Source organism: Micromonospora sp. NBRC 110038, from assembly GCF_020884815.1.
Classification (GTDB): Bacteria; Actinomycetota; Actinomycetes; order Mycobacteriales; family Micromonosporaceae; genus Micromonospora; species Micromonospora haikouensis.
This window is the reverse complement of record NZ_BBOL01000008.1, coordinates 159,388-217,058: the sequence shown is the minus strand read 5'-3', so window position 1 is coordinate 217,058 and position 57,671 is coordinate 159,388. Positions and strand designations below refer to the sequence as shown.

Below are 57,671 nucleotides of genomic sequence, written 5' to 3'. Positions count from 1 at the left end.
GCAAAGGTTTGCAGTGAAGAAACCACGATCGATCGCGGCGCGTCAACGACGGAAACAAAATCAGCGTGCTTCGCCCTACTTTTGCACCATACGAACGCATGGCGCGTGCCCGTTCGAAACCTGGTCGTAATCTCCGAGCGTTGACACTGGAGCAACCGTTTGCATTAATTGGCGGCACCCACGTGACCGCAGCCACACCGGACGAAAGGGCCGCCGTGCCAGTCACCATCAGGGACGTCGCGCGGGCCTCCGGCGTGCACATCTCGACGGTATCCCGCACGTTCTCCGCGCCACACCTGGTCAACCCGGAGACCCGGGTCCGGGTGCTGGCCTGCGCGGAGGACCTGGGCTACCGGCCCAACCGCGCCGCGCGGGCCCTGATCACCGGTCGCACCCACAACATCGGGCTGATCATCGCCGACATCGCCAACCCGTTCTTCCCGCCCCTGATCAAGGCGGCGGAGGGGCAGGCCCGGCACCGCGATTACCACATCTTCGTCGCGGACACCAACGAGGACCCGATGGCCGAGGAGGAGCTGGTCCACGCCCTGGCCAAGCAGGTCGACGGGGTGCTGCTGTGCAGCCCCCGGATGAGCAACAGCCTCATCGAGCAGCTCAGCCGCGAGGTCCCGCTGGTGGTGATAAACCGCCAGGTGACCGGCCTGCCCTGCGTGGTGATGGACGTCGGTCAGGGCGCCCGCTCGGCGATCGAGCACCTCGTCGGCCTCGGCCACACCGCGATCGGCCTGCTCAGCGGGCCGCGCGGCTCGTGGACCAGCCGGGAGATCCGCCGCGCGGCCGGCGCTGCGGCCCGGGCCGGCGGCGCCGAGCTGACCGTCCTCGGGCCCAACCCGCCCACCGAGCACGGGGGCCTCGCGCTGGCCGAACACGTCCAGCGCAGCGGCGTCACCGCCGTGCTCGCCTACAACGACCTGATGGCGATCGGGCTGATCGAGGGCCTCGACGCCCTCGGCGTCCGGGTGCCGCAGGACGTCAGCGTCGTCGGCATCGACGACATCGCCCTGAGCCGGCTCACCCGGCCCAAGTTGACGACGGTGGCCACGCCTACCGCGGCCGCCGGCCGGACGGCCGTCGACATGCTGCTGCAACAGGACACCGACGCGCCGCGGGGACCGCGGGGCGTCGGCAGGGGCACGGCAGTCGGCGCCCGTCGCACCACCGCACAGGTAATGCTCCAGACCGAGTTGGTCATCCGCGACTCCACCGGACCCGCTTCAGGGGCCGGTAGCCCCGGTGCCGCCCGTGTCGGCCCGGATCCGCATCGCCCTGCGGACCCGGGCCGCCCGAGGGCGGCCACCGGTGGCGCTGTCGCCTCCTAACGCCAAGGAGTGAGCGCACATGCACCCCGCCACGCCCCCCACCGCCGGCGCACCCGCCGGGCGTTCCCACCGTACTCCCCGCCGTCGGCTGCTGCGCGGGCTCGTCGCCCTCGCCGTGGCCGCGCCGCTGGTCCTCGGCGCCGCCGCCTGCGGTGACGACGACTCCGCCGGCGACGACGGCAAGGTCAAGCTCTCCATCTTCTGGTGGGGCGGCGAGGCCCGCGCCAAGCTGACCGAGGACGCCCTCGCCCTCTACACCAAGAAGAACCCGAACGTCACGTTCGAGAAGACCTGGCAGGCCAACCAGGGCTACTTCGACAAGCTGGCCACCCTCACCGCCGGCGGCAACCCGCCGGACATCTTCCAGATCGACGACAACTACCTCGCCGAGTACGCGGCCCGCAACACCACGCTCGACCTGACCAGCTACTCCGACTCCGGCAAGCTCGACGTGTCGAAGTTCCCCAAGAGCCTCTGGCAGTACGGCGTGGTCGACGGCAAGCTCGCCGGCCTGGCCGCCGGTGAGAACACCCAGGGCCTGGTCTACAACAAGACCCTGCTCACCAAGAACGGCCTCCCGGAGCCGACCACCGGCATGACCTGGGAGGAGCACATCGCCTGGGCCGAGCAGGTGACGAAGAAGACCAAGGTCCCCGGCACCATGGACCCCAGCGCCGACTACAAGGCGTTCTGGGTGTGGCTGCGCCAGCAGGGCAAGGACATGTACAAGGGCACGGAGCTCGGCTTCACCGTCGAGGACGTCACCAGGTGGTTCGAGCTGTGGAAGGGCGCCCGGGACCGCGGCGCGACCCCGACCCCGGACGTGATCCACGAGGGCAACGCCACCGACATCACCAAGCAGCTCGTGGTCACCGGCAAGGCCGGCACCTCCTGGGTCTGGGTCAACCAGATGCCGGAGCTGAAGAAGAACACCAAGGACGAGCTGGGCGTCGTCGCCTACCCGGGTGACCCGAGCGCCCAGTGGGCCCGCGCCTCCATGTACTGGTCGGTGTTCAAGGGCAGCAAGCACAAGGACGTCGCCGTCGACGTGCTCAACTTCCTCGCCAACGACCCGGAGGCCGTCAAGATCCTCGGCACCGACCGGGGGCTGCCGTCCAACCTGGACCTGCGCCGCGTCGTCAGCGACGACACCACCGACCCCGCGATGAAGCAGTCGATCGCGGTGGAGACCGAGCTGGCCCAGAAGTTCGGCCAGTCGCCGCAGGTGCCGATCAAGGGCCACAGCAAGGTCCGCGCCGAGCTGATCAAGGCGGCCGAGGAGGCGCAGTACGGCCGGCTCGCCCCGGCCGCCGCGGCGGCCCTGTTCATGGACGCCTGCAAGTCCGCCATCGCCTGAACCGCCGCACACGCTCGGAAAGGAGCCGGCTCGTGGCCCTGACCACGGTGCCCGACCCGACCCGACGCGGCACCGGATCCGCCCGCGCCCACGCCCCCCACGGCGTGGCCGGGCGGATCCGGCAAAGCGAAGGTCTCGCGGGGTACGTCTTCCTCTCGCCCTGGCTCATCGGACTGATGGCCATCACGGCGATTCCCATGCTCTTGTCCCTCTACCTCAGCTTCACCAACTACGACATCCTCACCCCCTTCTCGGAGGTCGAGTGGGTGGGCTTCGCCAACTACGAGCGGATGTTCACCAGCGATCCCTCGTACTGGCACGCGGTGCGCGTCACCCTGACCTTCGCCCTGGTGGCGGTGCCGCTGAAGCTGGCCGCCGCGCTCGGCGTGGCGCTGCTGCTCAACCGGGCCTGGCGCGGGGTCGGGCTGTTCCGCAGCCTGTTCTACCTGCCGTCGCTGCTCGGCGGCAGCGTCGCGCTGGCCATCGTCTGGGTCAACATGTTCAACCGCGACGGCGCGTTCAACTCGATGCTGGCCCTGTTCGGCATCGAGGGCAAGCCCTGGGTCAACGACCCCGACTGGGCGCTGGAGACGCTGATGGTGCTCGCCATCTGGCAGTTCGGCGCGCCCATGGTGATCTTCCTGGCCGGGCTCAAGCAGGTGCCGACCGAGCTGTACGAGGCCGCGTCCGTGGACGGGGCCGGCAGGTGGCGGCAGTTCCGCGCCGTCACCCTGCCGATGCTCTCCCCGGTCATCTTCTTCAACCTGGTGCTGGAGACCATCAACGGCTTCCAGGGCTTCACCGCGGCCTTCGTGCTCAGCAACGGCACCGGCGGCCCGGTCGACTCCACGCTGATGTACACGCTGAACCTCTACATCAAGGGCTTCACCGACCTGGAGATGGGCTACGCCTCGGCGATGGCCTGGGTCTTCCTGATCGCCATCGGCGTCATCACGGCGGTCTTCTTCAGCACCGGACGGTTCTGGGTGCACTACTCCGACGGGGAGGACCGGTGACGACGGCTACCGCAGAACCGCCGGTGACCGGGCCGCGCCGCCCGCGCGCCGGACGGGGGCAGGCCGTCCGCCTGCTCGTCCTGATCGCGATCGTGGTGGTCGTGCTCTACCCGCTGTTCTGGATGATCGGCACCTCGGTCAAGAGCCAGGAGGAGATCGTCAGCAACATCGGCCTGCTGCCGAAGGAGTTCACCCCCGGCAACTACGTCGACGGGTGGACCAACTTCGACCTCAGCTTCGGCCGGTTCTTCCTCAACAGCGCGATGGTCAGCCTGCTGACCGTCGTCGGCAACGCGGTCTCCTGCCTGCTCGCCGCGTACGCTTTCGCCCGCCTGCGGTTCCGGCTGCGCGGGATGTGGTTCGCGATCATGATCGGCACCCTGCTCCTGCCGGGGCACGTGCTGATCGTGCCGCAGTACATCCTGTTCCGCAGCCTCGGGCTGGTCGGCGGCGAGTGGCCGTACCTGCCGCTGCTGATCCCGCAGTTCCTGGCGACCGAGGCGTTCTTCGTCTTCCTGATGGTGCAGTTCATGCGGGGCATCCCGCGCGAGCTGGACGAGGCCGCGAAGATCGACGGGGCCAGCGCGTTCGGCATCTTCCGGCACGTCATCCTGCCGCTGAGCCGCCCCGCGCTGGTGACCACCGCGATCTTCTCGTTCATCTGGACGTGGAACGACTTCTTCCGGCAGCTGGTCTTCCTGTCCAGCCTGGAGGACTACACGGTGCCGGTGGCGCTGACCCTGTTCATCGACTCGACCAGCCAGAGCGCGGTCGGCCCGATGTTCGCCATGTCGGTGCTGTCCCTGCTGCCGGTGTTCCTGTTCTTCCTGGCCTTCCAGCGGATGCTCGTCGAGGGCATCAACACCAGCGGCCTCAAGGGATGAGCGCCGTGCCGCAGGACGCGCCGGCCCGCCGCGACTGGCGGGACGTGCTCCGCGACGCCGCCGACCTGGCCCTGGTCGGGTTCGCGCTGGTGGTGGGCGCGCTGCCGGTGGTCACCGCCGGCGCCGCGCTCGCCACCGCCAGCGCCGCCGTGCACGACCGGATCACCGACGGCGGCTGGCCCGACGCCCGGACCACGCTGCGCCGGTACGTGCGGGGGTTGCCGGCCGGCGTGCCGGTCACCCTCGCCGTGCTGGCCGGCGCGGTCATGCTCGGGGCGGACCTGGCCGCGCTGGCCACCGGCCGGGTCCCCGGCGGGGCGCCCGCGCTGCTGGTCACCGGCGTCGTCACGGCGGCCCTGGCCGGATACGCCGGTCTCGTCGTCGTCGAGGTCGGGCGGGCCGGCGGGCGGGGCTGGCGGGCCGCGGCCCGCGCCGCCGCCCGCTCCTGCCTGGCCCGGCCGGGCGGCTGGGCGGCGGCCAGCGGCGTGTGCTGCGTGGCCGGCGTCCTGACCGCGCTGGTCATCCCGGTCGCGCTGCCGATCCTCGCCGGGTACGCTCTCGCCGCCCTGCATGCGGTCGCCCGCCGCCCTGCCGTCGCCGTGGAGCCCTCGTGACCGACCAGCACCCCCGCCCCCGCGCCGACGACGCGGGCCCCGGCAGCCCCGACGACCCCCGGCTGCGCGTCGGCGGCGTCGAGGTGGCCCGCTACGTGCTCGCCCCCGACCTCGACGCCACGCACGGCCCCCGCCCCTACCTGCACCCGGTGCGGACGCTGGGCGGGACGGTGGTGACCGACGAGCTGCCCGCCGACCACGTCTGGCACCTCGGGGCGTCCCTGGCCGTGCAGGACGTCGCCGGCACCAACCTCTGGGGCGGGCGCACCTACGTGCGCGACGCCGGCTACACCTGGCGCGACGACCACGGCCGGATCGTCCACACCGGATGGGACGAACGCGCCGACGACGCGCTGGCCCACCGGCTCCAGTGGCGCGACCCGGCCGGCGCGGTGCTGCTCACCGAACGCCGCCGCCTCGCCGCCGCCCCGGTGCCCGGCCACCCCGACGCCTGGCGGCTGGACCTGCGGTACGCCCTGACCGCCCCCGCCGACCGGGACGTCCCCCTCGGCAGCCCCGCCACCAACGGCCGCCCCGGCGGCGCCGGCTACGGAGGGTTCTTCTGGCGGGCGGTCGCCGCCGAGCCGCCGCACGCCTTCACCGCCTCCGCCGACGGGGAGGAGCACGTCAACGGCAGCGCCGAACCGTGGGTCGCCTTGACCGGCACCGGGCCGGGCGGCGGCGCGTACACCCTGGTCTTCACGGGCCTGGGGCCCGGCGACCGGTGGTTCGTGCGGACGGCGATGTACCCGGGGGTCTGCGTGGCGTTCGCCTTCGAGACCCCGGCCGTGGTGCCCGCCGGCGGCAGCCGGCACGGCCGGCACGGCGTCGTCGTGGCCGACGGGGTCCTCGACCGCGACGCGGCCGCCGCCCTGGCCGCCACCGAAGCGGCGGTACGGGCGTGACGGGCGGGCCCGGCCCCGAGGTGGTCACCGTCGGCGAGACCATGGTGGTCATGTCGCCGACCGACGCCGCGCCGCTGGAGCGCGCCGACCGGCTCCGGCTCGGCGTCGGCGGCGCGGAGTCCAACCTGGCCATCGGCCTGGCCGGGCTCGGCCACCGGGTAGCCTGGGTCAGCCGGGTCGGCGACGACCCGTTCGGGCGGATGGTGCTGCGCGAGGTCGCCGGCGGGGGCGTCGACGTCGACTCGGTCGCGCTCGACCCCGACGCGCCGACCGGCGTCTACTTCAAGGACCCCCGGCCGGAGGCCACCGGCGTGCACTACTACCGGGCCGGCTCGGCCGCGTCCCGGCTCGGCCCCGGGGCGCTGGACGACCCGCGCCTGGCCGGCGCGCGGCTGCTGCACCTGTCCGGCATCACTCCGGTGCTGTCGGAGTCCTGCCGCGCCCTCGTGGCGCACGCGGTCGACGACCGGCCGCTGCGCGGCGCGCTGGTCAGCTTCGACGTCAACCACCGGCCCCGGCTCTGGCCCGCCGACCGGGCCGCCGACGTGCTGCGCGACCTCGCCGACCGGGCCGACATCGTCCTCGTCGGGCTGGACGAGGCCGAGCGGCTGTGGGGGACCGCCGACCCGCAGGCGGTACGCCGGCTGCTGCCCCGCCCCGCGACGGTGGTCGTCAAGGACGGGGCCGTCGGCGCGACGGCGCTGCCGCGCACCGGGCCGGCGGTGTTCGTGCCGGCGCTGCGCGCGCCGGTGGTGGAACCGGTCGGGGCGGGGGACGCCTTCGCCGCCGGCTACCTCTCCGCCGTGCTGCGCGGGCTGGACCACGCCGCCGCGCTGCGTTGCGGCCACGTCGTCGCGGTCCGGGCTCTCGCGGTGCCCGGCGACTGCGCGCCCCCGCCTCGGCGGCGGGACCTCGACGGGGTCGTGGCCCTGACCGCCGACGGGTGGGCGGCGCTCGACCCGGTGGCGGCCGGCCTGCTCGACGGCCTGGCCGACGGATCCGCTGACGGCGGTGACCTCGCTGACGGCGGCTACCTGGTTGGCGGCTTGGCCGACGGCGGTGGCTTGGCCGGCGGTGGTGACCTGGCCGGCGACCTGGCCGACGGCGGCGGGACGGCCGTCGCCGAGGACGGGGGCGCACACGTGGGGACCGGCGCGGCCGGCCCCGGAAACGGAAGGGGCAGCCGGTGACGGCGCACGACTTCGCACCGATCTTCGCTGGCGCGCGGGTCATGGTGATCCTCCGCGACCTGCCGCCGCAGGAGACGGTCCGGCTCGCCAACCGGGCCTGGGACCTCGGCATCGACGTGGTGGAGGTGCCGGTACGCACCCCCGAGGCGGTGACCGCGCTGCGCGCGGCCGTGGAGGCGGGGCGGGAGCGGGACCGGATCGTCGGGGCGGGCACCGTGTTCACCCCGGCGCAGGTCCGGCAGTCCGCGTCGGCCGGCGCGGCGTTCACCGTCGCGCCCGGGCTCGACCTCGCGGTGGCCGACGTGGCCCTGACCTACGGGATCCCGCACCTGCCCGGGGTGGCCACCCCGACCGAGGCGCAGCGCGCCCGCGACCACGGGTTGACCTGGCTGAAGGCGTTCCCGGCGGTGAGCCTCGGGCCGCAGTGGTTCAAGGCCGTCGCCGGGCCGCTGCCCGAGCTGCGCTTCGTCGCCACCGGCGGCATCGACGCCGGCAACGCGGCCGACTTCCTGGCGGCCGGCGTCAAGGTGGTGGCGGTCGGGTCGGCCCTGTCCGATCCCGCCCAGATCGACCGCCTCGCGGAGCTGGCCCGGGGCGACCGGGCGGCCTGACCGCCCGGCGTGGCGCGCGGCGGCGGCCTTCGGCGGCGGCCCTCGGCGGCGGCCCTCGGCCGAGGCAGCCACCCTGACCGGGCGGGGCGGGTTGATCGACTCCATGCCGGCGACATGGCGGTATCCCGGCGAGTTGATCGCGCGATGTCGCCGACATGGCGGCCGGGCCTGAGCCGACCGGGGCGCGGCGGGCCGGCCTGAGCCCCGCCCGGGGCGCGGCGGGCCGGGCCGGGTCAGGCCGGGGCCGGGCCGGTGCTGTCCCGGCGGACCAGCTCCGCCGGCAGGGTCTCGACGCGAGGGCTCCCGCTGGTCGGGTCGAGGGCGAGGGCCATCGCCCGCACCCCCATCTCGACCAGGGGCAGCCGCACCGTGGTCAGCGTGGGAGTGACGTCGGCGGCGATCGGCATGTCGTCGAAGCCGAGGACGGACACGTCCTCGGGCACGCGCACGCCGCGCGTCCGCAGCAGGGCGAGCGCCCCGACGGCCATCGAGTCGTTCAGCGCCACGATCGCGGTGGGCGCGGGGCTGGTGTCCAGCAGCTCGGCCGTGGCCCGGGCCCCGCCGTCGCGGTCGAAGTCGGCGTACCGGATGCGTTCGTCGGGCAGTTCGACGCCCTGCTCGGCGAGCGCCCGCCGCAGCCCGGTCAGCCGGTCGGTGATGGTGGTGAGCACCCGGGGGCCGGCGACCACGCCGACGCGCCGGTGCCCGAGGCGCAGCAGCTCCCGGCCGATCAGCTCGCCGCCGGTCGCGTTGGCCGGCATCACTGCGTCGCCGAAGTGGTCGTGCCGGCCGATCACCGCGACCCGACCGCCCGTCGCCTCGTACGCGGCGAGCTTCTCGTTGAGCATCGTGGTGAACGCGGCGTCGTGGTAGCCGGACCCGGCGAGCACGATCGCGGCCACCTGCTGGCCGCGCAGCAGCTCCACGTACTCCAGCTCGCGGACGGGGTCGCGGTAGCTGTTGCAGATGATCAGCAGGCGGCCCCGTTCGGTGGCGACCCGTTGCAGGCCCCGGGTCACCTCGGCGAAGTACGGGTCGGAGACGTCGTGGACGACGACGCCGACCACGCTGCGCTGCGGCCGGGCCAGCAGTTGGGCGTGCGCGTTCGGCACGTACCGCAGGTCGGCGACGGCGCGCAGCACGCGTTCGCGCAGCTCGTCGGCGACCGGCTTGCTGCTGCCGTTGATCACCCGTGACGCCGTGGCGGGGGAGACCCCCGCCCGCCGCGCGACATCGGCCAGCGTCGCCATCCGCCGCCCCTCATGGTCCGCCCGCGCGGCCGGACCCCGCGCGGTCGCGGACAGGTTACCGCAGTCGCAACGGAAAGCCCTTGCCCTGCGGGGCGGCGGCCCCCTACGCTCCCAGGAAAGCGCTTGCCTGGCGCGACGGCCGTCCCTGCCCGCCGGGCGGGTGCCGGCCGCCCGAAGAGAGGGAAGAGAATCATGAGCCGTAGGCCGATAGGGATCATCGTCAATGGCGTCACCGGCCGGATGGGCTACCGCCAGCACCTCGTCCGTTCGCTGCTCGCCATCCGCGAGGAGGGCGGGGTGCCGCTGGCCGACGGCACCCGCATCTGGCCCGAGCTGATCCTGGTGGGGCGCAACGAGAGCCGGCTGCGCGACATCGCCGAGCGGCACGGGCTCACCGACTGGACGACCGACCTCACCGCCGCCCTCGCCCGCGACGACGTCGACGTCTACTTCGACGCCCAGCTCACCCAGCAGCGGGAGAAGGCCGTCCGCCAGGCCATCGACGCCGGCAAGCACATCTACACCGAGAAGCCCCTGGCCGAGGACAGCGCCGCCGCCGTCGAGCTGGCCCGCGCCGCCGACGCCGCCGGCATCCGCACCGGCGTGGTGCAGGACAAGCTGTTCCTGCCCGGCCTGCGTAAGCTCAAGCGCCTCATCGACGGCGGCTTCTTCGGCCGCATCCTCTCCGTACGCGGCGAGTTCGGCTACTGGGTCTTCGAGGGCGACTGGCAGCCCGCCCAGCGCCCGTCCTGGAACTACCGCGCCGAGGACGGCGGCGGCATCGTGATGGACATGTTCCCGCACTGGCACTACGTGCTGGAGGAGCTGTTCGCTCCGGTCCGCGCCGTCACCTGCGTCAACGCCACCCACATCCCGCGCCGCGTCGACGAGGCCGGCCGCGCCTACCCGGCCACCGCCGACGACGCCGCGTACGGCATCTTCGAGCTCGAAGGCGGGATCATCGCCCAGCTCAACTCGTCGTGGGCCGTCCGGGTACACCGCGACGAGCTGGTCGAGTTCCAGGTCGACGGCACCGAGGGCAGCGCCGTCGCCGGCCTGCGCAACTGTCGCGTGCAGCACCGCTCGGTCACCCCGAAGCCGGTGTGGAACCCGGACCTGCCCTCCGGGGAGAGCTTCCGGTCCCAGTGGAGCGAGGTGCCGGACAACGACGAGTTCGACAACGGCTTCAAGGTGCAGTGGGAGGCGTTCCTGCGGCACGTGGTGGCCGGCGAGCCGTTCCCGTGGGACTTCATGGCCGGCGCGCGCGGCGTGCAGCTCGCCGAGCTGGGCCTGCGCTCCGCCCGCGAGCACCGCCGCCTCGAGATCCCGGAGCTGGGCCGATGAGTGGCGACGTCGTCCTTCCCGACGGCACCCGGCACCGGCTCACCGGCAGCGGCGGCTTCCCCCGCCCCGCCGCCCCGGCGGCCTCCCGCATCGCGTACGCCGCCGCGCACGTGGTGGCCGACCCGCGCGCCGAGAACGTCCCCGGCGCTCCGGCTGCCGTCGACTGGGACCGCACCCTCGCCTTCCGGCGCCACCTGTGGTCGTACGGGCTCGGGGTCGCCGAGGCCATGGACACCGCGCAGCGCGGCATGGGCCTGGACTACCCGGCGACCCGCGAGCTGATCCGGCGCAGCGCCGCCGAGGCCCGCGCGGCCGGCGGCCGGATCGTCGCCGGGGTCGCCACCGACCAGCTCCCCGTCGGCCCGGCCAGCATCGCGCAGATCCGCGACGCCTACGCCGAGCAGCTCGCCGAGGTGCTCTCCGCCGGGGCCCGGCCGGTGCTGATGTGCAGCCGGCACCTCGCCGCCGCCGCCCGGGGCCCCGAGGACTACCAGCAGGTGTACGCCCACCTGTTGGCCGCCTCCGACCAGCCGGTCGTGCTGCACTGGCTCGGCGACATGTTCGACCCGGCGCTGACCGGCTACTGGGGCTCGGCCGACCTGGACCTCGCCGCCGACGCCGTGCTGGACCTGATCAAGGATCACGCCGGGAAGGTCGACGGGATCAAGGTGTCCCTGCTCGACGCCGACCGGGAGGTCGCGCTGCGCCGCCGGCTGCCCGCCGGGGTACGCCTCTACACCGGCGACGACTTCCACTATCCGGAGCTGATCCGGGGCGACGAGGCGGGCCACTCCGACGCGCTGCTCGGGGTGTTCGCCGCCATCGCGCCGGCCGCCGCCGCCGCGCTGGCCGCCCTCGACGCCGGCGACCTCACGACGTACGACGAGGTCTTCGCCCCGACCGTGCCGCTGGCCCGGCACCTGTTCGCGGCCCCGACCTGGCACTACAAGACCGGCATCGTGTTCCTGGCCTGGCTGACCGGCCACCAGGACCACTTCACCATGGTCGGCGGCCAGCAGGCGGGCCGGTCGCCGGCCCACCTGGCCCGGCTGCTCGTCCTGGCCGACGCGGCCGGGCTGCTGCCCGACGCCGAGCTGGCCGCCGCGCGGGCCCGGGCCTACTTCACGGTCGCCGGGGTGCCCCAGTGACCGCCGTGGACGGGCCGGAGCTGGCCACGACGGGCGGGCCGGCGACGCGCACGGCCGACGGGCCGGCCGCGACCGCCGTGGACGGGCCGGCGGGCGACCGGTTCGGTGGTCGGCTGGCCCGGTTCTCGTTCAACCAGGCCACCGCCACCGGTTGGGGCCTGGAGGAACTGGTCGCCGGCTGCGTGGCGGCCGGGGTGCCGGGCGTCGGGCTCTGGCGGGAGCCGGTGCGCGAATACGGCGTCGAGCGGGCGGCGCGGCTGGTCCGCGAGGCGGGACTGGCCGTCACCTCGCTGTGCCGGGGCGGGTTCTTCACGGCCGACGGCTGGCGCGACGAGAACCTGCGGGCGATCGAGGAGGCCGCCACCCTCGGCACCCGCGAGCTGGTGCTGGTCTCCGGGGGCCTCCCGGCCGGCAGCCGCGACGTCGACGCCGCCCGCGAGCGGGTCGCCGACGCGATCGGCGAGCTGGTGCCGCACGCCGAGTCGGCCGGGGTGCGGCTGGCCATCGAGCCGCTGCACCCGATGTTCTGCGCCGACCGGTGCGTGATCTCCACCCTCGGCCAGGCCCTCGACATCGCCGAGCGGTACGACCCGGGCGCGGTCGGGGTGGTGGTCGACACGTACCACCTGTGGTGGGACGACACCGTGTTCCGGCAGATCGCCCGCGCGGGGGACCGGATCGCCGCGTTTCAGGTGGCGGACTGGATCACCCCGCTGCCGGAGGGCGTGCTGCTGGGCCGGGCGCTGCCCGGCGAGGGCTGCATCGACATGCGCCGGTTCCGCGACGCGGTCGACGCGGCCGGCTACCGGGGGGCGATCGAGGTGGAGGTCTTCCACGCCGACCTCTGGGCCCGCCCCGGCCCGGAGATCCTCGCCGCCGCGATCACGGCCCACCTCACCCACGTGGCCTGACCCGCCGCGCGCCCCGACCCGGGCCCGGGTCGGGGCGCGCGGCGGGGCCGGAGCACCATGGGCGGTGGTGCGACGGGCAGGGGAGGCGGCCATGGTGCGGTGGAGCTGGTTCCGGGAGGCCGCCGGGCGGGTTCGGCAGGGCTGGCTGCCGGTGGTGGAGGGGACGGTCGCTGCCACGGTGGCCTGGGTGCTGGCCACCCGGCTGGTCGGGCACCCGCAGCCGTTCTTCGCCCCGGCCGCCGCGCTGATCGTCCTCGGACAGGCCCGGGGCCAGCGGATGCGCCGGGCGGTGGAGGTGGTGCTCGGCGTCGCCGCCGGGGTGCTCGTCGCCGACGTCGTGGTGCAGGCCCTCGGGCCGCGCACCAGCTGGACGGTCTTCACGGTCATCCTGCTCACCATCGTGCTGGCCGTGGCGGTCGGTGCGAGCAGCGTCTCCGTGGTGCAGGCCGCCGTCTCCGCGCTCTACCTCGTGGTGGTCGCCCCGCCGACGGAGTCGCTGATCCCGTTCCGGTTCGTCGACGCGCTGATCGGCGGGGTGGTGGCCCTCGTGGCCAGCCAGCTCGTCGACGCCCGCCGCCCGCTCGCCCCGCTGGTCGCCGAGTTCCGGCAGACCTTCGAGGATCTCGCCGGGCTGCTGCGCGAGGTCGCCGACGCCCTCGACGGCCGCGACGAGCAGGCCGCCCTGGCCGCCCTGGACCGGGCGCGGGGCATGGACGCCGCCGTGGAGCGGCTGCGCGGCGCGGTGCTCGCCGCCGGGGAGGCGCTGACCCTGCACGTACGCCGCCGTCGGCACCTGGGCCGGCTGCGTACCGTCGACGCGTCCATCGGGCAGATCGACTACGCCGTGCGCAACGTGCGGGTGCTGGCCCGGGCCGGGGTGACCCTCACCCGGCAGGCGACCCCCGTGCCGGCCGACCTCGGCGGGGCGGTCCGCTGCCTCGCCGACGCCGTGCAGGCGGCCGGGGAGGCGTTCGCCGCCGACCTCGACGGTCGCGATGCCGCCGCCGACGAGCACGCCGGCCGCGCCGAGACCGCCGCGCTGGACGCGGTCCGGGGCGCCGGGCGGCTCTTCGCCTCCGGCCAGCCGCTGCCGCTGGCGATGATCGTGGGTCAGGTGCGGGCCACCGCGATCGACCTGCTGCGCGGGGTCGGCGTGGACGACGACGCCGCCGTGCTCGGCCGGGTCGACGAGGCCCTCGGCCTACCGGCCGTGTGACCCCGGCACCCGCCGCCTTCCGGTAGTGGGTCGGTCCGGATGACGGTAAGGGGCGGGGGTCATGATCGGTGCTGTCGCGCCAGGGTGTCCAATGGGCGGTCGACGCCCGTAGAACCGAGAGGAACTCGCCGTGAGCAGCACCGACGCACCGCCCGCCGAGCCGGAGGCCGGTCGGGCCGGCGCGCAACGCGCGGTACTGTCCGCCCGCAACGGCGTGGCGACCGTGTTCGCCCTGAACGGGCTCGCGATCGCCACCTGGTTCGCCCGGGTGCCGGCGGCCCGGGAGGCGCTGGACCTCAGCGCCGGAGGGCTCGGCCTGCTGCTGCTGTCGATGTCGGTGGGCTCGCTGCTGGCCATGCCGACCGCCGGGCTGGTGGCCCAGCGCCTCGGCACCGCCCGCGCGGTGCTCCTCGGCACCGCGCTGGTCTCGGGCGGGTTGGCCGTCGCCGGCACGTCCGCCGGAGCCGCCGGGTTCCTACCCGGGGCCGCCGTCGGCCTGTTCGCCTTCGGCTACGGCGCCGGCACCTGCGACGTGGCGATGAACATCGAGGGTACGACGGTCGAGCGGCGGCTGGGGCGTACCATCCTGCCCCGGTTCCACGCGGCCTGGAGCCTCGGGTCGGTGGCCGGGGCGGGGATCGGCGCCGGTGCCGCGCGGGTCGGGGTGCCCATCGCCGCGCACCTGAGCGTCCTCGCGGTGGTGGTGATGGTCGGCACGCTGCTCGGGGTCCGGACGTTCCTCCCCAGCGCAGGCACCGCGCCGGCCGGCGGGGAGAGGGCCGCCGCCTCGGCCCGGCGCGCGTCGCTGCTCGCCGCCTGGCGGGAGCCGCGCACGCTGCTCATCGGCCTGCTGGTGCTGGTGATGGCGTTCACCGAGGGCAGCGCCAACGACTGGCTGGCCGTGGCCTTCGTCGACGGGTACGGGCTCAGCGAGGCGGCCGGCGCCGCCGTGTTCGGGGTGTTCGTGGTCGGCATGACCATCGGGCGCACCGCCGGAACGGTGGCGATCGACCGCTGGGGTCGGGTGCCGGTGCTGTTCGGCACCATCCTGCTCGCCGTCGTGGGTGCCGGTCTCGCGGTGCTGGCCGGCGGCGGGCCGGTGGCCATCGTCGGCGTCGCACTGTGGGGGCTGGGCGCGTCGCTCGGCTTCCCGGTGGGGCTCAGCGCCGCCGCCGACGAGGAGGCCGGGGCGCCGGCCCGGGTCAGCGTGGTCGGGGTGATCGGCTACACGGCCTTCCTCGGCGGCCCGCCGCTGCTCGGCCTGCTCGGCGATCACGTGGGCACCCTGCGGGCGCTGCTGTTGGTGCCGCTGCTCCTGGTGCCCGCCCTCGCCCTGGTTCCGGTGCTCCGGCCGCCGGCCGGCACGCGCAGCCGCCCGGCCTAGCCCGACCCACGGGGGACCTCTGGCCACCGCCTGCCGGTCACGCGCTCGGCTGCCGGAGCGGCCCGTTCCTCAGCCGCCCGTCGTCACGCAGCGTGATCTTGTTGGTCATCGCGGCCATCGGAGGGCACCCACCGATCGGAGCGCTTTGCTCTGCACCCACATACGCAGCGCTCGCGCAGCGTGACCACGTCGGCGCGTCGCCATTCATCCGTGATCTCCTATTCGGCCAGCTCGACCGGGGTGATGCGTCGGTGGGCGCAGAGCAAAGGGGCGAGTGCGGGTGGGAGGGGTGAAAACTGTGGTGACGCAGGGTCAGGCGAGTGGACGGGCGCGCACGCCCGCGTGGTGATTGCGCAGAGTGGTCAGCCGGTGGCGGGTTCCGGGTCGCGGTGGCGGTCCGGGCGCAGCCAGACGCGCAGCGGACCGACCCGCCGGAAACCCGCCTCCTCGGCCGGCGGCAGGCCGCCGCCGGACTCGTAGCCGACCAGCGGCCGGCCCGGGCGGGCGGCCACGACGCCGCGCCACACCCCGGCGAGATCCCCGTCGGCGGCGAAGACGTTGGAGACCCCGACCGCCGGGCCGCAGTCGGTGAGCACGGCGCCTGCGGTGACCGCGCCGTCGCCCGCGCGCCGGGCGAGGATCGTCACCCGCGGGTCGGCCAGCAGCGCCGGCCGGCGCAGGGCCTCGCTGCCGGCTGCGGCGGACCAGGCGGCCAGCCCCCGCGCCGACGTGACCGGAGCCAGCGCCGTCGGGCCCGCCCCAGGCAGCGCGGCGAGCGGCGTGCCGGGCGACGCGACGAGCGGTGTCGCGGGCGGCCCGGCGGGCGGGCGGTGGATCCACGAGGCCGCGAAGAGCACCCGGAAGCCGTGCGGGGCGAGGTCCAGGTCGGCGAAGCTGTCCTTCACCGACGCGCCGGGCCCGGCGTCGATCCGGGCCAGCAGTCGGGCGGCGTCCACGCCGGGGCGCAGCGTCACCGCGTCCGGATACCACGGTGGGGAACGGCGGGGCACCGACCAGGCGTCCGCGTCGCGCGCTCCCGCGAGGCCGTGGGCCCGGCCGACCAGGTCGCACCAGTCGGCGTTGTCCCGCGCCGCCACCGCCCGCCACGCCACCACCGGGCGAGTGTACGGGGAGGCCGGGCGGGGTCAGCTTCCTCTCATCCCGCGTCCAGCAGGCTGCCAGGCGGGGATGGTCCACTGGAGCGTACGCCGAGGAGAGGAGCCGGGCATGGGCTGGTTCAGCCGCCGCCGACCCGCCGCCGACGGAACCCCGACGAAGCTCGACCGCGAGGCGACGCCGGACGACCTCGCCGCCCTGGAGGCGTTCGTCCGCAGCCGCCGGGGGGTGGAGTTCTATCTGGAACCGGAGACCACCGCGACCGACACGACGGTGATGGCGATCGCCCACGACGGAGAGTGGATCCGTCGGCGGACCGGGTCGCCGCGGGCCGCCGCGAAGATCGCCCAACGGCACGCCGTGCCCTTGTACGAGGCCGCGCGCACCGGATACCCGGAGCGCATGCGGGCCTGGAACCGGGCGCACCCGGAGCGCCGGGCGCACTGACCCGCCGGGCCGGCGCACGGACCCGCGTCGGCGCGCACCGGCCCGCCGCGCGGCGTCGCTCAGCGCACGTGCGCGGCGATGGCGCGCGCGCAGTCGAGCGACTCGGTGCGGCCGGTGTCGACCTCGACGTCGTAGTGGACGCCCTCGTGCACGGTCTCGGCCTGCGTCGCCGCCATCCCGATCACCCGGTCGCCCCGGGCGATCTCCCGGCCCGCCGCGACGGCCGGGGCACACCGCACCCCGGCCCACAGCACCTCGAGACCGGTCAGGTAGCCGCGGAGGCGCTCCTGGGACGCGCCGCCACCGAGGAAGACCTCGTCCAGGACGATCCGGGCTCCGGCGCCCGCCATCGCGGCGATGCCGACCAGCCAGGCGTGCTGCACGGCGAGGAAGTCCTCCCCGACGTCGACCTCGCCCCGCCGGCCGAAGCTCAGCCCGGCGGGGGAACCCAGCATGGCCGGCGGCAGCCGGTCGATCAGGTCGTCCACGCCGAAACTGATCCACGGGTGCGGCAGGACGCGCTGGAGGCACCGGACGATCGCGGACTTGCCCGAGCTGGAGCCGCCGTTGAGCACGATGACCTGCGTCGCCACCTGATCGGATTCCCTTCGGGCAACTCCCGTCCCGCGCGAGCGGGTGATGATCGGAATCAGCCTAACCAATCCGGGGGTCGGTCGGCGGGAAAAGACGCGCGGAGCGACCCGGAGCCATCGGCGTACGACATTTGCTTTTTCCGCATCCGATTCCTTGAGCCATTGTCGTCACTCGATGTCGAGCGGGGGTGGGAGTGGCCGGGAGCCCGGCGTTGACCGGCGGCGGTCGGGTGTGGCAGCATTCGCGGCCTGACGGCAGTGAAGGAAGCCGGTGCGATTCCGGCGCGGTCCCGCCACTGTCACCGGGGAGCGATCCCCCCTCGTGAGTCACGGCCGTGTGTCTGCGGTTGGAAGGCCGGGGGAGAGCGTCGATCCGGGAGCCAGGATACTTCGGCCGTCGGAGCGACCCCAGGGCGTGGACACCCGAGGAGGACCCGATGACGCACGGCGTCTCGCACATCGACGACCATCGTCGCCGCCTGCTGGCGCGCGGCAGCCTGCCCGCGCCCCGTCGCCGCACCTGAGCCCGCGCACCGCGTACCGCGCCATGCTGCGCTCCCGGCGCCCCGGCCGTCGCCGGTGAACCGGCCGCAGGCCCGCCGTATCCGCTGACCCCGCGCCCCTGCCTGCCCGCCGGCGGCCCACCCGCCGCCCGGTGCGTCACTCTCCGGAGCCTTCCGTGCGCATCCTGCTGCTGTCCACCGCCGACACCGACCTGCTCGCCGCCCGGGCCAGCGGCGCCGGCTACCGGCTGGCCAACCCCGCCCGGGTCGCCGCCGACGCCGTGCCGGCGCTGCTCGACGGCATCGACCTCGCCGTCGTACGGCTGCTCGGCGGCCGGCAGGCGTGGCCGGACGGCCTGGCGGCCGTGCTCGGCTCCGGGGTGCCGACGGTCGTCCTCGGCGGCGAGGCGGTCCCCGACGCCGAGCTGATGGCCGCGTCCACCGTGGCCTCCGGGGTGGCCACCGACGCCCTGGCGTACCTGGTCGAGGGCGGGCCGGGCAACCTCGCCGAGCTGGCCCGGTTCCTCTCCGACACGGTGCTGCTCACCGGCGAGGGCTTCGTCCCGCCCGCGTCGACCCCCGGGCACGGCGTCCACGGCGAGCGCCCCCACAAGCCCGAGCGGCCGACCGTCGGGATCGTCTTCTACCGGGCGCACGCCCTCGCCGGGAACACCGCCTTCGTCGACTCCCTCGCCGACGCGGTCGACGCCGCCGGGGCGAACCCCCTGCCGATCTTCTGCGGCTCGCTGCGCGGGCTCGCCCCCGGCGACGGGCCGCTGGAGCTGTTCGCCCGCTGTGACGCCCTCGTCGTCACCGTGCTCGCCGCCGGCGGGACCGTGGCCGCCGACGCCTCCGGCGGGGGCGACGACGACGCCTGGGACGTCGGCGCGCTCGCCGCCCTCGACGTGCCGATCGTGCAGGCGCTCTGCCTCACCAGCACCCGCGAGCAGTGGGCCGGCAGCGACGCCGGGCTGTCGCCGCTGGACGCCGCCATGCAGGTGGCCATCCCCGAGTTCGACGGCCGGATCGTCACCGTGCCGTTCTCGTTCAAGCGCATCGACGCCGACGGGCTGTCGGTCTACGAGCCCGACCCCGAGCGGGCCGCCCGGGTCGCCGGGATCGCCGCGCGCCAGGCCCGGCTGCGGCACGTGCCGGGCGCCGACAAGCGGCTGGCGATCGTGCTCAGCTCCTACCCGACGAAGCACTCCCGGGTCGGCAACGCCGTCGGCCTGGACACCCCCGCCTCGGCGGTGCGGCTGCTCGCCGCGCTGGCCGCCGCCGGCTACCACCTCGGCGACCGGCCCGTGCCCGACGACGGGGACGCGCTCATCCACGCCCTGATCGCCGCCGGCGGCCACGACGTGGAGTGGCTCACCCCCGAGCAGCTCGCCGCCGCCGACGCCCGGGTGCCGCAGGCGAGCTACCGGCGCTGGTTCGACGCGGTCCCGGCCGGGCTGCGCGAGCGGATCCGCGAGCACTGGGGCGAGCCGCCCGGCGAGCTGTACGTCGACGACGGCCACGTCGTGCTCGCCGGCCTGCGGCTGGGCAACGTGCTGCTGGCGATCCAGCCGCCGCGCGGCTTCGGCGAGAACCCGATCGCCATCTACCACGACCCCGACCTGCCGCCCAGCCACCACTACCTCGCCGCGTACCGCTGGCTGGCCGCGCCGGAGGCCGACGGCGGGTTCGGGGCGGACGCCGTGGTGCACCTCGGCAAGCACGGCACCCTGGAGTGGCTGCCCGGCAAGGGCCTCGGTCTGGCCGCCGACTGCGCCCCCGACGCCGTCCTCGGCGACCTGCCGCTGGTGTACCCGTTCATCGTCAACGACCCCGGCGAGGGCACCCAGGCCAAGCGCCGCGCCCACGCCGTCGTCGTCGACCACCTCGTCCCGCCGATGGCCCGCGCCGAGACGTACGGCGACCTGGCGAAGCTCGAACAGCTCCTCGACGAGTACGCCACCGTGCAGGCGCTCGACCCGGCGAAGGTGCCGACGGTGCGGGCGCAGATCTGGGACCTGGTGCGCGCCGCCGAGCTGCACCACGATCTGCACACCGCGGACATGCCCGCCGCCGACGACTTCGACGACTTCGTGCTGCACCTCGACGGGTACCTGTGCGAGGTCAAGGACGTGCAGATCCGCGACGGCCTGCACGTCCTCGGCGGCGCGCCCACCGGCGAGGCCCGGGTCAACCTGGTCCTCGCCGTGCTGCGCGCCCCCCAGGTGTGGGGCGGGGTGCGCGCCCTGCCCGGCCTGCGCCAGGCGCTCGCCGCCGCGTACGGCCTCGACGAGGCCGCCCTGCTCGCCGAGCCGGGACGGCGCATCGCCGTGCCGACGGAGCTGACCGACGTGGCCGACGGCCCCGCCGGCACCGCCGCCGACGCCGTCGACCTGATCGAGGGGCTGGCCCGCCGCCTCGTCGTCGCCATGGAGACCCTCGGCTGGGCCGCCGACGCAGACGACGACAGCGCCGTCGCCGACCGTGTCGATGCCGTCGTCGCGGAGGTCGCCGGCCGGGCGATCCCCGACGCCGCCGACGTGCTGCGCTTCGCCGCCCGCGAGGTGGTGCCCCGGCTGGCGCGGACCACCGACGAGGTCGACCGGGTGCTCGGCGCGCTCGACGGCCGGTTCGTGCCGCCCGGCCCGTCCGGCTCGCCCACCCGGGGCCTGGTCAACGTGCTGCCCACCGGCCGCAACTTCTACTCCGTCGACCCGAAGGCCATCCCCAGCCGCAACGCCTGGGACGTCGGCGTGGCCCTCGCGGACTCGCTGCTGGCCCGGCACCTCGCCGACACCGGCGCCTATCCCCGCTCGGTGGGGCTCACCGTCTGGGGGACCAGCGCCATGCGCACCCAGGGCGACGACGTCGCCGAGGTGCTCGCCCTGCTCGGCTGCCGCCCCACCTGGGACGACCGGTCCCGCCGGGTCACCGGCGTCGAGGTGGTGCCGCTCGCCGAGCTGGGTCGGCCCCGCGTCGACGTCACCGTCCGCATCTCCGGGTTCTTCCGCGACGCGTTCCCGCACGTCGTCGCGCTGATCGACGACGCGGTGCGTCGCGTCGCCGCCCTCGCGGAGCCAGCCGAGGAGAACTACGTCGCCGCGCACGTCGCCGCCGACCTCGCCGAGCACGGCGACGAGCGCCGGGCCACCGCCCGCGTCTTCGGCTCCAAACCGGGGGCGTACGGGGCGGGGCTGCTGCCGCTGATCGACGCCCGCAACTGGCGCAGCGACGCCGACCTCGCCGAGGTGTACGCCGTCTGGGGCGGCTACGCGTACGGCCCCGGCCTGGACGGGCGGGAGGCCCGCGCCGACATGGAACGCTCCTTCGCCCGCATCGCCGTGGCGGTGAAGAACCAGGACACCCGCGAGCACGACATCGTCGACTCCGACGACTACTTCCAGTACCACGGCGGGATGGTGGCGATGGTCCGTCACCTCACCGGCGTCGCCCCCGCCGCGTACGTGGGGGACTCGGCGATGCCGCACGACGTGCGCACCCGCACCCTCGGCGAGGAGACCCGGCGGGTGTTCCGGGCCCGGGTGGTGAACCCGAAGTGGATCGCCGCGATGCGCCGGCACGGCTACAAGGGCGCGTTCGAGCTGGCCGCCACCGTGGACTACCTGTTCGGCTACGACGCCACCGCCGGCGTCGTGGACGACTGGATGTACGAGCGCCTCGCCGCCGCGTACGTCTTCGACGACACCACCCGGCAGTTCCTGGAGCAGTCCAACCCGTGGGCGCTGCGCGGCATCACCGAGCGGCTCCTGGAGGCCGCCGACCGGGGGATGTGGGCCGCCCCGGAGCCGGCCACCCTCGACCGGCTCCGCGAGACGTACCTGGCCAGCGAGGGCGACCTGGAGGACCGGCAATGAGTGTGTTCCCCTTCTCCGCCGTGCTCGGCATGGCCGACATGCGCCTCGCGCTGCTGCTCAACGCCGTCAGCCCGGCCATCGGCGGGGTCCTCGTGCGGGGCGAGAAGGGCACCGCGAAGTCCACCGCCGTGCGGGCCCTGGCCGCCCTGCTGCCGCCCGTCGACCAGGTCGCCGGTTGCCGGTTCGCCTGCGACCCGGCGGCACCGGACCCGTCCTGCCCCGACGGCCCGCACCCGGCCGCCGTGGAGGACCCGCACCCGGGCGGCGCGGCGGAGGGGGACCGCGCGGCCGCGCCCGTCGAGCGTCGCCCGGCCCGCCTGGTCGAGCTGCCCGTCGGCGCCGCCGAGGACCGGGTGGTCGGCTCGCTGGACCTGGAGCGGGCCCTCGCCGAGGGGGTACGCGCCTTCGAGCCCGGCCTGCTCGCCGCCGCCCACCGGGGCGTGCTCTACGTCGACGAGGTCAACCTGCTGCACGACCACCTCGTCGACCTGCTCCTCGACGCCGCCGCGATGGGCCGCAACCACGTCGAGCGGGAGGGCGTGTCGGTCAGCCACGCGTCCCGGTTCCTGCTGGTGGGCACGATGAACCCGGAGGAGGGCGAGCTGCGCCCGCAGCTGCTGGACCGGTTCGGCCTGACCGTGGAGGTGGCCGCCAGCCGCGACCCGGCCGTGCGGGTGGAGGTGGTGCGCCGCCGGCTCGCCGCCGACGCCGACCCGGCCGGGTTCGCCGCCCGGTGGGCCGACGCCGACGCCCAGGTGGCCCGGCGGGTCGCCGCCGCCCGGGACCGGCTCGGCCGGGTGCGGCTGCCCGACGCCGCGCTGCGCCAGATCGCCGAGGTGTGCGCCGCGTTCGACGTGGACGGGATGCGCGCCGACATCGTCACCGCCCGCGCCGCGATGGCGCACGCCGCCTGGCAGGACCGGACGGTGGTGACCGCCGAGGACGTCCGGGTCGCCGCCCGGCTCGCCCTGCCGCACCGCCGCCGCCGCGACCCGTTCGACGCCCCGGGGCTGGACGAGGACCGCCTCGACGAGGCGTTGCGGCGGGCCGCCGACGCGCACCCCGACGACGACCCGCCCGCCCCCGACGGCGACGGCGACGGCTCGGGCGACGGCGGCGGCCCCGGGGGCGGCCCGGATGGCGGCGGCCCCGGGGGCGGTGGCGGTCCCGACGGAGGTGGCCCGGACGGCGGTGGCCCGGCGGGAGGCGGCGACCCCGGGAACGGGACGGCGGGTGGCGGCTCGGCGAACGGCTGGCACGACGGCGACGGCGACGGCTCCGGCGACGGCACAGCCGGGTCGACCGCCGACACCAGGGATCCGGGAGAGCCCGGGGACCAGCCCGCAGCCCGGCGCGGGAACCAGCCCGCCGGCCGGCCCGACGACTGGCCCGCCGACCAGCCGGTCGACCGGCCCGGGGAGCAGGGCGGCGGCGGGCGGCAGCGGGTGGCCGTACCCCAGCGGGGGTTGACGGCCCGGCTGCTCACCGCGCCCGGCGTCGGCGACGGGGTGCCCGGCCGGCGGTCGCGGGCCCGCACCGGCCGGGGCCGCACCACCGGGGCGCGGACCCCGCGCGCCGGCCGGCCCGGCCCGCTGCACCTGCCGGCGACGGTCCGCGCCGCCGCCGGGCGTCAGGCGGCCCGGGGCCGGGCCGGTGGGCCGCTGCGGCTGCGCCCGGCCGACCTGCGCGAGGCGGTCCGCGAGGGGCGCGAGGGCAACCTCGTGCTGTTCGTCGTCGACGCCAGCGGCTCGATGGGCGCGCGCGAGCGGATGTCCGCCGTGAAGGGGGCCGTGCTCGCCCTGCTCACCGACGCCTACCAGCGGCGGGACAAGGTGGCCGTGGTCGCGTTCCGGGGCGTCGGCGCGCGGACCCTGCTGCCGGCGACGTCGTCGGTGCTGGCCGCCTCCGCCCGCCTCGCCGACCTGCCCACCGGCGGGCGCACCCCGCTCGCGGAGGGCCTCGCCGCCGCCGCCGAGCTGCTGCGGGTGGAGCGGCTGCGCGACCCGAAGCGGCGTCCCCTCGTGCTGGTGCTCACCGACGGCCGGGCCACCGCCGGGCCCCGCCCGCTGGAGCGGGCCGACCGCGCGGCGGCGCTGCTCGCCGCCACCGGCGCCCCGTGCGTGGTCGTCGACTGCGAGTCCGGCCCGGTCCGCCTGCACCTGGCCCGCCGCCTGGCCACCCATCTCAACGCCCGACACCACCCCCTCACGGCCCTCACGCACAGCGATCTTGCACTTCGGGCCCGGACGAAGGGGGCGAAAGCGGTGCAAGCGGGGGCCGCAACTGCAAGATCGCGGAGAGCCGGCGGGACGAGCCAGCAGGACAGGAGTGTGCGCTGATGCCGCAGGGTAGGCCGGAACGGGTGCCCGCCGACGGGCTGACCACGCGGCAGCGGCGGCACCGGCCGCTGCTGATCGTCCACACCGGGCAGATGAAGGGCAAGTCGACCGCCGCGTTCGGGCTGGCGCTGCGCGCCTGGACCGCCGGGCTGCCGATCGGGGTGTTCCAGTTCGTCAAGAGCGCCAAGTGGCGGGTGGGCGAGGAGAACGCCTTCCGCGCCCTCGGCGAGGTGCACGAGCGCACCGGCCAGGGCGCGCCGGTCGCCTGGCACAAGATGGGCGAGGGCTGGTCGTGGATCCAGCGCGGCGGCGAGGCCGACCACGCCGCCGACGCACTGGAGGGCTGGCGGCAGATCCAGCGGGACCTGGCCGCGCAGCGCTACGGCCTGTACGTGCTCGACGAGTTCACGTACCCGATGAAGTGGGGCTGGGTCGACGTCGACGAGGTCGTGGCGACGCTGGCCGACCGGCCCGGCTTCCAGCACGTCGTCATCACCGGCCGCGACGCCGACCCGCGCCTGGTCGCCGCCGCCGACCTGGTCGCCGAGCTGACCAAGGTCAAGCACCCGATGGACGCCGGCCAGAAGGGCCAGAAGGGCATCGAATGGTGAGCACCGGGTGGGCGCTGCCCCGGGTGGTGGTCGCCGCCCCGGCCAGCGGCCACGGCAAGACGACCGTGGCGACCGGACTGCTCGGCGCGCTGCGCCGCCGCGGCCTGACCGTCAGCCCGCACAAGGTGGGCCCCGACTACATCGACCCCGGCTACCACGGCCTCGCCGCCGGCCGGCCGGGCCGCAACCTCGACCCGTGGCTGGTCGGGCCGGAGCGCGTCGCGCCGCTGCTGCGCCACGGCGCGAGCGTCCCCACGCCCGCCGACGTCGCCGTGATCGAGGGGGTGATGGGCCTGCACGACGGCGCGGTCGGCCGCCGGGGGTACGCCTCCACGGCCCACGTCGCCACCCTCGTCGACGCCCCCGTGCTGCTGGTGCTCGACACCACCGCCCAGGGCCGTTCCGCCGCCGCCCTGGTGCTGGGCATGCGCGCGTTCGACGAGCGGGTACGCGTCGGCGGGGTCATCCTCAACCGGGTCGGCTCGCCCCGGCACGAGACGCTGCTGCGCGACGCCCTCGCCGAGGTGGGCGTGCCGGTGCTCGGGGCGGTCAGCCGGTCCGTGGAGGTCGCCGCCCCGTCGCGCCACCTGGGTCTCGTGCCGGTCGCCGAGCGGGCGCCGGAGTCCCTGGCGGTCGTGGCCGCCCTCGCCGACCTGGTCGCCGCCACCGTCGACCTCGACGCGGTGCTCGACCTGGCCCGCAGCGCCCCGCCGCTGACCGCCCCCGCCTGGGACCCGGTCGCCGCCGTCGGTGGCCCGGTGAGCACCGCCCCCGTCGGCGGCCCGACCAGCACCGGCGGCCCGACGGTCGCGGTCGCCGCCGGGGCGGCCTTCACCTTCTCGTACGCCGAGACCGCCGAACTCCTCGCGGCGGCCGGGGCGACCGTGGCCCCGTTCGACCCGCTGCGCGACCCCGGCCTGCCGGCCGGCACCCGGGCGGTGGTGATCGGCGGCGGCTTCCCGGAGGCGCACGCCGACGCGCTCGCCGGCAACGCCGCGCTGCGCGCCGAGCTGGCCGCGTTCGACGGGCCCGTCGTCGCCGAGTGCGCCGGCCTGCTCTACCTGGGCCGCTCCCTCGACGGGGCGCCGATGTGCGGGCGGCTGGACCTGACCGCCCGGATGACCGGCCGGCTCACCCTCGGCTACCGGGAGGCGGTGGCCGCCGCCGACTCCCCGGTGACCCGGGCCGGCGAGCGGGTACGCGGCCACGAGTTCCACCGCACCGTCACCGACCCCGGCCACGGCGACACCCCGGCGTGGCGCTTCGACGGCGCGGCGCACGGCTTCGTCGACGGCCGGGTGCACGCCTCCTACCTGCACGTCCACTGGGCCGGCCAGCCGCACGCCGCCCGCCGCCTCGTGCGGGCGTGCCGGTGACCGCCCCGGCGTCGCGCCCCGCACGGGCGGCGCGCCCCGGCGGGCCCGTGCTGACCGGCGTCGGGGTCGGGCCGGGCGACCCCGAGCTGCTGACCGTGAAGGCGGTGCGGGTGCTGCGCGAGGCCGACGTGGTGTTCGTCCCGGTGATGGCCGAGCACCCCGGCACCCCGGCCGGCCCCGACGGGACCGGGACCGGCCCGGGGGTGGCGGACGGCGGCGGGCGGGCCGAGGCGACCGTCCGGTCGTACGTGGACGATCGCCGGGTGCGACGGCTGCCGTTCGCCCTCGACGACCGGGGCGGCGTCACCGCCCGCCGCCGGGCCGCCTGGGACGCCGCCGCCCGCGCGGTGACCGACGCGTTCGACGCCGGGGCGGGGCGGGTCGCGTTCGCCACCATCGGCGACCCGAACGTCTACTCCACCTTCGGTTACCTAACCCACGGCGTGCGCGCGCTGCGGCCGGCGGTGCGGGTCGACACGGTGCCCGGGATCACCGCCATGCAGGACCTCGCCGCCCGCAGCGGCACCGTGCTCTGCGAGGGGCGCGAGCCGCTGACCCTGCTGCCCGCCACCGCCGGGCCGGAGCTGTTCGCCGCCGCCCTGGCCGGGCCGGGGACGGTGGTCGCGTACAAGGGTTGGCGGCGGCACCCCGAGCTGGTGGCCGAGCTGCGCCGGCAGGGCCGCCTCGGCGACGCGGTGCTGGGCCGGGGTCTCGGCCTGCCCGGGGAACGGATCGGCCCGGCGGACCCCGACGACGGCGACCTGCCGTACCTGTCGACGCTGCTCGTCCCGGCCCGCCGGGACACCCGGGGAGGCAAGCTGTGACCACCGCAGGAGACACCGCCGGCGCGCCGGCGACCACCGGGAAGGTGTGGTTCGTGGGGGCCGGGCCGGGCGCGGCCGACCTGCTCACCCTGCGCGCCGCCCGGGTGATCGGCGCGGCCGACGTGGTGGTCTGGGCGGCGAGCCTGGTGCACGCCGACGTGCTCGACCACGCCCGCGCCGACGCCGAGATCGTCGACTCCTCGCAGCTGCCGATGGAGGGCGTGCTGCCGCTCTACGAGCGGGCCGCCGCCCGGGGGCTGACCGTGGCGCGGATCCACTCCGGCGACCCGGCGCTGTGGGGGGCGGTGCAGGAGCAGCTCGACCTGTGCCGGGCCCTCGGGCTGGCCGTCGAGGTGGTGCCCGGGGTGTCCGCGTTCACCGCCGTCGCCGCGCTCGTCGGCCGGGAACTGACCATTCCCGAGGTCGCCCAGTCGGTGATCCTCACCCGGCTGGAGGGCGGCAGGACGCCGATGCCGCCCGGCGAGCGGGTCCGCGACTTCGCCCGGCACGGCACCACCATGGCGCTGTTCCTCTCCGCCGCCCGCTCCGGGCAGGTGCAGGCCGAGCTGCTGGCCGGCGGCTACCCGGCGGACACCCCGGCCGTGGTGGCGTACCAGGCGACGTGGCCGGACGAGCTGGTGGTGCGCTGCACCGTCGGCACGCTGGAGGCCACCGTCAAGCGGCACCGGCTGTGGAAGCACACCCTGTTCCTCGTCGGGCCGGCGCTGGCCGCCGCCGGCACCCGCTCGCACCTCTATCACCCCGGGCACTTCCACACCTTCCGTCGGGCCGAGCCGGCCGCCCGCGCGCAGCTGCGCCGCCGCCGCGAGGAGACCCCCGGCGACGACGGCGGGGCCGCCGGGACAGGGCGGGCCGGATGACGTACCCCGAGCCGGAGCTGCGCGAGCCGGACCTGCCGCGTACCGCGAAGGTCCGGCCCACCGCGCTGCGCACCGGCTGGACGACCGGCGCGTGCGCCACCGCGGCGGCGAAGGCGGCGGTGACCGCGCTGGTCACCGGCGTGCCGCAGCGGCAGGTGGAGATCGGCCTGCCCGCCGGCAGCCGGGTCGCCTTCCCCGTGGCCCGCTGCGACCTCGCCGACCCGCCCGGCGCGGGCGCGGAGGCCGTGGTCGTCAAGGACGCCGGGGACGACCCGGACGTCACGCACGGCGCGCACCTCACCGCCACCGTCGGCTGGCGCGACGCCCCCGGCCTCGACCTGGCCGGCGGGCCGGGCGTCGGCACCGTCACCAAGCCGGGCCTCGGGCTCGCCGTCGGCGGCCCGGCGATCAACGAGACGCCGCGCCGCATGATCGGCCAGGCCGTCGCCGAGGTGGTCGACCTCACCGAGGTCGGGGTACGGGTGGTCATCAGCGTCCCCGGCGGGGAGGTGATGGCCCGCAAGACCACCAACCGGCGGCTCGGCATCCTCGGCGGCATCTCCATCCTCGGCACCACCGGGATCGTGCGGCCCTTCTCGACGGCGTCCTGGCGGGCCAGCGTGGTGCAGGCCGTGCACGTCATGGCCGCCCAGGGGGAGCGGACGGTGGTGCTGTGCACCGGCGGGCGCACCGAACGGGCCGCCCGCGCCCTGCTGCCCGACCTGCCCGAGGTGTGCTTCGTCGAGGTCGGTGACTTCACCGGCGCGGCCGTCACCGCCGCCGTCGGCGACGGCCTGACCCGGGTGGCGTTCGTCGGGATGGCCGGCAAGCTGGCCAAACTCGCCGCCGGGGTGCTGATGACCCACTACACCCGCTCCAAGGTGGACCTGTCGCTGCTCGGCGCGGTCACCGCCGACGCCGGCGGGGGGCCGGCCCTGGTGGCCGAGGTGGTGGCGGCGAACACCGGCCGGCACGCGTACGAGCTGTGGGAGGCCGCCGGGCTGCTGCGCCCCGCCGGGGACCTGCTCTGCGCCCGGGTCCGCCAGGTGCTGCTGCGCTTCGCCGGGCACGCCGTCGACGTCGACGTGGCGATGGTCGACTTCGCCGGGGAGCGCCTCGTCGCCTCCTCGGGCCGGTGGGCGCCGTGATCCCCGCGGAGGGGCCGGTGGGCGGCGTGCTCCCGGGCGACGCCCCGCCGGGCCGGGTGACCCGCGCCGCCGACGCCCCCGTGACCGTCGTCGGCGTCGACGCGGGCGGCGCGCCGCCGCATCCCGCCGCCGCCGAGGCCCTCGCCGGGGCGTGGCTGGCCGTCGGCGCGGCCCGGCACCTCGCCGCCGTCGCGCTGCCCGCCGGCTGCGCCACGGTCACCCTCGGCCCCCTCGCTCCCGCGTTGGCCCGGCTCACCGCCGCCGTCGCCGCCGGCACGCCCACGGTGGTGCTGGCCAGCGGCGACCCGGGGCTGTTCGGCATCGTGCGCCGGCTGCGCGCCCAGGGGCTGCCCCTGCGGGTGCTGCCCGCCGTGTCCAGCGTGGCCGCCGCGTTCGCCCGCGCCGGCCTGCCCTGGGACGGCGCGGCCGTGGTCAGCGCCCACGGCCGCGACCCGCGGCCCGCGCTCAACGCCGCCCGGGCGCTGCCGGCGGTCGCCGTGCTCACCGCCCCCGGCGCGGGGGCCGCCGAGATCGGCGCGGGCCTGGTCGGCTGGCCGCGCCGGCTCGTCGTCGCCGAGCACCTCGGCACCCCGGCCGAGCGGATCGTCGAGACCACCCCGCAGGCTGCCGCCGCCACCGCCTGGGCCGACCCGCACGTGCTGCTCAGCCTCGCCGACCCGGCACCGGCCGACCCGCCCGGCCCCGCCGCCGATCTCGGCACCGGCCCGGCGGCGGCCGGCGCGGCGGCGATCGGGGCGGCGGCCGGGGCGCGGGCCGACAACCAGCCGGCCGCCGCGCCCGCCGGGGGCTGGGCGCTGCCCGAGGACGCCTACGCCCACCGCGACTCCATGATCACCAAGGCGGAGGTGCGGGCCCTCGCCGTGGCCCGGTTGCGGCCCCGCCTCGGCCGCCTCGTCTGGGACGTCGGCGCGGGCAGCGGCTCCGTCGGCATCGAGTGCGCCCTGCTCGGCGCGGCCGTGATCGCCGTCGAACGCGACCCGGACGCCGTCGGCCTCGTCCGGCGCAACGCCGCCGCGCACCGGGTCGACGTGCGGGTCGTCGCCGGGTCCGCGCCGGCGGCGCTGGCCGGGCTGCCCGACCCGGACGCCGCCTTCGTCGGCGGCGGCGGCCTGGCCGCCCTCGCCGCCGTGGCCGCCCGCCGGCCCGCCCGCGTGGTCGCCGCCCTCGCCGCCCTGGACCGGGTCGCCCCCGCCCTCGACCTGCTGCGCGGGCACGGCTACCGCGCCGAGGGCGTGCAGCTGTCCGCCGCCCGGCTGGCCGACCTGCCCGGCGGGTCGGTGCGGCTCGCCGCCACCAACCCGGTGTTCGTCCTCACCGCCGACCGCCCACCTTCCCCCGGGGAGCGCAGATGACCCGCATCGGACTCGTCGCGGCCACCGCCGCCGGCCGCCGGCACGCCCGCACCCTCGCCGCCGCCTGGCCGCACGCCCGCCTCGTCGAGGCCGACACCGCCGCCGACGCGCTGCGCGCCGCGTTCACCGGCCACGACGCCGTCGTCGCGTTCCTCGCCACCGGGGCGGTGGTGCGGATCCTCGCCCCGCTGCTCGGCGACAAGCGCACCGACCCGGCCGTCGTGGTCGTCGACGAGGCCGCCCGGCACGCCGTGGCGCTGCTCGGCGGGCACGTTGGTGGCGCGAACGCCCTCGCCGCCGACGTCGGCGCGCTGCTCGACGCCCGGCCGGTGGTCACCACCGCCACCGACGCGGCGGACCTGCCCGGCCTGGACACCCTCGGCTGGCCCGTCGAGGGGGCGGTCGCCGCCGTGACCCGGGCCCTGCTCGACGGCGAGCCGGTGCGGCTGGTCGCCGACGCGGCCTGGCCGCTGCCGGCCCTGCCGCCGCACGTGCGCGCCGACGCCCCCGCCGACGCGCCCCGGCTGCTCGTCACCGACCGGGTGGTGCCGCTCGACGGGCGCACCGCCGTGCTCCGGCCGCCGTCGCTGGTCGTCGGCGTGGGCGGCAGCCGGGGCGTGCCCGCCGGGCAGGTGCGCGACCTGCTCGACCGGGTGCTCGCCGCCGCCGGCCTGAGCCCGGCCAGCGTCCGCTGCCTGGCCAGCGCCGACATCAAGGCCGACGAGGCGGGCATCCGGGCGACCGCCGACGCGCTCGGCGTACCCCTGGTGACGCATCCCGCGGCGGACCTGGCGGCGGTCGACGTGCCGCACCCCAGCGAGGTGGTCCGCGCGGCCGTCGGCACGCCCAGCGTCGCGGAGGCCGCCGCGCTGCTCGGCGAGCCCGGCCGGCGCGCCGACGCGGCGCTGGTCGCGCCGAAGACCGCGTCGGCGATGGCCACCGTCGCGGTGGCCCGGCACGCCCCGCGCGGCCGGCTCGCGATCGTCGGCCTCGGCCCCGGCGCGGCCGACCTGCGCACCCCCCGCGCCCTCGCCGAGCTGCGCCGCGCCGCCGTGGTCGTCGGCCTCGACCAGTACGTCGACCAGGTGCGCGACGTGCTGCGACCCGGCACCCGGATCCTCGCCAGCGGCCTCGGCGCGGAGGAGGAACGCGCCCGCGCCGCCGTCGCCGAGGCCGCCGCCGGGCACGCCGTGGCGCTGGTCGGCTCCGGCGACGCCGGGGTGTACGCGATGGCCAGCCCCGCCCTGGAGTACGCCGACGACCGCGTCGACGTCGTCGGCGTCCCCGGGGTGACCGCCGCGCTCGCCGCGTCGGCGCTGCTCGGCGCGCCGCTGGGCCACGACCACGCCTACCTGAGCCTGTCGGACCTGCACACCCCGTGGGAGGTCATCGAGCGGCGCGTCGCCGCCGCCGCCGAGGGCGACTTCGTGGCCCTGCTGTACAACCCGCGCAGCCGCGCCCGGGACTGGCAGCTCGCCGCCGCGCTGAAGACGTTCGCCGCGCACCGGCCGCCGGACACCCCGGTCGGGGTGGTGCGCAACGCCAGCCGGCCCGGCGAACGCGTGCACCTGGCCACCCTCGCCACCCTCGATGCGGCCGTGGTCGACATGTACAGCGTGGTGGTGGTCGGCAGCAGCCGCACCCGGCTCGTCGCCGGCCGGATGGTCACCCCGCGCGGCTACCGGTGGCGCGCGTGAGCGCCCCCGTGACCATCGACGGCTGCCAGGGATGCGGCGCGTGCCTGCTGACCTGCCCCACCCACGCGATCCGACCCACCCCCGGCGGGCTGCTGGTCCGCGCGCAGGCGTGCACCGGCTGCCTGGAGTGCCTGGAGATCTGCCCGGTCGACGCCATCCGCGTCACCGGCACCGACCCCTGTGGAGGAACCCGATGAGTTCGACCGTGGTCAGCGCCGCACCCCCGGCGGGCCGGTGGAGCCGCGCCGAGCGGGTACGCCTCGGCGGCATCGTGCTCGCCGTCGCCGTGCTGCACGTCGCCGGCTGGAGCCTCTACCTCTACTGGAACGGCCAGCCCGCGGCGGCCGGCGGGCTGGCCGGCGCCGGCACCCTCGCGTACGCCCTCGGGGTGCGGCACGCCTTCGACGCCGACCACATCGCCGCCATCGACGACACCACCCGGCTGATGCTGCTGCGCGGCCGGCGTCCCGTCGGGGTCGGCTTCTTCTTCGCCCTCGGCCACAGCGCCGTGGTGCTGCTGCTCGCCCTGATCGTCGGGCTCGCCTCGACCAGCCTCGCCGGCCCCGGCCTGGCCCAGGCCCGCGAGGTGGGCGCCACCGTCGCGATCGTCACCGCCACCCTGTTCCTGAGCCTCGTCGCCGGCCTCAACGCCGTGGTGCTCGGCGGCCTGGCCCGGCTGTGGCGGCGGCTGCGCCACGGCGACCTCGACGAGCGGGAGCTGGACCTGCACCTGCTCAACCGGGGCCTCGTGCAGCGGGTGCTGGGCTCCCGGGCGCGCTCGCTGGTGCGCTCGTCGTGGCACATGGCGCCCGTCGGCTTCCTGTTCGGCCTCGGCCTGGAGACGGCCAGCGAGGTGACCCTGCTCGCCCTGTCGGCGAGCACCGCCGCCGCCGGTGGGCTGCCCGTGCTGGCCCTGCTCACCCTGCCGCTGCTCTTCGCCGCCGGGATGTCCGCCATGGACACCGCCGACAGCCTGCTGATGAGCCGGGCGTACTCGTGGGCGTACCGGCAGCCGGCCCGCCGGCTCTACTACAACCTCGCCACCACCGGCATGACCGTGCTCGTCGGTGCGCTCGTGGCCAGCGTCTACCTCGCCGGGCTGCTCGTCGACCACCTCGGGGTGTCCGCCCTGGCCGGGTACGCCACCCTCGCCGAGCACTTCGAGCAGCTCGGCTACGCCGTCGTGGCGCTGTTCGCCCTGGCCTGGGTCGCCGCCGCCGCGCTGTGGAAGCTGCGCCGTTACGACGAGCGCTACGGGGCCCCGGCCGCCGACCGTCCCGCCGAGCGGGGCGAGCGCGCCGAGCCGGGGGAGGCGGGCCGGGTCGACCGCGCCGCGCCCGGGACGGCGGACCGGTGAGCCGCGTCGTGCACCCGATCGAGCGGCAGTCGTACGCGATCCTGCGCTCCCGGGTGGACCTGACCGGCCTGCCGCCGCTGACCCGGGCCGTCACCGAGCGGGTGGTGCACGCCAGTGCCGACCTCGACTACGTCACCGACCTGGTGTGCGACGAGGCGGCCCTGGCCGGCGGGCTGGCCGCCCTGCGCGGCGGCGCCGCGGTCGTCACCGACGTGGCGATGGTCGCCGCCGGGATCACCCGCCCCGGCCCCGGGCCGGTCTGCCCGATCGCCGAGCCGGCCACGGCCGCCCTGGCCCGCGCGGCGGGCATCACCCGCTCGGCGGCGGCCGTGCGGGTCGCGTACGACCGGGTGGGCCCCGGCGCGGTGTGGGTGGTCGGCTGCGCGCCCACCGCCCTGTTCGAACTGCTCGACCTCGGCGCGCGGCCGGCGCTGGTGGTCGGCCTGCCGGTCGGGTTCGTCGGCGCCGCCGAGAGCAAGGCGGGGCTGCGCGCCAGCGGCCTGCCCGCCGTGTCCAACGTCGGCGAGAAGGGCGGCTCGGCGGTCGCCGCCGCCGCCCTCAACGCCCTGCTGTACCTGGAGGAGACGTGACGAACCGACCCGAAGGAGCGCGGGGGCAGGACCGCACCCCGCTGCTGATCGTCGGCCACGGCACCCGCAGCGCCGCCGGGGTCGCCCAGTTCGCGGCCCTGGTCGACCGGATCCGCCGCCGCCGCGCCGTCGACGACGTCGAGGGCGGCTTCATCGAGCTGTCCCGCCCGCCGCTGACCGACGCGGTCGGCGCCCTCGCGGGCCGGGGGCACCGCCGGCTGGTGGCGCTGCCGCTGGTCCTCGCCGCCGCCGGGCACGGCAAGGGCGACATCCCGGCCGCGCTGGCCCGGGAGAAGCAGCGCTTCCCCGGCCTCCGCTACGCCTACGGCCGCCCGCTGGGCCCGCACCCGCTGCTGCACGACACCCTCGCCGACCGGATCGACGCCGCGCTGGCCGGCGCCGACCGGGCCGGGACGTGGGTGGCCCTGATCGGCCGGGGCTCCACCGACCCCGACGCCAACGCCGAGGTCACCAAGGTGGCCCGGCTGCTGTGGGAGGGGCGCGGCTATGCGGGCGTCGAACCGGGCTTCGTGTCGCTGGCCGAGCCGTCGGTGCCGGCCGTGCTGGAGCGGCTGCGCCGCCTCGGCGCGCGCCGGATCGTCGTCGCCCCGTACTTCCTGTTCGCCGGGGTGCTGCCGGACCGGATCGTGGCCCGGTCGGCGGAGTTCGCCGCCGCCCACCCGGACCTCGACGTGCGGGTGGCCGACCTGATCGGCGACTGCGACGCCCTCGCCGACCTGGTCCTGCAACGGCACGCCGAGGCGCTGCGCGGGGACATCCGGATGAACTGCGACACCTGCGCGTACCGGGTGGCGATGCCCGGCTTCGCCGACAAGGTGGGCCGGCCGCAGACCCCGCACGACCACCCCGACGACCCGGTCGGCGGCCACCACCATCACCACCACGGCGACGCGCACGGTCACCACCACCACGCCCACGAGGCGGGGCTGCGCCCGGGGCAGGTCGCCGTCGTCGGCGGCGGGCCGGGCCCCGACGACCTGATCACCGTACGGGGCCGGGCGCTGCTGGAGGCCGCCGACGTGGTGGTGGCCGACCGGCTCGCCCCGCGCGGGCTGCTGGCCCGGCTGCGCCCCGGGGTGCAGGTGATCGACGCGGCGAAGGTGCCCCGGGGCCCGTCGATGACGCAGGACGCCATCAACGAGGCGCTCGTCGCCCACGCCCGCGCCGGCCGGCGGGTGGTCCGGCTCAAGGGCGGCGACCCGTACGTCTTCGGGCGCGGCCACGAGGAGGTCCAGGCATGCGCGGCGGCCGGCGTGGAGACGGTCGTGGTGCCCGGGGTGAGCAGCGCCGTCGCCGCGCCCGCCCTGGCCGGCGTGCCGGTCACCCACCGGGGCGTCGCGCACGAGTTCACCGTGGTCTCCGGTCACCTGCCGCCGGGGCACCCCGGCTCGCTGGTGGACTGGGCGGCGCTGGGCCGGGCCCGGGGCACCCTCGTGCTGCTCATGGCCGTCGACACGATCGCGAAGATCGCCGCGGTGCTGGTGGAGCACGGCCGGGCCCCGGAGACCCCGGTGCTGGCGGTGCAGGACGCGGGGCACCCGACGCAGCGGACCCTCGCGGCCCGGCTCGACGAGATCGGCGCGCTGGCCGCCCGGGAGGACGTCGGGCCCCCGGCGGTCTTCGTCGTCGGCCCGGTCACCGCGCTCACGTGAGGGGAGGACCCCCGTGCTCGCGGGTCAGCACGAACACGAACGGCCGGTCGGTGCCCCGCAGGTCCATGACGCCGAGCAGGGTGCGCTCGTCGACCCGCCGGAACACGTCGTGGATGGGGAGGCGGTCGTAGCACATCGTCGCCGACACGACCCCCCGGTACTCGGTCATCCGCAGCCGCGCCGCCGGGCGGGTCGTGGTCAGCAGCGGCAGGGCCAGCGCGAAGGCCCTCGCGGCCAGGGGCGTGCGTACCGCGCCGGGCGGGCGGAGCAGCAGCCCCGTCGGCACCAGCGCCGGGTTGACGCTGACCAGCCTCCCGCCGGCGGCGAAGACCAGCGGGTGCACGTCCTCGGGGCCGTCGAACCGCTTGCCGTGCCATCCGTAGCGCTCCAGCAGGCCGTCGAGCGGGTGGCCCGTGGCGAAGCCGCTGCCCCGCCAGGAGCCGAGCATCTCCCCGACGGTGACCGGCGGGAGGCCGTCGAAGCAGGCCAGGGCCGTGGCCAGGTCGCCCGGGGCCGGCAGGGCGGCCGGGTGTTCCGGGGCCGGCCGGGCGGCTGCGGGAGCGGGGTCCGCCGCGCTCGACATGGTCGCATCTCCTTCGTCGCGTGGTCGGGTGGCCGACGTGGTGCCATCGACGGTACGCCCGGATCGTGCCGGCTGCGGGCGTCCCGGGCCGCCGGCCGAGCCCCGGCGGCCACGAACACTCTTCATATTCGCCCCGATCGGGCCTACGCTCGGGGCAGTTCCGCAGTGATCACAATGGAGGTTCACATGAGGAAGATGACCGTGCGTCGCACGAGCACCCTGCGCCTGCTGTCCGGCGCCCGCCGGCTCTGGATCGAGTGGTGCTGGTAGGACCCGGTGCGGCGGGCGCCCCCGGGCGCCCGCCCCTGCGGGGCCCGGCCGCCGACCCGGGCGGCTACGACTGCCACCGCGACCACGGCCCGTACGCCGGGGTCGCCGAGTTCCTCGGCCGGGTCGCCGCCGCCCGTCCCCGCCTGGCGTCCCGGCACGCCGTCGAGTTGCACGCCATCGCGCCCGGCCTCGACCACGCCGCCCGACCCGCCGCCGACGAGGAGCCGATCCGGTTCCACCCCGCCCGCCGCACGGCCTGCCTCGCCTACGGCGCGACCGAGTTCGTGGTCGCCTGGGCGGGCACCCTCCGCCGCCCGGTCACGGTGCGCTTCGACCACGTCGACGCCGCCGACGAGACCACCCGCGAGCTGCTGGACGCCCTGTCGCGCCGGGTCGGGCCGTACCCGCTGCGCCTGGACCTGCGCGACGGCGGCGACGCCCGGCGCGACGTCGCGGACCCGACGCCTGCGGCGCTGCGCGCGGCCGTGGGGGAGTCCCTGGCCCGCGGCTTCTACCACCACGCCGCCCGCACCGCCCGGCGCGGGCGCGCCGCCGTCACCGCGACGGGCGACCTGCGGCACTGGTGGGCGTTCACCACCGGCCTGGCCACCGCCCTGGCGGCGCTCGACCGCGCCACCGAGGCGCTCGACCTCTACGACGAGGCCCGCGCCGCCACCGACGACCCGAAGATCACCATGTCGGCCGCGTACGCCACGGCCATGCTGTACGCCCGGCACCTGCCGGCGGCCGACCAGGACCCGGAGCGGGCGCGACACTGGCTGCACCGGGCGCTGCGCCTGGCCGCCGGCCTGGCCGACCCACGCCAGCGGCTGCTGTCCACCGTCTTCTACGAGCAGGGCGTGGCCCTGCTGGACAGCAGGGCGGGCGAGCCCGCCCGCGCGCTGCGGCTGATCGACGACGGGCTGGCCCGCCTGGCGTCGGTGCTCGCCCCCGGCGAACGCCCCCAGGACCTGGCCCGGCTGCGGCACAACCGCGCGCAGGTGCACCTGGCGCTGGGGGACGCCGACCGGGCCCTGACCGAGCTCGACACCGTGATCGCCCACGACCCCGACAACTGCGAGTACTACGTCGACCGGGCCGCCCTGCACCGGGCGGCGGGCCGCACCCGCGCCGCGATCCGGGACTACGACGCGGCGATCCGCCTCGGGCCGCACCTGCCCGAGGCGTACTACAACCGGGCGGTGCTCCAGCAGCAGCGGGGCCGCCCCGGGCGGGCGCGCGCCGACCTCGATCGGGTGCTCGCCATCGAGCCGGGACACCTCGACGCCCGCATCGCCCTGGTCAACCTGCACCTGGAGCGCGGCGCGCACGACGCGGCCGAGGCGGGCGCGCGGGCGGGGCTGGCCCTGGCCCCGCGGGAACCCGCGCTGCTGTGCACCCTCGGGCTCGTGCGCTCCGAGCGCGGCGGATCCGCCGAGGCCGACGAGCTGTTCACCCGGGCCCTGGCCGGCGACCCGGGGCTGGTCGAGGCGTGGACCAACCGGGCCGCCGTCCGGTTCGAACGCGGCGACGTCGCCGCCGCCGTGGCGGACCTGGACCGGGCGGTGGCGCTGGCCGCGTCGGCACCGGTGCCCCACTACAACCGGGGCACGGCGCTGATGCGACTCGGCCGCTGGGACGAGGCCGCCCGCGACTTCGCCCACGCGCTCGCCCAGCCGGGCCTGGACCGGGCGTTGCGCCGCGACCTGCGGGCGGAACTGGCCCGCTGCCGCCGTGCCGGGGCCGGCTGAGCACCGATCGAGGGGGCGCCGCCGCCGCGCCCGCCCCGCCGACGCCCGGTCGACCCCGGTGACTGTCGGCTTTCGGACAGCGACCGTCGGGGGTGTGCGGCACCGCGTCCCGGTGCCCCGGTGACCAGCGCGGTCACGGCGAACGGGCCACGGACACACCCCTATTCGACGGGCCGAGCCGGGACCGGTCCACTGTGTACCTTGACGGTTCACTCCCGCTCGCCGGTGGCAACGCGGGGGCGGTCCGTGCCCCGTGCCGGTCCGCCGCCGCACGAAGGCCCGGCCGGCGGGGCAGCCGGACCTCATTCGAAGGACTACGAATCATGTACGACGCGATAGTCGTCGGTGGGCGCTGCGCGGGCGCCTCCACCGCCCTGCTACTCGCCCGGCAGGGCCACCGGGTGCTGGTGGTGGACCGGTCGTCCTTCCCCAGCGACGTCATCTCGACGCACTTCCTGTGGCCGCACGGCATGTCCTACCTCAACCGGTGGGGCCTGCTGGACCAGGTCACCGCCGTGACCCCCACGCACACGGTCATCGACATCGTCAACGACGGCATCCCGCTGAGCGGCTCGGTGCCCACGTCGCTGCTGCGCGAGCACTTCCGGGACCTGCACGGCGACGACTCGGGCGTCGTGCAGAGCTACGCCTCGGTGCGCCGCCGCGTGCTGGACCAGATCCTCGTCGAGGCGGCGGCCAAGGCCGGCGCCGAGGTCCGCACGCACTGCACCGTACGGGAGCTGATCACCGAAGACGGCCGGGTCGTCGGCGTGCGGGGGCGCGCCGCCGACGGGCGGGAGTTCGAGGAGCGGGCCCGCATCGTCGTCGGCGCCGACGGCCGCAACTCCTTCGTCGCGCGCACCCTCGACCTGCCCCGCTTCGACGAGCGGCCCCGCTGCACGTTCGCCTACTGGAGCTACTGGTCCGGCTTCGACCTCGGCCGGGGGCAGATCCACCGGCGCGGCCGGCTCGGCTGCGCGGTGGTGCCGACCAACTTCGGGCAGAACATGGTCCTCGTCTGGGGGCCCAGCGAGTGGGCCCGGGAGTTCCGCGTCGACGTGCCCGGCAACGTCCAGCGGGCGCTGGACTTCGTCAGCCCCGAGCTGGGCGAGCTGGTCCGCACCGAGGGCACCCGGGAGGAGCGGATCTACGGCACCCTGGACCAGTCGGGGTTCCTCCGGCCGCTGCACGGGCCCGGCTGGGTGCTCGTCGGCGACGCCGAGTCGGCCAAGGACCAGTGCACGGCGATCGGCATGACCCACGCGTTCCGCGACGCGGAGCTGGCCAGCGCCGCCCTGCACCGGTGGCTGACCGGCGAGTCGTCGCTCGACGAGGCGATGGCCGCGTACGAGGGCCGCCGGCGCAGCCAGAACTCCGCCGCCTACTACGACTACGTGTGCACCCTGAGCGAGATGCGGCCGTACCGGCACGACGAGCTGCAACTGTTCGTCGCGTTGCGCGGCAACCAGGAGGAGACCGACCGGTTCATCGCCACGCACGCCGACATCGCGCCGGTCTCCGAGTTCTTCCAGGCGTCCAACCTCTTCCTGCTCAACGACGCCGCCAAGGAGTCCTCCGCCGGCTACCCGGTCTTCGACGACTTCGCCGCGACGTCGCGCACGTACCAGCAGAACCTCTTCGCCTGATGCCGCACCAGGGAGCCGAGACCGTGACCAGCACCGACCTGCACCAGCGCGACGATGGCGAGCTGATCGAGGCCATCCTCGACGCCGCCAGGCGCGGCGACGTCGAGACCATGGCCCGCGAGGCGGCCGAGGTCTCCGAGATGACCCGCAACTGGGCCACCCACATCCCCTGGGACGACCTCGCGACCCTCGACGCCTCCGGGGCCGACGGCGAGCTGGCCCGGGTCGTGGCGGACCTGACGGAGATGTGGGAGCCGGCGCACCTGCGCAACCCCGTCGACCCCGACGAGGAGTACGCGCTGGACAAGAACGCGTACGACTTCTACCGCCCCGCCGGCCGCAACCTGCTCGCCCGCACCGAGGACTTCTACGACTGGGTGCAGGCCCGCCGCCGCACGGAGACCTGGCAGTACTCCCGGGTCCTGGAGGCGGCCCCGGACAGCGTCGCCGAGATCACCAACGACCTGGGCAAGCGGACCCGGGGCATCAACTTCAACTCGCAGGACTACCTGTCGTTCAACACCCACCCGGCCATCCGGGAGGCGGCGGTCCGGGCGATGCGCGACTACGGCCCGCACAGCGCCGGCTCGCCGATGGTGCTCGGCAATACCCGCATCTCCGACGAGCTGGAGGTGGCGCTCGGCGAGCTGGTGGGGCTGGAGCACGTCACGCTCTTCCCGACCGGCTGGTCGGCGGGCTTCGGCGCGATCGTCGGCCTGGTCCGCCAGTCCGACCACGTGGTCATCGACCGGCTCGCGCACTCCTGCCTCCAGCAGGGCGCGCGGGCGGCGACCCGCAACGTGGTCCGCTACGAGCACCTCAACGTCGAGGCCGTGCGCCAGCACCTGGCCGACATCCGGTCGCACGACAGCCGCAACGGCATCCTCGTCGTCACCGACGGCCTCTTCTCCGTCGATGCCGACTGGCCGGACCTGGTGACCCTGCAGCGGGTCTGCCGGGAACACGACGCGACCCTGCTGGTCGACGTCGCGCACGACCTCGGCTCGATGGGGCCGGGCGGCACGGGGGTGCTGGGCATGCAGAACCTGCTCGGCGAGATCGACATCGTCATGGGGGCGTTCTCGAAGACGTTCTGCTCCAACGGCGGCTTCGTGGCGTCGCGCTCCCCGGCCCTGAAGCAGTACGTGAAGATGTTCAGCAACTCGCACTTCTTCTCCAACGCGTTGTCGCCGGTGCAGACCGCCGTGGTCCGGGAGGCCGCCCGGATCATCCGGTCCCCCGAGGGCGACGAGCTGCGCGCCCGGCTGTTCACCGCCATCCACGCGCTGCGCGACGAGCTGACCGGCCGGGGGCTGACCTGCATGGGTGAGCCCTCGCCGATCGTGCCGCTGCTGATCGGCAACGAGAAGCTCGCCCGGACGGCCAACCGGCTGCTGTTCGACCGGGGGGTGCTCGCGTTCATGGTGGAGTTCCCGGTCACCCCGACCGGGTCGTCGCGGTTCCGGCTCCAGGTGCAGGCCGGCCACCGGCCCGAGGAGGCCCGGGAGGCGGCCCGCATCATCGAGGGGGCCATCGCCGACTCGCGGGCGTACCTGTCCAGCGCGTTCGGCAGCGCCGCCCGGTAGCCGCCGGTGGGCGGCGGGCCGGCACCGGCCCGCCGCCCCGCACGTACCGTCAGCCGCCGGCGGGGGCGGGCGAGACCGGCGCGGCCCGGCGGCGACGCCGGGCCAGTGCCCCGAGGACGACGTCGACGACGACGAACGCGAGCAGGGGCCCGCCGAACCAGGGCAGCGCCCACCCGACGGCGACGGTCAGCGCGAGGCCCGGCAGCAGCGCCCACCACGGCAGGCCGCGCAGCCCGCCCCGCGCGGGCGGGGTCCCGACGGGGGCGCGCCGGTCGGCCCGGGTGGGGCGGCGCTGCCACCACATCCGGTAACCCCAGACGATGACGCAGAGCAGGCCCAGGGCGAGCGCGGCGAGCAGCACCTGGTTGACCGGGCCGAACAGCAGACCCATGTGCGCGGCGACACCGAGGCTGCTGAGCTTGGCCAGCAGCGGCCAGTCGGCGAAGTCGCTGCGGTCGGTCACCGTGCCGGCCACCGGGTCGACGGCGATGCGGTCCCGGCCCACGGGCCAGGTGCTGTCGGTCTCGGCGACCGTCCACGCGTCGCCGCTGTCCTCGGCGGGGACGATCCGCATCGGTCCGGTGAGACCGGCGCCGGTGGCGGCGGCCAGCACCCGCTCGAACGTCGCGGGGTCCGCCGACCCGGCGGTGGCGCCGCCGTGCTGGTGCTCCCCGCCACCGGAGGGCGGCGCGCCGGTGAGGCTGGTGGAGACCTCCGGGGTGCCGGCGCGCAACGCGTCGAGCGCGCTGCCGAAATGCCCACCGGCGTACCGGGACCAGGTCAGGCCGGTCGCGGAGAGGAAGAGCAGGCCGACGGCGAGCCAGACCCCGGTGGTCGCGTGCCAGGCCCGGGTGCGCCGCACCCCCTTGCGGGCGGACAGGTCGGGCACGAGCAGGTGCCGGACGCGGGTACGGGCGGTGCCGCGCCGACGCCACCACAGGACGACGCCGCCGCCGACGAGGAGCCACAGCCAGCTCGCGGCGATCTCGGAGTAGTGGCGGCCGAGGTCGCCGAGTTGCAGGTTGCGGTGCAGGTCGTCCAGCCAGGTGGTGACGGGGGTGTAGTCGAACCAGGTGGTCAGCTGCCCCTTGACGGTTGCGGTGTGCGGGTCGACGTAGACGGTGTGCTCCCGGTCGCCGAGGTCGGGCTGGGCGAACACGACCCGGGTGGTGGCGCCGTCCGTGCCCGGCAGCACGGCGGCGACGGTGCCCTCGGGGTGGGCCGCGCGGGCGGCGGCGACCTGCTCGGCGAGGGACTTCGGCGGCCCACCCGGTGCGGCGGTCAGCACGTCGCCGTAGACGACCCGGTCCAGTTGCGGGGTGACGGTGTACGCCAGGCCGGTCAGGGCGGCGACGAACAGGAACGGTGCCACGAGGACACCGGCGTAGAAGTGCAGGCGGAGCAGGAACGCCGCCCACGCCGGGGTGCGGCGCGCCGCCGGGGCGGGCGCGTCGGCCGGGGCGAGCGGCTCCGGCGTCGAGCCTCCGTGCAGTTCGGTGATGGACATATGCTTCCGATCGGAATAGCCGGGATCGTTTCCCGGTGGGACTGCCCCCGTACGACAGGGGTGGGTCCCGTCGTGCCGGTGTCGCGGGGCCCACCGGTGAGGTGGTCGGGCGCGGAGCCGGGGAAGTTCCCGGCCCCGTTGGCGTGACCGCCGTGGGCTACCGTGCGCGCCGCCGGCGCCGCACGCGCCCGGCGGCGAGCGCGCCGCCGACCAAAGCGCAGGCGAGCAGGGCGACGCCGGCCGCCACGGTGACCGGCCCGGGCCCGCCGTCCCGGCCGGCGCGTTCGGCCGCCCCGCTGGCCGGTGCCCCGCTGGGCGGCACGGCGGTGGGCGGGGGGCTCACCGGGGCCGTCGCGGTGGCGGCCGGGTCGGCGACGGTGAACCGGTAGGAGCCCTGCACGGGGTGCCCGTCGGTGGACACGACCCGGTAGGCCACCGTGTAGGTGCCGTCGGGCAGCGGCTCGGCGACGGTGACGGTCGCCCGCGTGCCGGCGACGACCGGCACGCCGGTGGCCACCACCCGCCGGGCGGCGTCGCTGAGCACGACGGTGGTGAGATCCGGGTTCAGCTTCTGCAGGAACCGCACCGTGATCTCGGACGGCGGCGTGGCCAGCCGGGCGTCCGCGGCGGGGGTGGCCGAGGCCAGGCTGTTGTGGGCGGCGGCCGGCGCGGCGGGCGCGACCAGGACCGCCAGGGCGGCCAGCGCGGCGGCGGCTCCCGCGACGCGGGGGTGGCGGACTGGTCTGCGCATGCTGCTCCCTTTCCTGGTGGTGCCGCTCGGGCAGCCGGTGCGCCGGGTGGCGGTCGGCAGCCGGTGCGGTGGTGCCGCTCGGGCGTTCGGTGGCGCCGGTCAGGCGAGCAGCTGCTGGCCGATCCAGCCGCCGTCCGGGCACCCGGGCGGCACGGCGAACACGGCGGAGCCGATCGGGGTGGTCCACTCGTTGAGCAGGTCCCGCTCGGCGAGGCGACGCTGGATGGGCAGGAACTGCGTCGTGACGTCCGCCTGGTACGAGGCGAAGATCAGTCCGCTGTCGGCGGTGCCGTCGGCGGCCGGTACCCCGTCGTAGTTGTACGGGCGGCGCAGGATGCGCAGCCGGTCGTCGGTGACCCGGGCGCGGGTCAGGTGGGAGAAGTCGGGGATGACGGTGAGCCCGGCAGCATCGACGGCGGCGAAGTCGGGCTCGTCGTGTTCGGCCGTGCCGGTCAGCGGGGCGCCGGTGTCGAGCCGACGGCCGACGGCCAGCTCCCGGTCGGCGCGGCCGAGCAGGTCCCAGGTCTCCAGGTTCATGCTGATCCGCCGCACGACCAGGGTGCTGCTGTCCCGCAGCCACGCCGGGCCGTCGGGCACCCACACGGCGGTCTCCAGCGGCCCGCCGGGGCGGGGGTTGGCGGTGCCGTCGAGCTGGCCGAACAGGTTGCGCTGGGTGCGCCCCGGTTCCGCGCCGGCCGCCCGGCGGAAGCCCTGCTGCACCCACGCCACGGTCGCGAACGGCCGGCTGTCCTTGACCAGGACCCGCTGGGCGTGGGCCACCGTGACCGGGTCGTCGGCGCAGATCTGCAGCAGCAGGTCCCCGCCGGACCAGCGGGGCTGGAGGCGGTCGACGCGGAAGGCCGGCAGCGCCGCCACCGACGCCGGCCGGCGCTCGTCGAGGCCGGCGGCCCGGTAGAGGCCGGGGCCGAAGCCGAACGTGACGGTCAGCCGCGCGGGCAGCAGGCCGAGCTCGGGTTCGGTGTCGGCGAGGGCCGGCCGGCCCTGGGAGAGGCGGGCGGCGTCGTCGGTGAGCAGCCGCAGCAGCCGGCCCAGGGCGGCCCGGTCGGTGGCCGGCGCGAGGTTCAGCGCGACGAACGACGCGTGCGCCTGTGGCTCGGTGTCCACCCCCGCCTGGCGCGCGCCGTGGAACGGCACCACCGCGCCGCCGACGTCGGCCACCGGGACCGCCCCGCCGGGGCGTACGTCGGCGTCGTCGGAGCGGGCGGCGGCGATCGCGGCGGCGGCGAGCGTGCCCCCGGCGGCCAGGGCCCCGCCGGTGAGCAGGGCGCGCCTGCGCACCGGACGGCCGGTGGCGGTGCCGGTCATGCGGCGGGGCTCGTGGTCACCTGCGGCGTGCCGCTCATGCCCGGCATCGGGGTCGCGCCGTGGCCGGGGGCGTAGCTCTCCTGCGCGCCGGTGAACGGCTTGGCCACGGCGGTGAAGGTCTGCGTCCGGCCGTCGGCGAAGGTGAGCGTGAAGGAGAGTTCGTCGCCGGCCCGCACCGGCTGCCGGAGGTTCATCAGCATCAGGTGCTCGCCGCCGGGCTCCAGGACGTGGCTGCTCTTCGCCCTGACCACGATGCCGCCCTGCTTGGCCTGCATGACCATCTTGCCGTCCTTCATGGTCATCTCGTGCAGCTCCATCGGGGACACGTCGGTGGCCGCGCCGGTGATGGTCACGTCCGCGTCCCCGTCGTTGACCAGGGTGCCGAAGGCCGCGGTCATGCCCTTGTCGGCGGCCTTCACCCACGGGTCGCGCACGGTCAGCACCCCGGCGGCGGCGCTCGCCGACACCGACGGTGACGGTGACGGGTTCGGTGCAGCGGTGGACGCGTTGTCCGGCGAGCCGCAGCCGGCGGCGACCGCCGCCGTGAGGGCGGCAGTGAGCAGGGCTGCCGTGCGCCGGGGTCGGCGGGGCGCGGTGAGGCTGGGCATGGGTTCCCCTTCGATGATCGATTGCAGGTGGATGGTCGGCGTCACGGGGGGTTAAGTTCCGCGGCTGTCCGTGACCCACGCCACTCGTGGGATCCGGCCGGGGTGGACGTCGCGACGGGCGCCCGGTGGACCCCCGCGCGGGTGGAGAAACTTTTGCTATCTGCGGAAAAAGTTCGCAGAGGCTTGACGGAAGTCCGGGTACGGCGAGGATGATCCGATGCGTCGTCCCCCTCCGGTCCCCGGCCGCTGCGTCTCGGGCCTGCTCGCTGTCGTCCTCGCCGCGGCGGTCGCCGTCCTCGGGGCCGCCCCGCCCGCCGCGGCGCACGGCACCCTGGCCATGTCCACGCCGGCGACCGGCGCCACGGTCGGCGAGCCGTTGGCGACCGTGCAGCTCTACTTCACCGAGCGGGTCGCCGACAACGCGTACTTCGCGGTCACCGCGCCGGGCGGCGGTCGGGTCGACAACGGCTGGACGCACGGGTCGCCCGCGCCCCTGGACCAGCCGGTGCGGGAATACCTGCTCGTCGACGGGAAGTTCGAGCCGCGCGAATACACCACCGGTTTCCCGGCGGTGGTGAAACTGGCGCACCTGCCGGCGGCCGGGCAGTACACGGTCAGCTACCTGTCGGTTGCCTCCGACGGCGAGCCGGTGCGGGGCACGATGAGCTTCCGGTACACCGGTCGGGTCACGGCCGCCCCGCAGGGCTGGCGCCCGCCGACCACGGGACCCGACCCGTCGCTCGTCGCCGCCGCCGAACAGCACGAGACGTCCGGACACGGCTCGCCCCAGTCCGCGGGCGCGTCGGCCGCGCCCGCCGCGTCACCGGCCGCCCCCGGCGCGGCCCCTCCCGCGGCGGCCCCCGCCGACGCCGGGGACGCCGGCGGGCCCGGCTGGCTCGGCTGGCTCGGCGTCGTCGTGGCGGTCGCGGCGGTGGCCGGCGTCGTCGGGTGGCGTCACCGCGCCGCGTGGGCAGGTGGCCCGGCAACCCGCTGGCCGTGGACCCGCCGCCCCGCCGGCCGCGCGCCGCGCCGCGCCCCGGCCGCCCGGGCGGCGGGACGGGCGAAGTCGCCCGGCCCGAAGCCGCGCCCGGCGACCAGGGGCGGCGGCCCCCGACGCGACCCGGCCGGGCCGGGCGAGGCACCCGAGCCCGCGCCGGCGGGCGGGCCCCGGCTCGGCGACCGGGGCCTCGCCGTGGTCGTCGGCGGGCTGGTGGTCGCCCTGCTGGCCGGGTTCGGGCTCGGCCGCGTCGGTGCCGGCGACGGTCGGGCCGCCACGGCGGCCGTCGGCGGGTCGCCCGCCACCGGAAGCCCGGTCGCGGCGGGGGACGGCCACCAGCACGCGGCGGGGGCCGGGGCGCACACGCATCCCGGCGACGGCGACCCGGCGCAGGCGCAGGTGACCGGCACGACGGTCAGCGCCGGCGGCTACACGCTGAAACCGGTGACGCGGTCCCAGCCGGCCGGCGTGAACGCGGACTACCGGTTCCGGATCGTGGGCGCCGACGGGCGGCCGGAGACGCGCTTCGCGGTCGTGCACGACAAGCCGCTGCACCTGGTCGTGGTGGGCCGGGACCTGGGCGGCTACCAGCACCTGCACCCCACGATGGCCGTCGACGGCACCTGGAGCGTGCCCCTGACGCTCAAGCGGGCCGGGGGCTACCGCGTCTACGCCGACTTCGCCACGACCGCCCCCGACGGCACCGCGCGGCCGCTGGTCCTCGGCGTCGACCACCAGGTTCCCGGAGCGCACACCCCGGCCACCCTCCCGGCCGCCCAGCCGCGGGCGACGGCCGGGCCGTTCGAGGTGGAGATGGTGGGCACCCCGACGATCGGGGCGACGGTGCCGCTGTCGTTCCGGGTGGGCCGGGCCGGCGCGCCCGCGCGCCTGGAACGCTACCTGGGCGCGTACGGGCACCTGGTGGTCGTCCGCGAGGGTGACCTGGGCTACGTGCACGTCCACCCGGATCAGGAACTGGTCGACGGGGCGCCCAGGTTCTGGCTGACCGCGCCGGGCCCGAGCCGCTACCGGGCGTACTTCGACTTCCAGGTCGACGGCAAGGTCCACACCGCCGAGTTCACCTTCGACCTGGGGTGAGACCCGGGGGCCGGCCCGCACCGATGCCGATGCGGGCCGCCCCCGACGAGCCGGGGCCGCGCTAGCCCTCGATCCGGACGATGTTGCGGATCTTGTTGGACGCGTCCAGCGCCGCCACCTTGTACGCCTCGGCGAGGGTCGGGTAGTTGAACACCGCGTCGATGAGGTAGTCGACCGTGCCTCCGCAGCCCATGACGGTCTGTCCGATGTGCACGATCTCGGTGGCGCCGGTGCCGAACACGTGCACCCCGAGCAGCCGGCCGTCGGCTGGTGACACCAGCAGCTTCAGCATGCCGTACGAGTCGCCGACGATCTGGCCGCGGGCCAGCTCCCGGTAGCGGGCGATGCCGACCTCGAACGGCGTGGAGCTCTCCGTCAGCTGCTCCTCGGTCTTCCCGACGAAGCTGATCTCCGGAATGGTGTAGATGCCGATCGGCTGCAGCTCGTTGAGCGCGCGGACCGGTTCCCCGCAGGCGTGCTGCGCGGCGATGCGGCCCTGCTCCATCGAGGTGGACGCCAGGGCCGGGAACCCGATCACGTCGCCGACGGCGTAGATGTTCTCCACCGCCGTGCGGTAGTTCGCGTCGACCGTGATCCGGCCGCGCCGGTCGGCCTGCAACCCGGCCGCCTCCAGCGCCAGCTTGTCGGTCTGGCCCTGGCGGCCGGCCGAGTACATGACGGTGTCCGCGACGATCTTCTTCCCGCTCTTCAGGACGCACAGGGCGGCGCTCTCGTGCTTCTCGACCGCCGCCACCTCCTCGCCGAAGCGGAACGTGACCGACAGGTCGCGCAGGTGGTACTTGAGCGACTCGACGACCTCCTCGTCGCAGAAGTCGAGCATCCGGTCGCGGCGCTCCACCACGGTCACCTTGGTGCCGAGCGCGGCGAACATCGAGGCGTACTCCATGCCGATCACGCCCGCGCCGACCACGACCATGCTGCGGGGGATGGCTTCCAGGTTGATCACCCCGTCGGAGTCCACGATCGTCCGCTCGTCGAACTCGACGCTGTCGGGGCGGGCCGGCCGGGTGCCGGCGGCGATGATGGCCTTGTCGAAGGTGACCCGCGACTCCTGCCCGGACTCGCCGTCCACCCAGATCGTGTGCGGGTCGGCGAACCGACCGGTGCCGGTGATCAGCGTGACCCGGTTGCGGGCCAGCTGGTTGCGGATGACGTCGGTCTGCCGGCTGATCACGTGCTGGGTCCGGGCGGCCAGGTCGCCGACCGTGATCTCCTCCTTGAGCCGGTAGCTGCTGCCGTACAGGTCCCGCTGGCTCATGCCGCTGAGATAGAGCACGGCCTCGCGTAACGTCTTGGAAGGGACGGTGCCGGTGTTGATGCACACCCCACCGATCATGTCGCGGCGGTCGACGACGCCGACCCGCCTACCGAGCTTGGCGGCGGCGATCGCGGCCTTCTGACCGCTGGGCCCGGAGCCCAGCACCAACAGGTCGTAGTCATACACGCCGTAAGCCTCGCAAGATCCCGCAACCCGCGCCACCGCACGTTCGGCGGCGGCCCCCGGCCCATCGGCGCCGACAGGCGTACGCCCCGGCACGCCGGCCGGTGGGCCGACGTGCCGGGGCGCGGGTGCGAGCCGGGTCAGGGGGTGGTGATGTTGAAGCTCCTGACGGTGGCGCTACCGCCGAGGGCCTGGGTGGCGTAGTTGAAGACGCCGAACCGGTAGCCCATGAAGAACGGCCAGTTGTTGTCGAGGGTGAGCGCGTTGCCGAGGGAGACGAAGTTGGTGCCGTCGGTGCTGTAGGAGAAGCGGGCCTGCCGACCCGTGCCGGGTCTGATGTCGGCGTTGACGCGCAACCAGATGCGTCCGCCGCTGATCGCCGCGCCGGCGATCTCGGTGCCGGTGTTGGTGGTGTTCCAGTTGCTGTCCATGGTGATGTTGTTGGTCATGACCACCCGGTTGGCCCCGTTGTCGCGTCTGACGCCGATCCAGGCGGACGAGTTGCGCAGCATGGACAGGCCGCTGCGGTCACCGTCACGCATCGTGGAGTAGTCGAGCTCGATGGTGGCGGTGCTGGTCGGCCCCTGGATGCGGTGGGTCAGGGTGTTGCGGGCCTTGTAGAGGTCGGTGGTGACCGTGGCGGTCTGGAGCCGCAGCCCGTTGTTGACCGACCACTTGGTGTCGTCGGGGTTGTGGTTCCACTCGTACTGCGGGCCGAGCGTGGTGCCGGGGAACGTGTCGTTGCCGATCATGGGCTTGACCGGGCGGGTGGGCAGGGGGTTGGGGTAGGAGGCGCCCCAGGCGCCGTTGACGGTCTGGATCTGGGGCCAGCCGTCGGAGGTCCAGTTGATCGGGGCGAGGGCGGGCACCCGGCCGCCGGGGTACGCGTCGATGAAGCTCATGTAGTACCACTGGCCGTTCTGGGTCTGCACGAGCCCGCCCTGGTGGGGGACGCCGCCGCCGGAGATCGGGCCGGGCATGTTGAGCAGGACCTGGCGCATCTCGTACGGCCCGAACGGGGAGCTGGACTTGAGCACGTACTGGCCGTTGGCGGGGCGGGTCAGCCAGATGTAGTAGCTGCCGTTGCGCTTGTAGAAGCGGGCGCCCTCGAGGGTGCCGACGCTGGACGGCGTGGAGAAGACCTGCTGCGAGCGGACCTGGGTCTTCCCGTCGGCGGAGAGCTGGGCGACGCTGATCTGGCTGTTGCCGTACGCGACGTACATGGTGTCGTTGTCGTCGACGAGCAGGCCGGCGTCGTAGTAGCAGCTGTTGATGGTGGAGATGCGGTTCCAGCCGCTCTCGACGCTCGTGGAGCTGTAGACGTGCGTCTTGGAGAAGTCGACGCAGCCGAGCCAGTAGAACGTGTTGTTGCTCTTGCGGTAGTTCATGGCCGAGGCCCAGATGCCGTCGACGTAGGCGTTCGACCCGTTGAGGTCGTACTTGGTGCCGAAGTCGAGGCGGGGCACCGAGTGGCCGGCGAACTCCCAGTTGACGAGGTCGTACGAGCGCAGAATCGGCGCGCCGGGGGAGTAGTGCATGGTGGAGGCGGAGTAGTAGTAGGCGTCACCGACGCGGAAGATGTCGATGTCGGCGAAGTCCTGCCACAGCACCGGGTTCGAGAACGACCCCGACGGCGAGGGCGGCGGCGTGGTCGGCGGGGGAGTGGTGGGCGGCGGCGTGGTCGTCGGCGGCGGCGTGGTCGGGTTGCCCGTGGGGGCCGAGCCGGTGCAGGTGACGCCGTTGAGGGCGAAGCTGGTCGGCGCCGGGTTGCTCGACGTCCAGGTGCCGTTGAAGCCGAAGCTGACGTTGCCCCCGGTGGGGATGGAGCCGTTGAACGAGGCGTTGGTCACCGTCACCTGGGCACCCGACTGGCTGACCGTGCCGTTCCACAGCTGGCTGATCGTCTGCCCTGCCGCGAAGGACCAGGTCAGACTCCAGCCGTTGACCGGGTCGCCGAGGTTGTCCACCGTGACGTTGGCGCCGAAGCCGCCCTGCCACTGGCTGGACACCGCGTAGGTGACCTTGCAGCCGGCGGCGGCCTGGGCGGAGACGGCCATGGTGGCCCCGGCGGCGCTGACGGCGATGGCCGTCGTCGCTGCGAGCCAGAGCCGAAGACGCGAGCGTTTCACTGCCTTTCCTCTCCTCTGTGCGATCCTGGATCTGCTGGTCGTGGCACGTCGGGCGGGGTGCGCCGGCCTGGCGTCCGGGGCGCGACGCCGGGGAGGCGGAGAACCCCGACCGCCGTGACGCCGCACCCGCCGGCACGCGCCGGCGGACGGAGGTCGGTCGGATGGCAGCCCGGCACGGTCGCGGCTGGTGAGACTGGACGATCGTGGCTGCGGAACGTCACGGGTCTGTCGACATCAGCCCGAGGCCCGGCCGACAGAGGCTCCCACCCCCGACCGGCACCTGGCATGGTGCAGCGCTCGGCGGATGGCCCCGGACGTCTGTCGTCGGTGCCGCTCGTGCTTGCGGCTCCGGTCCCGGATCGGAGGCCGTACTGCCGGTCGGAGCGCGCCCTTCGCTCCTGCAGCGGACACTAGCGTGTTACCGTTCACATCGGCAAGTCATCGACCTGAAACGATGTTCGGGGGAACCCGCCGTCGGTGGGACCGGAGTCGTCGGCGCCCCGGATCGGGCGCGGCGCGCGGGGAGACTCAAAAAGCGAGGCCGAGCGCCAGGGCGGCGATGCCGAGCAGCGGCGGCACGAGCTGCTTGAGGGCCGCGCCGGCCTTCGACGGGGCCGAGACCAGCAGGACCAGACCGGCGGCGACCATGCATCCGGCGCCGACGAAGACCAGCGTCGCCCCGACGGTCCGCGAGCCGGATGCGAAGAGGACGATGCCGAGCGCGACGGCGATCGCCAGGAACAGGTTGTAGAACCCCTGGTTGAAGGCCAGCGCCTTCGTCGTCTCCGCGTCCGCTCGGCTGGCGATGCCGAAGGTCGCGCGCGCCCGGGCGCCCGTCCAGGCGATCGACTCCAGGTAGAAGATGTAGATGTGGACGAGGCCGGCGAGGCCGGCCAGCACGAGTCCGGCGATGATCATGATGACGCTTCCTCCGATCGCGCCCCGCCGGCCGGGCGGGGCCGCCGGTGCCGCTGGCGGGACCATTCTCCCCCCGTTCCCCCACGGCACGGGCCCGGCCCCACAGTCGGAGGGCGTCGGGCGCGGCCGGATGGCCGGTCAGCTGTGCCACACGACGACAACGCGCCCGCCAGCGCACCGCTGAATATGGCCTTTCTGCCCGCCTCCGACTGCGGACCTGGCATTCTCGGCAACGGGGCGGCCCGCCCTGCCGGCGGCAGGGCGACGGGGACCCGCCACGGCCGCGCCACCGGGCGCGCCCGGGACGCACCACGGTGGAGCGGCATGCGAGGGCATCGATCGAATCCGAACGGACCCGCTCCGCGCCGGGTCGGGCCCCCGGAGAGCGGGGTCGGGTCGGATGACGCCCGGCGCAGCCACCGGCTCGTCGCCGGGCTGCTCCTCGGCGTGGCCGGCGCCATCGACGCGTCGGCCGGCGCGGGCGCCGTCCGGGTGGACCCGTACGTGGTGATCGACGAGGGATTCCGGCGTCTCGACGTCACGGGGTGGGCGTGGCTCCAACTGGCGACGGGGCTGGCGGTGATCGCGGCGGCGCTGGCGTTGACCGTCGACCGGCGGGCCACCGCCTGCGCGGCGATCGGTGCCGGCGCGTTCGGCGTCCTGCTCACCGTGGCCCTGTTCGCGTACCAGCCGGTGGAGCGGGTGATGTCGGGGCTGCTGGCCGCCGTGGCGGTCTGGCTGCTCGCCGGGCACCTGCGGGCGACGCCCCGCCGGCGGCCCGGCCCGCCGGCCGGGCGGGAGGTCAGCTGACCGGCGCGCAGAGCTGCGACTGCAGGAACGGCTTCGTGCCCGGCGGGACCTGGCCCCGCCACGCCGGGTTGAGCGTGATCGTCAGGGGCGGCGCCTGCCAGGCCGCCCCGAGGCGCTGGAGCACGCCGTACTCGGTGCGCGGCTTGTCGAGGTTCTGGCCGGAGAGGAAGCCGATCATCTCGTCGGCGATCATCCGGCGGCCGAGGAACCCCGCGTGGAGGGCAGGCACCTCGACGACCGGGATCCTGGTGAACGGTCCCGGCGGTGCCTCCACGGAGCTGACGGTGGGCAGGAAGGCGATCATCCGCACCCCGGGGACCGGGCACATCGTCTGGTAGCGGTAGAAGGGTGCGTTGTCGATGAGGGAGCGGACGAACGGCTCGTCGGGATTGCTGGTGCCGTTGCCGAGGCGGTTGGCGAACCCGAACATGGCGCGCAGCACCCACCCCGCGCCGATCCCCCACCCGCTGCTGGCCTCCGCCGGCGGATAGTAGGCCCGCCCGGAGCGGACCAGCGGGCTGAACATCAGCAGCGCGCGCACCGGTGAGCCCGGCCGGTCGCGCAGGTAGGTCCGCGCCACCATGGCCCCCTCGCTCTCCCCGAGCAGCGCGATCGGCCGCCCGGTGAGCCGGTGCAGCGCGTCGACCTGTGCGGCCAGGCGCTCCGAACTGGTCGCCAGCGACTGGTGGGTGTCCAACGCCTGGTAGGGCAGCGGCCGGCCACCCGCGTCCACCCCGGCGTAGGAGTAGCGCCGCACCCGGGGGTCCGCGGCCGGCCGACCGTCGTAGGTGCTGTCGTGCCCGGCGAGCAGGAGCACCGCGTACGGGACGGACGCCGCCAGGGGTTGCGAGAAGACGGGCGGGCCGAACGTGTCCCGCATGCCGCTGCGCGGCACCGCGAGGATCTGGATGACCAGGGGCACGGCCAGCGCCAGGGCCACCACCACCGGCACCACCGGCACCCGGGGCAGCCGCACGTGGGCGGGCCGCAGCGCCGCGCGCACCGTCTGGTGCCACAGCAGCCCGTTGCACAACCCCGCTGCCAGTGCGACCAGCGGCGTCCACGCCGGGGCGGCGCTCCACACCAGCCCTCCGGCCACCGAGAGCACCACCAGGTCCAGCAGCGACCAGCCGAACAGCTCCGCCGACGGCAGCCCCCGCCACCCGCGGGGGACGACGGCCATCCGTTGCAGGAAGGGGGCGAGCAGGATCATCGGACCGAGCGAGACGAACAGGTACCAGGACAGGGCCACCGCCGACGCGGCGACCGACAGCGCGGCGAAGGGCGTGACGATGACGGCGGTGAGCGCGGCCACCCCCAGGTTGCGCCGCACCAGCACGCCCGTGGCCGGCCGGGTCGTCTGTGCCGGCCAGGAGAGCAGGACCAGCAGCGCGGACAGGGCGCCCCGGAGCGCGACCGCCGCGACCAGACCGAGGGCGAAGGTCAGCCAGGAGTTGTGGTAGACGAAGAGCCACCGCAGGTCGTGGTAGGTGTCGTACGGCCAGACCGCGGTGACCTGCGGCGCGAGCGCCTGCGGCGAGACGAAGCCGATTCGCGTCAGGATCGTGGCCTCGACCAGCGGGACGCCCCCGGCGACGGCGAGCAGCGCCGGCAGGCGACGGGATCGTGGCACGGGTCCTGCTCCTTCACCGGGTGGGGTCGGCGCCGACTGTCTCGGCATCGACTCTCTCGCGAGCGACGCCGCCCCGGGGCGATACCGCCGAATCGGGACCGGTCGGTCGGACGGCGGTCGCGGTGTCCGGTATCCGGCCGACCGGCCGGTGGATGGCGGCTCGCCGTGCTCGCCGGCGGTGGCTCACAATGGAGGGCCGGTCACGTGGCCGTGCGGCGGGGGAGGATGCAGTTGACTCAGGCAAGCGAGCCGAGCCCGGCCCAGCCGGCCACGGCGGAGACCACACCGCCGCGCGTCACGCGGGCCCGGCAGGTCCGGCTGGTGGGGCTGACGGTCACGCTGGCCGTCCTCGCGGCGGCCCTGATCCCGATCGTGCTCGCGTTCGGCCCGCCGACCCGCGACGAGCTGCTGGAGCAGGCCGGGCTGAAGGGCAGGCAGCAGCTCCTCATCGGGGTGAAGGACGACCAGCCCGGCATCTCCCAGCGGTTTCCGAACAACGTCTGGAAGGGCTTCGACGTCGACATCGCCTACATGATCGCCGGCTATCTCGGGTTCGACCGGTCCCAGGTGCGGTTCCTGCCGATCGAGAGCGAGGACCGGGCCCGCCGCCAGGCCCGCGACGGGGACGGGTTCGTCACCGTCGACCTGGTGATCGCCTCCTACAGCATCACCAAGCAACGGGAGGAGGAGGGCGCGGTCTTCTCCGCCCCCTACCTCTACACCGAGCAGTCGGTGATCACGCTGGACAGCGTCGGCGAGGCGGAGCAGGTGAGCAGCCTGGAGGACCTGAGTGGGAAGACGGTCTGCACGCTGACCACCTCGACCTCCGCCCAGCGACTGCGGGAGGCCGGCGCCAAGCCGATCGGCCGCAACCGGATCAGCGACTGCGTCCAGATGCTCTACGACGGCAAGGTGTACGCGGTCACCACCGACGCCGCGATCCTCGCCGGCTTCGTCACCGGCGACCGGCCCGACGACGACGGCCAGCGCTTCCCGGTCGAGCTGCGGGGCGTCAAGCCGCTGCGGCACTGGGACATCGGCTCCTCGGCGCAGGAGAGGTGGGGCGTCAACACCGGCTCCAACGGGGCGCTGCGGGACCTGGTCGACCTCGCCCTCTATGCCTCGGCCGAGGACGAGGAGAACTCGACCTGGGAGCACGCGTACGACGCGAACCTGCGCTGGCAGCAGCGGTACAACCTCCCGCAGTCCGTCGCGGAACAGCGGCAGCCGGAGCCGAGGAAGGTGGAGGTACGGCAGTGGCCGTGGGAGAGGATCGCGCTACCGGCCCCGGCGCACCCCGGATCGCCGCCGGCCCCGGCAAGACGGGCCGACCGCGCCGCATGGCGGGGGCGCGGCAGGCGCAGCAGTGGCTGCTGACGCTCCTACCGGCGTTCCCCGTCCTGCTGCTGGTGCTGCGGCTGTGGCAGCTCAGCCGGCAGGACATGTCGACCATGCTGCTGCTGGTGCAGTACGTCAGCCCGCTCGGCCTGCTCAGCGCGCTGCTGATCGCGTTGGTCTGGGCGTTCCCCCTGGTCGTGCTCACGTTCGGCGTGCTCGGTCGGCTGCTGCGGCTCAGCGCCCCTGACCGCTTCGACCCGGAACGGTCGCTGTTGGCCTCCGGGACGGCGCGCACCCCGGGCTGGGTGCTCACCGGCGCCGTCGCGCTGGGGGCGCTGACGTGGCAGCTGCGCTTCCTGCCGACGCTGCTGATGCTGGGGCTCTGGCTGCTCGCGCTGCGCACCCGCTACCTGCACCCGGACCAGCCGACCCGGATCCTGCTGGTGAGCGTGGCGCTGCCGCTGGCAGCGGCCGTGCTGGCGTACACCGCGTTGGGCCCGGCGATCTGGGCGGCCCTGCGGCAGGACGAACTGGCCACGGCCGCGCTGCTGGCGGTGCCGCCCGCCGCCGCGGTGCTGCTCACCGGCCCGATCCCCGGCTGGAGCGCCCCGGTGCTGACGCACGGCCTGGCGTACGCGGTCGCCGCCGTGCTCCCGCTGGTGATGGGGGCGGTCTTCCTCCGGGTCCCGGTGCTGCCGACCGCCGCGGTCGAGCTGGCCCCGCCGGGGGCGGGCGCCGCCGCCGCGGACACCGACCCAGGCGCGGATCCGGCGCCGGCCGACCGGGCGGGGCCGGAGGTGGTGCTCGGCGCGCTCATCACGGTCACCGACACGTCGACGATCGTGCTGGACCGGGCCGAGGGGGTGCGGTTCCTGCCGAACGGCCGGGTCCGGTCGCAGGTGCTGTGCCCGGAGGCGGCGCGGGTGCCGTACAGCGTGGTGACGGTGCACGGCTGGCCGGTGGAGGAGACGGTCCTGGACTGGATGATGCCCCGGCGGCCCGTCGCCGACCCGGACGTCCGCTGCGACGGCCGGCTTCCCGCCGCCCGGTGACTGCCGGCTCGACCGATTGACGGGACAGGCAAGCGTCACTAACCTGGGCAAGCGCTTTCCTGTGACGCGTCCCGCCTGCACACCGGCCGGGCACCGGTGGCGGCATCCCCGTGCGCGGGGTCCTGCACACCAGTGAAGGAGCACCACCATGCACAGCAGAGAGCGCCGCAGGGCGCTGTGGGTCTCCACGGTCGCGGCGGCGACGCTCACCGCCACCGCCGGCGTCGTGGTCACCGCCGGAACGGCCCAGGCCGCGGTCGGCTGCCGGGTCGCGTACTCGGTCGCCTCGCAGTGGGGCGGCGGCTTCAGCGCGAACGTCAACCTCACCAACGCCGGCGACCCGCTGACCTCCTGGACGGTCACCTGGTCGTTCGCCGCCGGACAGACCGTCACCCAGGGCTGGAGCGCCAACTTCAGCCAGAGCGGCAGCACCGTGCAGGCGTCGAACGTGAGCTACAACGGCAACCTGGCGACCAACGCCACCACGTCGTTCGGGTTCAACGGCACCTGGAACGACAGCAGCAACCCCGTGCCGACGAGCTTCGCGGTCAACGGCGTGACCTGCACCGGCGGCGTCACCCCGACCACACCGCCGGCCACCACCGCCCCGCCGACGACCCCGCCGCCCACCACCCC

Annotated in this window: 47 protein-coding genes and 1 riboswitch; of the genes, 35 read left to right on the top strand and 12 right to left on the bottom strand. The window is 75.6% G+C overall.

From position 1 onward, the window contains the following. Positions 1–215: 215 nt before the first annotated feature. The 8 genes from LPU61_RS25060 to LPU61_RS25025 all read left to right on the top strand — a co-directional run bounded on the left by LPU61_RS25060 (position 216) and on the right by LPU61_RS25025 (position 7,917). Positions 216–1,340: a LacI family DNA-binding transcriptional regulator gene (locus LPU61_RS25060; protein ID WP_043963401.1), complete on the top strand. Its 1,125-nt coding sequence runs from the start codon at positions 216–218 to the stop codon at positions 1,338–1,340. Positions 1,341–1,359: 19 nt separating this feature from the next. Further along, on the top strand, positions 1,360–2,697 hold the full coding sequence (locus LPU61_RS25055) for an ABC transporter substrate-binding protein (protein ID WP_043963402.1): 1,338 nt from the start codon (positions 1,360–1,362) through the stop codon (positions 2,695–2,697). A gap of 32 nt (positions 2,698–2,729) precedes the next feature. Continuing rightward, entirely contained in the window at positions 2,730–3,713 is a 984-nt protein-coding gene (locus LPU61_RS25050) for a carbohydrate ABC transporter permease (protein ID WP_043963403.1), read from the top strand. 122 nt (positions 3,714–3,835) lie between these two features. Next, complete coding sequence (locus LPU61_RS25045) at positions 3,836–4,597, top strand: carbohydrate ABC transporter permease (protein WP_228986886.1); 762 nt, start codon at positions 3,836–3,838, stop codon at positions 4,595–4,597. Next, a complete protein-coding gene (locus tag LPU61_RS25040; protein ID WP_229406337.1) occupies positions 4,594–5,211 on the top strand; it encodes a hypothetical protein in 618 nt (205 codons plus the stop codon). The genes LPU61_RS25045 and LPU61_RS25040 overlap by 4 nt, the downstream gene beginning before the upstream one ends. After that, positions 5,208–6,116: a PmoA family protein gene (locus LPU61_RS25035; protein WP_229406336.1), complete on the top strand. Its 909-nt coding sequence runs from the start codon at positions 5,208–5,210 to the stop codon at positions 6,114–6,116. Before LPU61_RS25040 ends, LPU61_RS25035 begins: the two co-directional genes overlap by 4 nt. Further along, positions 6,113–7,306, top strand: coding sequence for a sugar kinase (locus tag LPU61_RS25030; RefSeq protein WP_229406335.1), 1,194 nt, complete (start codon positions 6,113–6,115; stop codon positions 7,304–7,306). The genes LPU61_RS25035 and LPU61_RS25030 overlap by 4 nt, the downstream gene beginning before the upstream one ends. Beyond that, positions 7,303–7,917: a bifunctional 4-hydroxy-2-oxoglutarate aldolase/2-dehydro-3-deoxy-phosphogluconate aldolase gene (locus LPU61_RS25025; RefSeq protein ID WP_176734152.1), complete on the top strand. Its 615-nt coding sequence runs from the start codon at positions 7,303–7,305 to the stop codon at positions 7,915–7,917. Before LPU61_RS25030 ends, LPU61_RS25025 begins: the two co-directional genes overlap by 4 nt. A 233-nt stretch (positions 7,918–8,150) precedes the next feature. On the opposite strand, the gene LPU61_RS25020 is transcribed toward LPU61_RS25025, so the two are convergent. Continuing rightward, the gene (locus tag LPU61_RS25020) at positions 8,151–9,167 is read right to left on the bottom strand and encodes a LacI family DNA-binding transcriptional regulator (RefSeq protein ID WP_043963406.1); all 1,017 of its coding nucleotides are present in this window, start codon (positions 9,165–9,167) and stop codon (positions 8,151–8,153) included. A 192-nt stretch (positions 9,168–9,359) separates the two neighbouring features. On the opposite strand from LPU61_RS25020, the gene LPU61_RS25015 reads away from it, so the two are divergent. The 5 genes from LPU61_RS25015 to LPU61_RS24995 all read left to right on the top strand — a co-directional run bounded on the left by LPU61_RS25015 (position 9,360) and on the right by LPU61_RS24995 (position 15,170). Continuing rightward, positions 9,360–10,511, top strand: a complete 1,152-nt coding sequence (locus LPU61_RS25015; protein WP_043963407.1) for a Gfo/Idh/MocA family protein — start codon at positions 9,360–9,362, stop codon at positions 10,509–10,511. Beyond that, complete coding sequence (locus LPU61_RS25010; protein ID WP_052503803.1) at positions 10,508–11,659, top strand: dihydrodipicolinate synthase family protein; 1,152 nt, start codon at positions 10,508–10,510, stop codon at positions 11,657–11,659. The genes LPU61_RS25015 and LPU61_RS25010 overlap by 4 nt, the downstream gene beginning before the upstream one ends. A 113-nt stretch (positions 11,660–11,772) precedes the next feature. Beyond that, complete coding sequence (locus tag LPU61_RS25005; RefSeq protein WP_229406395.1) at positions 11,773–12,570, top strand: sugar phosphate isomerase/epimerase; 798 nt, start codon at positions 11,773–11,775, stop codon at positions 12,568–12,570. Positions 12,571–12,637: 67 nt separating this feature from the next. Next, the gene (locus tag LPU61_RS25000; protein ID WP_229406334.1) at positions 12,638–13,786 is read left to right on the top strand and encodes an aromatic acid exporter family protein; all 1,149 of its coding nucleotides are present in this window, start codon (positions 12,638–12,640) and stop codon (positions 13,784–13,786) included. Positions 13,787–13,916: 130 nt separating this feature from the next. After that, a complete protein-coding gene (locus LPU61_RS24995) occupies positions 13,917–15,170 on the top strand; it encodes an MFS transporter (protein ID WP_043963409.1) in 1,254 nt (417 codons plus the stop codon). A gap of 362 nt (positions 15,171–15,532) precedes the next feature. Here LPU61_RS24995 and LPU61_RS24990 read toward each other — a convergent pair whose 3' ends face one another. Beyond that, positions 15,533–16,285 carry a hypothetical protein gene (locus tag LPU61_RS24990; RefSeq protein WP_043963411.1) on the bottom strand — a complete coding sequence of 251 codons (753 nt, stop codon included), beginning with the start codon at positions 16,283–16,285 and terminating at the stop codon, positions 15,533–15,535. 112 nt (positions 16,286–16,397) lie between these two features. Here LPU61_RS24990 and LPU61_RS24985 point away from each other — a divergent pair, with 112 nt between their 5' ends. Next, on the top strand, positions 16,398–16,733 hold the full coding sequence (locus tag LPU61_RS24985; RefSeq protein ID WP_043963412.1) for a hypothetical protein: 336 nt from the start codon (positions 16,398–16,400) through the stop codon (positions 16,731–16,733). A gap of 59 nt (positions 16,734–16,792) precedes the next feature. On the opposite strand, the gene cpt is transcribed toward LPU61_RS24985, so the two are convergent. Next, a complete protein-coding gene (gene cpt / locus LPU61_RS24980) occupies positions 16,793–17,326 on the bottom strand; it encodes a chloramphenicol phosphotransferase CPT (protein WP_043963414.1) in 534 nt (177 codons plus the stop codon). A 261-nt stretch (positions 17,327–17,587) separates the two neighbouring features. Next, positions 17,588–17,717, top strand: a riboswitch (cobalamin riboswitch). Between the two features lie 288 nt (positions 17,718–18,005). Between cpt and cobN the strand changes: the two genes are divergently transcribed. Genes cobN through cobA form a run of 13 tightly spaced genes read left to right on the top strand, consistent with a single transcriptional unit; the run spans position 18,006 to position 35,570 of the window. After that, complete coding sequence (cobN, locus tag LPU61_RS24975; RefSeq protein WP_229406333.1) at positions 18,006–21,701, top strand: cobaltochelatase subunit CobN; 3,696 nt, start codon at positions 18,006–18,008, stop codon at positions 21,699–21,701. Further along, positions 21,698–24,040, top strand: a complete 2,343-nt coding sequence (locus LPU61_RS24970; protein WP_229406332.1) for a VWA domain-containing protein — start codon at positions 21,698–21,700, stop codon at positions 24,038–24,040. The genes cobN and LPU61_RS24970 overlap by 4 nt, the downstream gene beginning before the upstream one ends. Then, complete coding sequence (cobO, locus tag LPU61_RS24965) at positions 24,040–24,651, top strand: cob(I)yrinic acid a,c-diamide adenosyltransferase (RefSeq protein ID WP_043963416.1); 612 nt, start codon at positions 24,040–24,042, stop codon at positions 24,649–24,651. The genes LPU61_RS24970 and cobO overlap by 1 nt, the downstream gene beginning before the upstream one ends. Beyond that, entirely contained in the window at positions 24,645–26,027 is a 1,383-nt protein-coding gene (locus LPU61_RS24960) for a cobyrinate a,c-diamide synthase (RefSeq protein ID WP_229406331.1), read from the top strand. Before cobO ends, LPU61_RS24960 begins: the two co-directional genes overlap by 7 nt. A gap of 47 nt (positions 26,028–26,074) precedes the next feature. Then, a complete protein-coding gene (gene cobI / locus LPU61_RS24955; protein WP_229406394.1) occupies positions 26,075–26,851 on the top strand; it encodes a precorrin-2 C(20)-methyltransferase in 777 nt (258 codons plus the stop codon). Continuing rightward, the gene (cobM, locus tag LPU61_RS24950) at positions 26,848–27,732 is read left to right on the top strand and encodes a precorrin-4 C(11)-methyltransferase (RefSeq protein WP_229406330.1); all 885 of its coding nucleotides are present in this window, start codon (positions 26,848–26,850) and stop codon (positions 27,730–27,732) included. The genes cobI and cobM overlap by 4 nt, the downstream gene beginning before the upstream one ends. After that, positions 27,729–28,880, top strand: coding sequence for a cobalt-precorrin-5B (C(1))-methyltransferase (locus LPU61_RS24945; RefSeq protein ID WP_043963419.1), 1,152 nt, complete (start codon positions 27,729–27,731; stop codon positions 28,878–28,880). Before cobM ends, LPU61_RS24945 begins: the two co-directional genes overlap by 4 nt. Further along, complete coding sequence (cbiE, locus tag LPU61_RS24940; RefSeq protein WP_374199712.1) at positions 28,877–30,253, top strand: precorrin-6y C5,15-methyltransferase (decarboxylating) subunit CbiE; 1,377 nt, start codon at positions 28,877–28,879, stop codon at positions 30,251–30,253. Before LPU61_RS24945 ends, cbiE begins: the two co-directional genes overlap by 4 nt. Then, positions 30,250–31,950 (top strand): precorrin-3B C(17)-methyltransferase, encoded by a 1,701-nt coding sequence (gene cobJ, locus LPU61_RS24935; RefSeq protein ID WP_229406329.1) that lies wholly within the window; start codon positions 30,250–30,252, stop codon positions 31,948–31,950. Before cbiE ends, cobJ begins: the two co-directional genes overlap by 4 nt. Then, complete coding sequence (locus tag LPU61_RS24930) at positions 31,947–32,147, top strand: 4Fe-4S binding protein (protein ID WP_357752714.1); 201 nt, start codon at positions 31,947–31,949, stop codon at positions 32,145–32,147. Before cobJ ends, LPU61_RS24930 begins: the two co-directional genes overlap by 4 nt. Next, a complete protein-coding gene (locus tag LPU61_RS24925; protein ID WP_229406328.1) occupies positions 32,144–33,307 on the top strand; it encodes a HoxN/HupN/NixA family nickel/cobalt transporter in 1,164 nt (387 codons plus the stop codon). Before LPU61_RS24930 ends, LPU61_RS24925 begins: the two co-directional genes overlap by 4 nt. After that, entirely contained in the window at positions 33,304–33,897 is a 594-nt protein-coding gene (locus LPU61_RS24920) for a precorrin-8X methylmutase (RefSeq protein WP_043964685.1), read from the top strand. Before LPU61_RS24925 ends, LPU61_RS24920 begins: the two co-directional genes overlap by 4 nt. After that, positions 33,894–35,570, top strand: coding sequence for a uroporphyrinogen-III C-methyltransferase (cobA, locus tag LPU61_RS24915; RefSeq protein ID WP_043963423.1), 1,677 nt, complete (start codon positions 33,894–33,896; stop codon positions 35,568–35,570). Before LPU61_RS24920 ends, cobA begins: the two co-directional genes overlap by 4 nt. Here cobA and LPU61_RS24910 read toward each other — a convergent pair. Further along, positions 35,563–36,153 carry a DUF4334 domain-containing protein gene (locus tag LPU61_RS24910; RefSeq protein WP_229406327.1) on the bottom strand — a complete coding sequence of 197 codons (591 nt, stop codon included), beginning with the start codon at positions 36,151–36,153 and terminating at the stop codon, positions 35,563–35,565. The two genes, cobA and LPU61_RS24910, sit on opposite strands and share 8 nt — an antisense overlap. Before the next feature lie 260 nt (positions 36,154–36,413). Between LPU61_RS24910 and LPU61_RS31660 the strand changes: the two genes are divergently transcribed. The 3 genes from LPU61_RS31660 (at position 36,414) to LPU61_RS24895 (ending at position 41,406) form a co-directional block, all read left to right on the top strand. Beyond that, entirely contained in the window at positions 36,414–38,174 is a 1,761-nt protein-coding gene (locus tag LPU61_RS31660) for a tetratricopeptide repeat protein (protein WP_305071996.1), read from the top strand. Positions 38,175–38,497: 323 nt separating this feature from the next. Further along, positions 38,498–39,820, top strand: a complete 1,323-nt coding sequence (locus LPU61_RS24900) for an NAD(P)/FAD-dependent oxidoreductase (protein WP_229406326.1) — start codon at positions 38,498–38,500, stop codon at positions 39,818–39,820. A 23-nt stretch (positions 39,821–39,843) separates the two neighbouring features. Beyond that, positions 39,844–41,406: an aminotransferase class I/II-fold pyridoxal phosphate-dependent enzyme gene (locus tag LPU61_RS24895; RefSeq protein WP_229406325.1), complete on the top strand. Its 1,563-nt coding sequence runs from the start codon at positions 39,844–39,846 to the stop codon at positions 41,404–41,406. Positions 41,407–41,455: 49 nt separating this feature from the next. On the opposite strand, the gene LPU61_RS24890 is transcribed toward LPU61_RS24895, so the two are convergent. From LPU61_RS24890 to LPU61_RS24875, 4 genes are all read right to left on the bottom strand, one after another. Then, positions 41,456–42,913 carry a PepSY domain-containing protein gene (locus LPU61_RS24890; protein WP_043963425.1) on the bottom strand — a complete coding sequence of 486 codons (1,458 nt, stop codon included), beginning with the start codon at positions 42,911–42,913 and terminating at the stop codon, positions 41,456–41,458. 157 nt (positions 42,914–43,070) lie between these two features. Then, on the bottom strand, positions 43,071–43,664 hold the full coding sequence (locus LPU61_RS24885) for a copper resistance CopC family protein (RefSeq protein ID WP_229406324.1): 594 nt from the start codon (positions 43,662–43,664) through the stop codon (positions 43,071–43,073). 99 nt (positions 43,665–43,763) lie between these two features. Then, positions 43,764–44,990 carry a Dyp-type peroxidase gene (locus LPU61_RS24880; protein WP_229406323.1) on the bottom strand — a complete coding sequence of 409 codons (1,227 nt, stop codon included), beginning with the start codon at positions 44,988–44,990 and terminating at the stop codon, positions 43,764–43,766. After that, positions 44,987–45,598 (bottom strand): copper chaperone PCu(A)C, encoded by a 612-nt coding sequence (locus LPU61_RS24875; protein ID WP_043964693.1) that lies wholly within the window; start codon positions 45,596–45,598, stop codon positions 44,987–44,989. Before LPU61_RS24875 ends, LPU61_RS24880 begins: the two co-directional genes overlap by 4 nt. Before the next feature lie 217 nt (positions 45,599–45,815). On the opposite strand from LPU61_RS24875, the gene LPU61_RS31655 reads away from it, so the two are divergent. Continuing rightward, positions 45,816–47,693 (top strand): copper resistance CopC family protein, encoded by a 1,878-nt coding sequence (locus LPU61_RS31655; RefSeq protein WP_305071995.1) that lies wholly within the window; start codon positions 45,816–45,818, stop codon positions 47,691–47,693. Positions 47,694–47,754: 61 nt separating this feature from the next. On the opposite strand, the gene sthA is transcribed toward LPU61_RS31655, so the two are convergent. The 3 genes from sthA to LPU61_RS24850 form a co-directional block, all read right to left on the bottom strand. Continuing rightward, positions 47,755–49,158, bottom strand: coding sequence for a Si-specific NAD(P)(+) transhydrogenase (sthA, locus tag LPU61_RS24860; RefSeq protein ID WP_043963431.1), 1,404 nt, complete (start codon positions 49,156–49,158; stop codon positions 47,755–47,757). A gap of 137 nt (positions 49,159–49,295) precedes the next feature. Beyond that, entirely contained in the window at positions 49,296–51,212 is a 1,917-nt protein-coding gene (locus tag LPU61_RS24855) for a family 43 glycosylhydrolase (RefSeq protein ID WP_229406392.1), read from the bottom strand. A gap of 600 nt (positions 51,213–51,812) precedes the next feature. Next, a complete protein-coding gene (locus LPU61_RS24850) occupies positions 51,813–52,202 on the bottom strand; it encodes a DUF1304 domain-containing protein (protein WP_043963432.1) in 390 nt (129 codons plus the stop codon). 324 nt (positions 52,203–52,526) lie between these two features. Here LPU61_RS24850 and LPU61_RS24845 point away from each other — a divergent pair, with 324 nt between their 5' ends. Next, positions 52,527–53,012, top strand: coding sequence for a hypothetical protein (locus LPU61_RS24845; RefSeq protein WP_229406322.1), 486 nt, complete (start codon positions 52,527–52,529; stop codon positions 53,010–53,012). Here the strand turns inward: LPU61_RS24845 and LPU61_RS24840 are convergent. Continuing rightward, the gene (locus LPU61_RS24840) at positions 53,005–54,645 is read right to left on the bottom strand and encodes a hypothetical protein (RefSeq protein WP_229406321.1); all 1,641 of its coding nucleotides are present in this window, start codon (positions 54,643–54,645) and stop codon (positions 53,005–53,007) included. The genes LPU61_RS24845 and LPU61_RS24840 overlap by 8 nt on opposite strands. Before the next feature lie 231 nt (positions 54,646–54,876). Here LPU61_RS24840 and LPU61_RS24835 point away from each other — a divergent pair, with 231 nt between their 5' ends. From LPU61_RS24835 to LPU61_RS24825, 3 genes are all read left to right on the top strand, one after another. Further along, positions 54,877–56,022, top strand: a complete 1,146-nt coding sequence (locus tag LPU61_RS24835) for a transporter substrate-binding domain-containing protein (RefSeq protein WP_043963435.1) — start codon at positions 54,877–54,879, stop codon at positions 56,020–56,022. Beyond that, positions 55,986–57,035, top strand: coding sequence for a hypothetical protein (locus tag LPU61_RS24830; RefSeq protein WP_043963436.1), 1,050 nt, complete (start codon positions 55,986–55,988; stop codon positions 57,033–57,035). The genes LPU61_RS24835 and LPU61_RS24830 overlap by 37 nt, the downstream gene beginning before the upstream one ends. A 148-nt stretch (positions 57,036–57,183) precedes the next feature. Continuing rightward, positions 57,184–57,671: cellulose binding domain-containing protein (locus tag LPU61_RS24825; protein ID WP_229406320.1), on the top strand; the 488-nt coding region annotated here is incomplete at its 3' end.

Bases quoted from the DNA above. Each gene is read 5' to 3' on its own strand.
- LPU61_RS24960 (WP_229406331.1), top strand. From the start codon at position 24,645: ATGGTGAGCACCGGGTGGGCGCTGCCCCGGGTGGTGGTCGCCGCCCCG.
- LPU61_RS24850 (WP_043963432.1), bottom strand. From the start codon at position 52,202: ATGATCATCGCCGGACTCGTGCTGGCCGGCCTCGCCGGCCTCGTCCAC.
- LPU61_RS24885 (WP_229406324.1), bottom strand. From the start codon at position 43,664: ATGCGCAGACCAGTCCGCCACCCCCGCGTCGCGGGAGCCGCCGCCGCG.
- LPU61_RS24845 (WP_229406322.1), top strand. From the start codon at position 52,527: ATGCGAGGGCATCGATCGAATCCGAACGGACCCGCTCCGCGCCGGGTC.
- LPU61_RS24945 (WP_043963419.1), top strand. From the start codon at position 27,729: ATGACGTACCCCGAGCCGGAGCTGCGCGAGCCGGACCTGCCGCGTACC.
- LPU61_RS25040 (WP_229406337.1), top strand. From the start codon at position 4,594: ATGAGCGCCGTGCCGCAGGACGCGCCGGCCCGCCGCGACTGGCGGGAC.
- LPU61_RS25020 (WP_043963406.1), bottom strand. From the start codon at position 9,167: ATGGCGACGCTGGCCGATGTCGCGCGGCGGGCGGGGGTCTCCCCCGCC.
- LPU61_RS31655 (WP_305071995.1), top strand. From the start codon at position 45,816: ATGCGTCGTCCCCCTCCGGTCCCCGGCCGCTGCGTCTCGGGCCTGCTC.
- cobJ (WP_229406329.1), top strand. From the start codon at position 30,250: ATGACCCGCATCGGACTCGTCGCGGCCACCGCCGCCGGCCGCCGGCAC.
- LPU61_RS24900 (WP_229406326.1), top strand. From the start codon at position 38,498: ATGTACGACGCGATAGTCGTCGGTGGGCGCTGCGCGGGCGCCTCCACC.
- LPU61_RS24830 (WP_043963436.1), top strand. From the start codon at position 55,986: ATGGCGGGGGCGCGGCAGGCGCAGCAGTGGCTGCTGACGCTCCTACCG.
- LPU61_RS24890 (WP_043963425.1), bottom strand. From the start codon at position 42,913: ATGTCCATCACCGAACTGCACGGAGGCTCGACGCCGGAGCCGCTCGCC.
- LPU61_RS25010 (WP_052503803.1), top strand. From the start codon at position 10,508: ATGAGTGGCGACGTCGTCCTTCCCGACGGCACCCGGCACCGGCTCACC.
- LPU61_RS24855 (WP_229406392.1), bottom strand. From the start codon at position 51,212: ATGGCCGTCTCCGCCCAGGCCGCCGCCGGCTGCAAGGTCACCTACGCG.
- LPU61_RS24925 (WP_229406328.1), top strand. From the start codon at position 32,144: ATGAGTTCGACCGTGGTCAGCGCCGCACCCCCGGCGGGCCGGTGGAGC.
- LPU61_RS24880 (WP_229406323.1), bottom strand. From the start codon at position 44,990: ATGACCGGCACCGCCACCGGCCGTCCGGTGCGCAGGCGCGCCCTGCTC.
- LPU61_RS24970 (WP_229406332.1), top strand. From the start codon at position 21,698: ATGAGTGTGTTCCCCTTCTCCGCCGTGCTCGGCATGGCCGACATGCGC.
- LPU61_RS24875 (WP_043964693.1), bottom strand. From the start codon at position 45,598: ATGCCCAGCCTCACCGCGCCCCGCCGACCCCGGCGCACGGCAGCCCTG.
- LPU61_RS24910 (WP_229406327.1), bottom strand. From the start codon at position 36,153: ATGTCGAGCGCGGCGGACCCCGCTCCCGCAGCCGCCCGGCCGGCCCCG.
- LPU61_RS25055 (WP_043963402.1), top strand. From the start codon at position 1,360: ATGCACCCCGCCACGCCCCCCACCGCCGGCGCACCCGCCGGGCGTTCC.
- LPU61_RS25015 (WP_043963407.1), top strand. From the start codon at position 9,360: ATGAGCCGTAGGCCGATAGGGATCATCGTCAATGGCGTCACCGGCCGG.
- LPU61_RS24985 (WP_043963412.1), top strand. From the start codon at position 16,398: ATGGGCTGGTTCAGCCGCCGCCGACCCGCCGCCGACGGAACCCCGACG.
- cobO (WP_043963416.1), top strand. From the start codon at position 24,040: ATGCCGCAGGGTAGGCCGGAACGGGTGCCCGCCGACGGGCTGACCACG.
- LPU61_RS25045 (WP_228986886.1), top strand. From the start codon at position 3,836: ATGATCGGCACCTCGGTCAAGAGCCAGGAGGAGATCGTCAGCAACATC.